Source organism: Ancylomarina subtilis (assembly GCF_004217115.1).
Taxonomy (GTDB): Bacteria; Bacteroidota; Bacteroidia; order Bacteroidales; family Marinifilaceae; genus Ancylomarina; species Ancylomarina subtilis.
In genome coordinates, this window is the sequence record NZ_SHKN01000001.1 from 2,287,594 (window position 1) to 2,345,264 (window position 57,671).

48 protein-coding genes and 4 tRNA genes (2 of these 52 only partly in view) are annotated in these 57,671 nt (G+C 38.1%); 22 read left to right on the top strand and 30 right to left on the bottom strand.

Annotated features, from left to right (window positions below):
* Window positions 1-188: the 5' portion of a globin domain-containing protein gene (locus EV201_RS09325; RefSeq protein WP_130307306.1), read on the bottom strand. 241 nt of this gene lie to the left of the window's left edge; 188 of the gene's 429 nt are visible here — the first part of the coding sequence; its start codon is at window positions 186-188; its stop codon lies off the left edge, out of view.
* 192 nt (window positions 189-380) lie between these two features.
* Between EV201_RS09325 and EV201_RS09330 the strand changes: the two genes are divergently transcribed.
* Window positions 381-734: a TM2 domain-containing protein gene (locus EV201_RS09330; RefSeq protein WP_130307307.1), complete on the top strand. Its 354-nt coding sequence runs from the start codon at window positions 381-383 to the stop codon at window positions 732-734.
* Window positions 727-1,140: a DUF2752 domain-containing protein gene (locus EV201_RS09335; protein WP_130307308.1), complete on the top strand. Its 414-nt coding sequence runs from the start codon at window positions 727-729 to the stop codon at window positions 1,138-1,140. Before EV201_RS09330 ends, EV201_RS09335 begins: the two co-directional genes overlap by 8 nt.
* 12 nt (window positions 1,141-1,152) lie before the next feature.
* On the opposite strand, the gene EV201_RS09340 is transcribed toward EV201_RS09335, so the two are convergent.
* Entirely contained in the window at window positions 1,153-2,097 is a 945-nt protein-coding gene (locus tag EV201_RS09340; protein ID WP_130307309.1) for an NAD(P)-dependent oxidoreductase, read from the bottom strand.
* A gap of 107 nt (window positions 2,098-2,204) precedes the next feature.
* Here EV201_RS09340 and EV201_RS09345 point away from each other — a divergent pair, with 107 nt between their 5' ends.
* The 3 genes from EV201_RS09345 to EV201_RS09355 all read left to right on the top strand — a co-directional run bounded on the left by EV201_RS09345 (window position 2,205) and on the right by EV201_RS09355 (window position 5,282).
* Window positions 2,205-3,065: a DUF6398 domain-containing protein gene (locus EV201_RS09345; RefSeq protein WP_130307310.1), complete on the top strand. Its 861-nt coding sequence runs from the start codon at window positions 2,205-2,207 to the stop codon at window positions 3,063-3,065.
* A gap of 92 nt (window positions 3,066-3,157) precedes the next feature.
* Window positions 3,158-4,432: a double-cubane-cluster-containing anaerobic reductase gene (locus EV201_RS09350; RefSeq protein WP_207224426.1), complete on the top strand. Its 1,275-nt coding sequence runs from the start codon at window positions 3,158-3,160 to the stop codon at window positions 4,430-4,432.
* 88 nt (window positions 4,433-4,520) lie between these two features.
* Window positions 4,521-5,282: an acyl-CoA dehydratase activase gene (locus tag EV201_RS09355; protein WP_130307312.1), complete on the top strand. Its 762-nt coding sequence runs from the start codon at window positions 4,521-4,523 to the stop codon at window positions 5,280-5,282.
* Between the two features lie 62 nt (window positions 5,283-5,344).
* Here EV201_RS09355 and EV201_RS09360 read toward each other — a convergent pair whose 3' ends face one another.
* The 4 genes from EV201_RS09360 to EV201_RS09375 form a co-directional block, all read right to left on the bottom strand.
* Window positions 5,345-6,112, bottom strand: coding sequence for an NYN domain-containing protein (locus EV201_RS09360; RefSeq protein ID WP_130307313.1), 768 nt, complete (start codon window positions 6,110-6,112; stop codon window positions 5,345-5,347).
* A gap of 70 nt (window positions 6,113-6,182) precedes the next feature.
* Entirely contained in the window at window positions 6,183-7,883 is a 1,701-nt protein-coding gene (locus EV201_RS09365; RefSeq protein WP_130307314.1) for a patatin-like phospholipase family protein, read from the bottom strand.
* A 217-nt stretch (window positions 7,884-8,100) separates the two neighbouring features.
* The gene (locus tag EV201_RS09370) at window positions 8,101-8,736 is read right to left on the bottom strand and encodes a lactate utilization protein (RefSeq protein ID WP_130307315.1); all 636 of its coding nucleotides are present in this window, start codon (window positions 8,734-8,736) and stop codon (window positions 8,101-8,103) included.
* A gap of 10 nt (window positions 8,737-8,746) precedes the next feature.
* Window positions 8,747-9,622, bottom strand: a complete 876-nt coding sequence (locus EV201_RS09375) for a DMT family transporter (RefSeq protein ID WP_165389626.1) — start codon at window positions 9,620-9,622, stop codon at window positions 8,747-8,749.
* Between the two features lie 203 nt (window positions 9,623-9,825).
* Between EV201_RS09375 and EV201_RS09380 the strand changes: the two genes are divergently transcribed.
* Entirely contained in the window at window positions 9,826-10,458 is a 633-nt protein-coding gene (locus tag EV201_RS09380) for a MarC family protein (RefSeq protein ID WP_130307317.1), read from the top strand.
* Between the two features lie 75 nt (window positions 10,459-10,533).
* On the opposite strand, the gene EV201_RS09385 is transcribed toward EV201_RS09380, so the two are convergent.
* The 4 genes from EV201_RS09385 to EV201_RS09400 form a co-directional block, all read right to left on the bottom strand.
* On the bottom strand, window positions 10,534-12,723 hold the full coding sequence (locus EV201_RS09385) for a B12-binding domain-containing radical SAM protein (RefSeq protein ID WP_130307318.1): 2,190 nt from the start codon (window positions 12,721-12,723) through the stop codon (window positions 10,534-10,536).
* A gap of 114 nt (window positions 12,724-12,837) precedes the next feature.
* Window positions 12,838-13,767 (bottom strand): magnesium transporter CorA family protein, encoded by a 930-nt coding sequence (locus EV201_RS09390; protein WP_130307319.1) that lies wholly within the window; start codon window positions 13,765-13,767, stop codon window positions 12,838-12,840.
* Between the two features lie 162 nt (window positions 13,768-13,929).
* Window positions 13,930-14,196, bottom strand: coding sequence for a zinc ribbon domain-containing protein (locus EV201_RS09395; RefSeq protein WP_130307320.1), 267 nt, complete (start codon window positions 14,194-14,196; stop codon window positions 13,930-13,932).
* Window positions 14,197-14,312: 116 nt separating this feature from the next.
* The gene (locus EV201_RS09400) at window positions 14,313-14,771 is read right to left on the bottom strand and encodes an Lrp/AsnC family transcriptional regulator (RefSeq protein ID WP_130307321.1); all 459 of its coding nucleotides are present in this window, start codon (window positions 14,769-14,771) and stop codon (window positions 14,313-14,315) included.
* A gap of 207 nt (window positions 14,772-14,978) precedes the next feature.
* Here EV201_RS09400 and EV201_RS09405 point away from each other — a divergent pair, with 207 nt between their 5' ends.
* The 8 genes from EV201_RS09405 (at window position 14,979) to EV201_RS09440 (ending at window position 24,168) form a co-directional block, all read left to right on the top strand.
* Window positions 14,979-15,518: a 2-oxoacid:acceptor oxidoreductase family protein gene (locus EV201_RS09405; protein ID WP_130307322.1), complete on the top strand. Its 540-nt coding sequence runs from the start codon at window positions 14,979-14,981 to the stop codon at window positions 15,516-15,518.
* A gap of 61 nt (window positions 15,519-15,579) precedes the next feature.
* Window positions 15,580-15,879 carry a 4Fe-4S binding protein gene (locus EV201_RS09410; RefSeq protein ID WP_130307323.1) on the top strand — a complete coding sequence of 100 codons (300 nt, stop codon included), beginning with the start codon at window positions 15,580-15,582 and terminating at the stop codon, window positions 15,877-15,879.
* A gap of 75 nt (window positions 15,880-15,954) precedes the next feature.
* On the top strand, window positions 15,955-17,145 hold the full coding sequence (locus tag EV201_RS09415) for a pyruvate ferredoxin oxidoreductase (protein ID WP_130307324.1): 1,191 nt from the start codon (window positions 15,955-15,957) through the stop codon (window positions 17,143-17,145).
* The gene (locus tag EV201_RS09420) at window positions 17,138-18,046 is read left to right on the top strand and encodes a thiamine pyrophosphate-dependent enzyme (protein ID WP_130307325.1); all 909 of its coding nucleotides are present in this window, start codon (window positions 17,138-17,140) and stop codon (window positions 18,044-18,046) included. The genes EV201_RS09415 and EV201_RS09420 overlap by 8 nt, the downstream gene beginning before the upstream one ends.
* Before the next feature lie 173 nt (window positions 18,047-18,219).
* Entirely contained in the window at window positions 18,220-19,425 is a 1,206-nt protein-coding gene (locus EV201_RS09425; RefSeq protein ID WP_130307326.1) for an aminotransferase-like domain-containing protein, read from the top strand.
* A gap of 182 nt (window positions 19,426-19,607) precedes the next feature.
* Window positions 19,608-20,516 carry a phosphate acyltransferase gene (locus EV201_RS09430; protein WP_207224427.1) on the top strand — a complete coding sequence of 303 codons (909 nt, stop codon included), beginning with the start codon at window positions 19,608-19,610 and terminating at the stop codon, window positions 20,514-20,516.
* 42 nt (window positions 20,517-20,558) lie between these two features.
* Window positions 20,559-22,589, top strand: a complete 2,031-nt coding sequence (locus tag EV201_RS09435) for a molybdopterin-containing oxidoreductase family protein (protein ID WP_130307327.1) — start codon at window positions 20,559-20,561, stop codon at window positions 22,587-22,589.
* 187 nt (window positions 22,590-22,776) lie between these two features.
* Window positions 22,777-24,168 carry a 4Fe-4S dicluster domain-containing protein gene (locus EV201_RS09440; protein WP_130307328.1) on the top strand — a complete coding sequence of 464 codons (1,392 nt, stop codon included), beginning with the start codon at window positions 22,777-22,779 and terminating at the stop codon, window positions 24,166-24,168.
* Window positions 24,169-24,301: 133 nt separating this feature from the next.
* On the opposite strand, the gene EV201_RS09445 is transcribed toward EV201_RS09440, so the two are convergent.
* A complete protein-coding gene (locus tag EV201_RS09445; protein ID WP_130307329.1) occupies window positions 24,302-25,054 on the bottom strand; it encodes a DUF6261 family protein in 753 nt (250 codons plus the stop codon).
* A 778-nt stretch (window positions 25,055-25,832) separates the two neighbouring features.
* Here EV201_RS09445 and EV201_RS09450 point away from each other — a divergent pair.
* Window positions 25,833-26,603, top strand: a complete 771-nt coding sequence (locus EV201_RS09450; protein WP_130307330.1) for an HNH endonuclease — start codon at window positions 25,833-25,835, stop codon at window positions 26,601-26,603.
* A gap of 117 nt (window positions 26,604-26,720) precedes the next feature.
* On the opposite strand, the gene EV201_RS09455 is transcribed toward EV201_RS09450, so the two are convergent.
* The 4 genes from EV201_RS09455 to EV201_RS09470 form a co-directional block, all read right to left on the bottom strand.
* Window positions 26,721-28,748, bottom strand: a complete 2,028-nt coding sequence (locus EV201_RS09455) for a sensor histidine kinase (RefSeq protein WP_130307331.1) — start codon at window positions 28,746-28,748, stop codon at window positions 26,721-26,723.
* Window positions 28,749-29,383: 635 nt separating this feature from the next.
* A complete protein-coding gene (locus EV201_RS09460) occupies window positions 29,384-29,683 on the bottom strand; it encodes a hypothetical protein (protein WP_130307332.1) in 300 nt (99 codons plus the stop codon).
* A gap of 374 nt (window positions 29,684-30,057) precedes the next feature.
* Window positions 30,058-31,926 (bottom strand): accessory Sec system protein Asp2, encoded by a 1,869-nt coding sequence (locus tag EV201_RS09465; protein ID WP_130307333.1) that lies wholly within the window; start codon window positions 31,924-31,926, stop codon window positions 30,058-30,060.
* A 199-nt stretch (window positions 31,927-32,125) separates the two neighbouring features.
* Window positions 32,126-32,197 (bottom strand) — tRNA-Arg (locus EV201_RS09470).
* A 240-nt stretch (window positions 32,198-32,437) separates the two neighbouring features.
* On the opposite strand from EV201_RS09470, the gene EV201_RS09475 reads away from it, so the two are divergent.
* Window positions 32,438-32,884 (top strand): hypothetical protein, encoded by a 447-nt coding sequence (locus tag EV201_RS09475; protein ID WP_130307334.1) that lies wholly within the window; start codon window positions 32,438-32,440, stop codon window positions 32,882-32,884.
* A gap of 92 nt (window positions 32,885-32,976) precedes the next feature.
* On the opposite strand, the gene EV201_RS16500 is transcribed toward EV201_RS09475, so the two are convergent.
* A complete protein-coding gene (locus EV201_RS16500) occupies window positions 32,977-34,596 on the bottom strand; it encodes an MFS transporter (RefSeq protein ID WP_207224428.1) in 1,620 nt (539 codons plus the stop codon).
* Window positions 34,597-34,682: 86 nt separating this feature from the next.
* A complete protein-coding gene (locus EV201_RS09485; RefSeq protein ID WP_130307335.1) occupies window positions 34,683-35,441 on the bottom strand; it encodes a phosphatase PAP2 family protein in 759 nt (252 codons plus the stop codon).
* 352 nt (window positions 35,442-35,793) lie between these two features.
* Between EV201_RS09485 and EV201_RS09490 the strand changes: the two genes are divergently transcribed.
* Window positions 35,794-38,625, top strand: a complete 2,832-nt coding sequence (locus tag EV201_RS09490; RefSeq protein WP_130307336.1) for a M16 family metallopeptidase — start codon at window positions 35,794-35,796, stop codon at window positions 38,623-38,625.
* 127 nt (window positions 38,626-38,752) lie between these two features.
* Here the strand turns inward: EV201_RS09490 and EV201_RS09495 are convergent.
* From EV201_RS09495 to EV201_RS09505, 3 genes are all read right to left on the bottom strand, one after another.
* Window positions 38,753-38,826: transfer RNA gene (locus EV201_RS09495), tRNA-Asn, on the bottom strand.
* Window positions 38,827-38,871: 45 nt separating this feature from the next.
* Window positions 38,872-38,945, bottom strand: a tRNA-Asn gene (locus EV201_RS09500).
* A gap of 45 nt (window positions 38,946-38,990) precedes the next feature.
* Window positions 38,991-39,064, bottom strand: a tRNA-Asn gene (locus tag EV201_RS09505).
* A gap of 430 nt (window positions 39,065-39,494) precedes the next feature.
* Here EV201_RS09505 and EV201_RS09510 point away from each other — a divergent pair.
* Complete coding sequence (locus EV201_RS09510) at window positions 39,495-41,006, top strand: acyl-CoA dehydrogenase family protein (RefSeq protein WP_130307337.1); 1,512 nt, start codon at window positions 39,495-39,497, stop codon at window positions 41,004-41,006.
* Between the two features lie 190 nt (window positions 41,007-41,196).
* Window positions 41,197-42,480 carry a DEAD/DEAH box helicase gene (locus tag EV201_RS09515; RefSeq protein ID WP_130307338.1) on the top strand — a complete coding sequence of 428 codons (1,284 nt, stop codon included), beginning with the start codon at window positions 41,197-41,199 and terminating at the stop codon, window positions 42,478-42,480.
* 86 nt (window positions 42,481-42,566) lie between these two features.
* Here the strand turns inward: EV201_RS09515 and EV201_RS09520 are convergent, their stop codons facing one another.
* On the bottom strand, window positions 42,567-43,688 hold the full coding sequence (locus tag EV201_RS09520; protein WP_207224429.1) for a DEAD/DEAH box helicase: 1,122 nt from the start codon (window positions 43,686-43,688) through the stop codon (window positions 42,567-42,569).
* A gap of 214 nt (window positions 43,689-43,902) precedes the next feature.
* Between EV201_RS09520 and EV201_RS09525 the strand changes: the two genes are divergently transcribed.
* A complete protein-coding gene (locus tag EV201_RS09525) occupies window positions 43,903-44,922 on the top strand; it encodes a glycosyltransferase family 2 protein (RefSeq protein ID WP_130307339.1) in 1,020 nt (339 codons plus the stop codon).
* 78 nt (window positions 44,923-45,000) lie between these two features.
* Window positions 45,001-45,909 (top strand): TIGR01777 family oxidoreductase, encoded by a 909-nt coding sequence (locus EV201_RS09530; protein ID WP_130307340.1) that lies wholly within the window; start codon window positions 45,001-45,003, stop codon window positions 45,907-45,909.
* 37 nt (window positions 45,910-45,946) lie between these two features.
* Here the strand turns inward: EV201_RS09530 and EV201_RS09535 are convergent, their stop codons facing one another.
* From EV201_RS09535 to EV201_RS09575, 9 genes are all read right to left on the bottom strand, one after another.
* Window positions 45,947-47,803, bottom strand: a complete 1,857-nt coding sequence (locus EV201_RS09535; protein WP_130307341.1) for a DUF3413 domain-containing protein — start codon at window positions 47,801-47,803, stop codon at window positions 45,947-45,949.
* Between the two features lie 153 nt (window positions 47,804-47,956).
* Window positions 47,957-48,526: an elongation factor P gene (gene efp, locus EV201_RS09540; protein WP_130307342.1), complete on the bottom strand. Its 570-nt coding sequence runs from the start codon at window positions 48,524-48,526 to the stop codon at window positions 47,957-47,959.
* 135 nt (window positions 48,527-48,661) lie between these two features.
* The gene (locus EV201_RS09545; RefSeq protein ID WP_130307343.1) at window positions 48,662-49,423 is read right to left on the bottom strand and encodes a DUF3108 domain-containing protein; all 762 of its coding nucleotides are present in this window, start codon (window positions 49,421-49,423) and stop codon (window positions 48,662-48,664) included.
* Between the two features lie 66 nt (window positions 49,424-49,489).
* Window positions 49,490-50,200, bottom strand: a complete 711-nt coding sequence (gene tsaB / locus EV201_RS09550; RefSeq protein ID WP_130307344.1) for a tRNA (adenosine(37)-N6)-threonylcarbamoyltransferase complex dimerization subunit type 1 TsaB — start codon at window positions 50,198-50,200, stop codon at window positions 49,490-49,492.
* 213 nt (window positions 50,201-50,413) lie between these two features.
* Window positions 50,414-51,808, bottom strand: coding sequence for a TolC family protein (locus tag EV201_RS09555; RefSeq protein ID WP_130307345.1), 1,395 nt, complete (start codon window positions 51,806-51,808; stop codon window positions 50,414-50,416).
* A gap of 43 nt (window positions 51,809-51,851) precedes the next feature.
* Window positions 51,852-53,012: an efflux RND transporter periplasmic adaptor subunit gene (locus tag EV201_RS09560; RefSeq protein WP_130307346.1), complete on the bottom strand. Its 1,161-nt coding sequence runs from the start codon at window positions 53,010-53,012 to the stop codon at window positions 51,852-51,854.
* 35 nt (window positions 53,013-53,047) lie between these two features.
* Window positions 53,048-54,298, bottom strand: coding sequence for an ABC transporter permease (locus EV201_RS09565; RefSeq protein ID WP_130307347.1), 1,251 nt, complete (start codon window positions 54,296-54,298; stop codon window positions 53,048-53,050).
* 83 nt (window positions 54,299-54,381) lie between these two features.
* A complete protein-coding gene (locus tag EV201_RS09570; protein WP_130307348.1) occupies window positions 54,382-55,635 on the bottom strand; it encodes an ABC transporter permease in 1,254 nt (417 codons plus the stop codon).
* A gap of 25 nt (window positions 55,636-55,660) precedes the next feature.
* On the bottom strand, window positions 55,661-56,389 hold the full coding sequence (locus EV201_RS09575; RefSeq protein ID WP_130307349.1) for an ABC transporter ATP-binding protein: 729 nt from the start codon (window positions 56,387-56,389) through the stop codon (window positions 55,661-55,663).
* Between the two features lie 436 nt (window positions 56,390-56,825).
* Here EV201_RS09575 and EV201_RS09580 point away from each other — a divergent pair, with 436 nt between their 5' ends.
* On the top strand, window positions 56,826-57,671 hold the 5' portion of the coding sequence (locus tag EV201_RS09580) for a deoxyguanosinetriphosphate triphosphohydrolase (protein ID WP_242610471.1). 534 nt of this gene lie beyond the right edge of the window; 846 of the gene's 1,380 nt are visible here — the first part of the coding sequence; it begins with the start codon at window positions 56,826-56,828; its stop codon lies off the right edge, out of view.

Genomic DNA, 57,671 nt, shown 5'->3' on the forward strand with positions numbered 1-57,671 from the left:
GCCGCTTCGAACTCCTTATCCCATCGGGGAAACATCCCTCCTATTTCGCTTGATCGCATAAGGTCGTAGTGGTCGCTCACCATCTTTCGGACACCCTCTTCTCCAATACAAGTCAATAATTTCACATCGGGTGGAGTAACCTGCGGACGTCCTCCTCCCGAAGGAACTGGTGCTATCTCTAATTTCATGCTTAATCTCATTTTATAACCTTTTTCCAATGGCTATGATTTTATAATTCTCAAAATGCAATACAAATTAAATACTTTCAAGTCTTAATTTCGCATTTTCGAGCTAAGATTTTTAATCTGATTATTTTTTTATAAATTTAAGCTTGACGAATCGAATAACAAAACATCTTTTTTTTGTTAAAAAAATAACATATGGACACAAGCAAAGTTGATCTTTTCTTAATGACAAATGCCAAGTATTTTGAAAGTTATCAGATCTCAACAATCAAAAATATGATTCAGGATTTAGATGATGACAAATTCATTATTTTGCAAACCTTAAACCTGAAAGATCCAACCATTGCACTTGTTCTTTCTCTTTTAAATATTGTCGCACCCTTTTCATTCGACCGTTTTTTTATTGGTGACATTGGTTTGGGTATCATCAAACTATTAACCTGCGGTGGGTTATTTATTTGGATCATTGTTGATTGGTTTATCATTATGGAGCGTACACGCCAGATTAACTTCGAAAAACTTCAACAAGCATTGCAATATAATGCCTAGAACGAGATTATATGGCCTCGTTATCCTGCTTTCCATCCTTGCTTATAGCTGGCTTATCTACAACCTCTTTTACCTTAATGTAAGCGAAAAAGTAATCACTGTTTGCTGGTTTAAAACCCTTAGTGGTATACCTTGTCCGGCATGTGGTTCAACCAGTGGGATTATCGAAATTTTCAGAGGTAACTTTTCTCAAGCCTTTCAATACAACCCTCTTTCATTCAGCTCGCTTTTTATTCTCATTTTTGCTTCAATTTGGGTTGTGTCTGATTTGATTCGTAAAAAAGAGGGCTTCCACCACTTTTATTTGACCATCAACAATCAACTAAAAAAAAAGAGAATAATCATACCGATTATCCTCTTATTTATAAGTATTTGGATTTGGAATATCTACAAAGCTATTCACTAAGTTGTATTCAGGTTAATTCATAATATTACGAGGTTTTCCCTCCAACCAAAGCTTAATATTATCCATCACAATTTCTATACGTTTATCGAAAGACTCATGACTTGCAAAAGCCAAATGAGGTAACATGATTAGATTTGGGGCTGAAAATAACACATGTTCTTTTTCCAAAGGTGGCTCCTTCTCATAAACATCAACAGCTGCTCCGGCAATCTGACCTTCCTCAAGAGCCACACAAAGCGCCTGACTATCGACAACCGGACCTCGTGCTGTATTAACTAAAATAGCAGTATCCTTCATCGCTTTAAATTCATCATCTCCAATCAATCCTTTTGTCTGATCGGTAAGCGGGGTGTGCAGCGAAACAATATCTGCCTCCTTCAACAAAGTGGCTTTGTCAACAAACTCGATGCCTTCAACCTGCTTCTCTGTTCGACTGTAAGCCAATACCCGACAGTTAAACACCTTTGCAATTTCAGCCACACGTAAACCTATAGCACCTGCCCCTATTATTCCCAGACATTTCCCATTCAACTCCGTTCCCAGAAATGTGCCACGACTCCCTCCAAAACGCGTAATGGCATCACCTCCTACAATCTTTCTATACAAAGCTAAAATCATTCCCAGAGTTAACTCAGCTACCGATTCAGTTGAGAATCCGGCTGCATTACTCACCAATATATCTCTGTCATTACAAGCCTGCATGTCAATATGATCAACTCCTGTAAATGCAACAGATATCATAGCCAAATTGGGGCAACTGGCAATAAAGTTGGCACTGATAGGAATATTACTCACAACAATGACCTCTGCATTTTCAGCTCTCTTAATCAATTCATTCTCATTTTCATTTCGATCTGAGTGGAATATCAGCTCATGCCCGAGGGCTTCAAAATCCTGCTTCAACTGGGCATATTTGCAAGACGTAATTCCGATAGGTTCTAAAATAGATATCTTCATTTTGTATTTGATTTTGAGAAAGTAAAAATACTTTAATCTTATTGATTGCATTAAGATTGAATAGTCATCAATATTGCTTAAATTTAATAAGATCTAAAGCGAAATTGATGTCTTCAAAAATAGAAATTATAAAGGAATTGCTGAGTGATTTCTGTAACGAAATCTTAAATAGTCCTTCTTATGCAAAAATCTGCCATCGGGTCCTCCACGAACTCGAGCAACACCCCGACCATCCTCTTGCCAGAGGCAAGGAAAATATCTGGGCTGCTGGCATTGCTCATGCCGTCGGCAGTATCAATTTCCTTTTTCAATCCTCATCCTCTCCCCATATAAGTGTTAATGATCTGAACTACTTTTTCGGGACTCGTGCGACAACTACAGGAAAAAAGTCACTGGATTTACGTGATTTACTGCATATTTCAGCCTACAGTTCCGACTATCAAATCAGTCAAACCTCTTCTGATGATCCATTGGATCAAATCAAAGAAGCAATTGTTAAAAAATTTGGTGTTCCAGAAGAAGATGTTGAAGCCATTTTAAGCAGTATCAACCGTCCCGATTGCCCGGTTATTCCCAAAACTGATTACAGTGCCATCAGAATTATCCCTAAAGAAAAATTTTGGGATTGGGTAGAGACGCAAATCGATTTGGATCAGATTGATCCGAATATGCGACAAGATTATAATGTGTACTTGGTTTATGATATCGAATTAAAATCTTCAATTGAAGAAGAACTCCACCTAAAATACAAAGAGATCTGGAAAATTGAAGCCACCCGATACATTAACCCCGAATCTGATTTTCCAACAGGATCGTTCCTGGAGTTTCTGCAATGGTTCGAGGTTCGTATTTCATCTCATGTTATGGATCTGACCGGAGAACTTTTAGATGATTTCAACGAAGAAGATTTGGATGATGAATTCGAATCCGATGATAACAATTTCCCACCTGACTTCAGCCTGAATTGACTAATTCTATATTTCTAAAAAATAGAGAACATCGTTAGGAATGAGAGTGAAAGCTTTCTACTTTTGCGGCCAATCATCAAAACAATAATATTATGGCAGATTACACGCAAATGTGGACTGATCTTGGCTTGAACCATGACAATCACAACGCACTATTAGACAACTTAGGACAAGCATACCAATCCATTTTTATGTCACAGGAAAATCGACCTGAAGGGATGTCTTATTTTGATTTTGTAATGAGTGAAGCTCATGGCCTTAGAATACAGGAATTGCGTGAAGAACAAGAAGCTGGTCGCAAGATTATTGGTTCTTTTTGTGTTTTTGTTCCTGAAGAAATCATATTAGCAGCTGGTTGTACCGCAGTAGGATTATGTGCTGGTGCTGATTTTGCTCAGGAAGAAGTTGAAAAAGTTCTTCCTCGCAACACGTGTTCACTTATCAAATCCTTTTTTGGATTCAAGCTTGGAAAAGTTTGTCCCTATATGGAAGTTTCTGATATGATTGTAGGAGAAAACACCTGCGATGGAAAGAAGAAATCATTTGAAGTATTCAAAGAAATGGTTCCAAACTTCTATCAAATGGACCTTCCTCAGACCAAAACACCAATGGCCAGACATATGCTGAAGCAGGAATTTAAAAGTTTTGTTGAAAAACTTGAAGAGATGACCGGCAAGAGCATTAGCGTAGAAGATTTAAAACAAGGCATTGCGACTGTAAATGCAAAACGCAAAGCTCTGAGACGTTTGTCAATGCTTCGCGCAGCTGATCCTGCTCCTATCTCAGGTTTGGATGCCCTATTGATCAATCAAATTGCTTTTCTTGATAATCCAATTCGTTTCACCGAAAAAGTAAATGCTATTTGTGATGAACTTGAATTGCTAATTAAAGAAACAAAAGGCGCCAAAAAGGCCAAAGCCCCTCGTGTACTTATCTCAGGATGCCCAATGGCTATTCCTAATTGGAAATTGCCTTCGATTATCGAATCAACAGGAGCTGTTATCGTTGGTGAAGAATCATGTATTGGCGAACGTGGTCAGCGCAACCTGACAGATGATTCAGCTGATAATCTTGATGGCTTAATGAATGCCATTGTTGATCGTTACCTTAAAATTGATTGTGCCGTATTCACTCCAAATCAAGAGCGTGTTAACCACATCAAAGAAATGAGTCAGCAATACAATGCCGATGGCGTGATTCATTATGGTCTTCAGTTCTGCCAACCCTACATCATGGAATCGTTCTCTGTTGAAAAGGAATTGGAAAAACAAAACATTTCTGTTTTACGACTTGAAACAGATTACAGCCAGGAAGATATGGGACAATTATCGACTCGTGTAGAAGCCTTTGTCGAAATTATTAAATAATATACCCTTGTAAAATATGCCAGAGTGGGAAACAGATTTGTTTCTCACTCTTTACATTTGAATCTTAACAGGAGATAAATAAGAAACAATGAGATTAGCAGGTATCGATATAGGCTCACGAAGCATCGAACTAATTGTGTTGGAAGATGGACAAGTCGTTCATAGCAAACAAGCAGATTCGGGCTACAATCCCATCGAAAGGGTCAAGGAATTAATCTCAGATGTCTCCTTCGATAAAATTATGGCAACTGGCTATGGACGAGGCATTGTGGAGGTCGCCTTCGATTACCCGACAGTAACGGAAATTAAAGCCTATGGAGCCGGAGCCACAGCATTGTATCCCGGAGTTAGAAGTGTACTGGATATTGGAGGACAAGACACCAAAGTTATTTCTATAAACGAAATGGGAAAAGTCATCAAGTTTGAGATGAATGACAAGTGCGCTGCCGGAACAGGCAAATTTCTGGAAATGATGGCCATAACTCTGGGCTATCAGGCACAAACTCTAGGTGCAGCTGCTCAAAAAGGAACAGAAGGTATCGAAATCAATAGCATGTGCGCTGTTTTTGCCGAATCAGAAGTGACTTCATTGCTAGCCAAAGGATGCGACAGAAGCGATATTGCTTTGGCAATTCATCAATCGGTATGCAGACGTGCTATTGGCATGATCCGCCGCCAAAATATAAGTACCCCTCTCATGTTTGCTGGTGGGGTTGCAAATAACAGTTGTATGGTACAACTCTTACAGGAAGCTTTAGGCGAACAGATTATTGTTCCTAAAAACCCTCAATTTATTGGAGCACATGGCGCTGCCATATTAGCCAATCAGTACGAATCAGTATTATTTTAAACTCGCTTTCTAAAAAGAGAAAACCTGTATTTAATATTTAAATACAGGTCTTTTACCATCAGTTATGATTTTTTCTTCGCTCTGATATACACATGTTTTATTGTCGCTCTATCCGTTTCTCTTTCATCAATATCAAAGTGCTTTTTGAGAGATTTAATCAATGGGGTTAGCTTATCAAACCCATAATTTCGAGGATCGAAATCAGGTCTTTTCTTTATCAACAAGTTTCCAACATCACCCAAAAATGCCCAGCCATCCTCATCGGCTATATCGTTAATACTTGATGTAAATAAGGCAATCACCTTTTTATCCAATTTGTATATGGGACTTTTCTTTGAAAGATCAGGCTTGGGCACAACCTCATCAACTGAAGGCTCAGAGCTACCCGAACCTTTAAGAATTTCAAGATAAATAAACTTATCACAGGCAACTATAAAAGGCATAGGCGTTTTCTGTTCGCCAAAGCCAAAAACTTGCATGCCTGATTCTCTAAGCCTGACTGCTAGTCGAGTAAAGTCGCTATCGCTTGAAACAATACAAAAGCCATCAACCTTAGCGGTATATAAAATGTCCATTGCGTCAATAATCATAGCCGAATCGGTTGCATTCTTACCCGAAGTATAACCATACTGCTGAATAGGTGTAATCGCATTTTCAAGAAGAACCGATTTCCATCCGGCCAAATTGGGTTTTGTCCAATCGCCATAAATCCGTTTGAAAGTTGGGGTGCCATATTTGGCAATTTCCTCCATCATGCTTGTAACATTGCGAGCCGGGACATTATCGGCATCTATAATAACGGCTAATTTTAAATCGTTTTTAGTCTTCATCGTATTCTATATTTTTAAAACTTTCTTTAAGGACGTTACATCGTTTAATTTTATTCAATGGCGCTTCCATCTATCCTACATTTCTCATTTCCCTTGCACCCTGCCGGTAATAGTCGTGTTGATAATACGGATCTTTAATAAATGTATTCCAGTCACGTTGGAAAGTCTGAATCATCTGATCAAGCAATTCTCTGTCCACATCAACCTCAGTGTTCCTCAAATCAATGCAATACTTCAACAAGTTATAACAGGCTGTATATTGCCCGCAAGCAACTAAATTTTTAAGTCGATCTAGATCTCTGTCTTCATCGGTAAACCAAAGTGTGGTATCCATTTCGGAAGCAATCTTGGCTGAATTATAAATCAGATCACTCGGCTCATTTATTTCAACATCCTTTTTATCAATAAGCAGCTCATCGGAATCCCCCTGCTTGTATTGCTCTCTGGTTAATTCATAAATCAGAGAGGTAATCCTCCGGTGCTTCAAACTCTCATCCTTATAAAGCAAGTCGTAATTCAATCGTCTGATTTGTTTCAGGAAAATATCACTAATCATGATTAAAGATGATGTGCCTCGTTCTTCAAACATTCTCTGAATTAAACGGAGTTTCAGATTTTGAAAACGAACCAGTTTGTCTTTCATGAATTTGGGAACCATTCCCATCAACCAAAACTGAAGCGCTTTTTCCTCCATTTTGCCAATAAAATACTTTAGGGCAATTGCAAAGATGGCAAACATAGCCATGGCACCGCCTCCAATAAATAAGCCTACACTCGGTTTATTCATATAACCAAATATCAATAAGCCCGTACTAATGAGCATCGGTAACCACAACCACCAGCTCAGTTTCAGTTTTTCAACCAAAAGATTAAACAATTGTTTTGGACTCTTCGACCAGCCAATACGATCCATCTCAATTTCTGAAGCCTCCCAGGGCTCCATAAAATAACTCCCTACATCGCAAACCATAATCAGGTCATAGGAATTGCCTTTCCGTTCACGGCGCACATCAGCATTCATAATACTCCCTATACCTTGATTATCGACAATACCGCCATCCATAATACCAACACCTTTTTCAAACTCTTTCTCCGATTTAATCGCCTTATAGACTTCCGAATCATGATCACTCACATAATCATCAGGCATAACTAAAGGTTCAAAACCGACAGGAAAACATGAAGACGAAGCAATGGCATCAGCAATCTTCATATCATCGGCAAGTAAATTGAGGTTCGAGTTATAAAGACGATAGTTGCCAAAACGGCCTGTTGTCTGAAAACGGAAAGCCAATCCGAAAGAAAAATCTGTAGCATTGAAACAGATATCTTCCAGATGAGAAGGATTTTCTTTTAAAAACTTAAAATTTTCGTCAGTTAATAAGTCTTTATAGGCCAAAGCAAAGGCATTAATAAGTGAACGCCTCTTATGAGAAACTTTCCACAATTCATCCGAATCAAGTTTCTCAAGTGCTATGCTTAAAAGTTTATCATCATCAAGAACTTTATAAAAATCAGCATAGAAATCCTCAAATTGAGTTCCTTTTGCCATATGATAGGCATAAGTTCCCCCCATTAAAGTTCCCCCGCTTACGGTGCTTAATCCTTTCACGTGTTGCAACAGGGGCTTGTTTTTAAACTGTACCCGATTAAGATAAGACAAAACACCCAGGCTGAATGCAGATGCACGATAGCCTCCGCCGCTAAAGGTTAAAGCGATATTTTCGAATAGATTAATACTTGAGTTCGAGTGTGTATTTTCAGTTTCCATATCAGTCACTTTTTAGGAAGGTTCTTAGTGGCAATTCAGCTATTTTCTTGTTAGACTAAATTTAACACAAAAAACAATTCAAAAGAACAATATAGACTTCTAAATATGAATTAAATAAACGAGCCGTTGTATAACAAAAGAAATCCGTCAAACTCTTTTAAAAAGGATATAAGGGTCTGAATTTTAGGCAATGTAATTTCAAAGGGAAAGACGATATCTAATAGCCCACTTCCTCATCAATTAATATAATTTTGATTCTGTGTCTGGGGTAAGATTTTTCGATTATCGACCATGAATTACAGATGCGTTGGGGATTCATACAATCGTGACAGGTCCCTGTTATTTGACAAGGAAGTTTTAAATCGGGGTGTCTTTTCGCATTTAAGGGTGCTGAAATTGTTTTTATACGCTTAAAAGCCTCATTCAAATCTGCAACCAGTTTATTTTTACCGATAAACAGAACAACATATCGGGGACCAAAAGATAGAGCTGAAATCCGATTTCCTATCATGTCTAAATTCACCAACTGCCCCGCTTCGGTTATGGCATTGGTTCCCGTCAAAAACAAATCGACAGTCAAAGCCTTTTTCCTCTGATTGATTTGCTCTCTCCAACTATTTTCCGGATCAAAAGTATCAACAAAATCGATGTCTGTTTTCGCACGAAGTAGATCAAGAACTCCTGTCGATTTCATCGTGATGGAATCAGCATAAGAAACAGTAGATAACTCAAGCTTATCAAGAATCTCTTTTTCAAAAATTTCTTTGGCTGATCTGAGATCGGAAGCCAAAAACACCTCAAAATTATTCTTCTTAAGTTGAACTAAAAGCTTTGATAAGTTTTCTTTACTCATAACAACTGGCTTACTTCTTTTTATTAATCAGATAAACTCCCAGGAGTATAATCAACATACAAATCAAATGAAAGGCCGTAATCCTTTCATTGTCAAGTATCCCCCACATAATAGCAAATATCGGAATGATATAGGTCACAGACGAGGCATAAACAGCCGAGGCATAACGAATCAAACTATTCATCAATATCATGGCTATAGCCGTTCCGATAATACCCAAACCTGCCAAAGCTAAAAGGTGAATTGGCCAATTTGGATTCTCAATAACAGGCGCAAAGTCAGTTGTTAAGAGGTAAAACAAAGCCGCTGGTCCTGTAAAGAAAAATGCCAGAGACGTAATCTGCATCCCGGAAAGATGAGACAATCTTGCCTTAATTTCATTGATATTTATTGCATAGAAACAAGTCGCCAACACAATGTATAAGGCATAGGAATTAACATGTCCTATCTCCAGACCGTTCCCCGAGGCAATCAAACCTATGGCACCCAACAAACCCAGAACCAATCCCAAAACTTGAAGGACCTGAAATTTCGTTCTATGAAAGAGCACCCCAACGAGTAAAGTGAACACGGGTGTCATCGAATTTAACATCCCAGCCAAAGCACTGTCAATCTGAGTTTGAGCCTTGGTAAACAAGAAAGCAGGAATAAAACTACCAATAAATCCGGCAACCAATAAACTCTTGACATCCTTCTTCTTTAGGTGTTTCAGATTCTTGATAGAATAAGGCAATAAAACCAATGATGCCAACAACATTCTAATACCAGCTGCCTGGTCGTTTGTAAAACTCTTCAGTCCAATTTTCATCAGAATAAAAGATGATCCCCATACAAAGGCAAGAATCAAAAGGATAGAAAACTGAAACCAAGGCTTTTTCCAAATCATAGTGTGAATATTTAAGGTTCTGCAATATAGTTTGATTCTCCATTCGATTTGCAAGCCGTTCATAAAAAATGCGCAAAATAGTCTAAAAACGAATCTTAAAGAATTCCCCGATCGGTGCAATTATATCACACAAAATTAACAAGAGCATAATATAAGGATAACACTCACATCCCCCTGTCTATATAGATTTGAATAAAAAACAAATGGAACTATTTATCTTCTCATTCGGAGCATTATTCTCCATTATGAACCCTCTTGGAACGGTCCCTGTCTTTGTTGGGCTAACACAAAACAACAATAAAAAAGAACGAGCTCTTATCGCCTTTTGGACATCATTCAATGTCCTCATCATTCTGCTACTTTCTTTTTTTGCAGGAAAATACATTTTATCCTTCTTTGGGATCAGTCTGAATTCTTTGAAAATTGCAGGCGGATTAATTATTGCCTCATCGGGTTTTGCTTTACTTACAGGTAAATTTACCGAACACAAAGGGATGAAAAAAACGCGAGTGAAGGATGACATCCACACCCGATCGGAGATCTCATTAACACCACTTGCATTACCGATGTTAGCGGGACCCGGAACAATTTCTTTACTGATTACCTACAACCAGGAATACAGCAACATGACAGATTGCTTGGTTATACTTGGATCTGTTTTCACCAGTGCTTTCACTATCTACCTCATCCTCAAATCGTCTCATTATATTGTTAGAATGCTGGGAGCTTCAGGTATAAATGCCCTCTCGAGAATAATCGGTTTCATCGTGATTTCTATTGGAATTGAGCTGATTGTTGTGGCTGTTCTTAGTATTTTGAAAATGGCTAATTTTTAACAAAAAACACGAATAAACGAGTTCTATCATAAATTCGTGAATTCGTGCTTTTATTTTTTTAATAAAGGCAATTATTTACAAAACCAAAAGTCCGTTTTCTCTGAGAACATTAATCGGTTTTGAGTACCAGAACAATTCAAAATTTTCAAACTGCTCCTCATAGCTTTCTTTTAAACTTGCGAAGGTGAAAACCTCCTCCTCATTTATTGACAATCGATCAAGCTGATCAAGCCACCATTCCCCTTGTTCCTTATCCATACTCACATCGATGGTTTCTGTTTTGCTATGAAAAGTCATTTCAAAAATCTCGCGAGTCACTCCTCGCTTGCTTTTGGTGTAAGATGAAACCAATGGGAAACCACCTAACCAAATAATTTTGGCAGAGGGTTTCGTAATAAAAGCCTCTTCTACCTGAAGGCAATTTCGAATAAAACCTCTTTTAATGGTTGTTTTCGGAATCTTAAAATCAAACCATTCCTGCAGAGGCAAATCGAAACCAATATCATGCATGTAGTTATACAGCGATTTCTTCAATCCAAAGCTAAATTTATCATGCTTGATTCCTGTCTTGTCTTTAAACTGAATATCGTTATTGGCAAAACGAATCGCTTCATAAATGGGTTTCAAACCATATTTTTCAGGAGCCAATCCAATAGGACTATGAGCTGTCAGAGCAAACTGATGCCAGAATGCCGACTGAATAATACCCAATTCGAATAATTGACGAACCATCTCAAGACTATCCACCGTTTCCTGAACGGTTTGGGTAGGAAAACCATACATCAAATAGGCATGAACCATCACACCTGCCTCAGTCAGATTATGTGCGACGCGAGCGACTTGCTCCACCGTTGTTCCCTTATTAATCAGCTCAAGCATGCGATCAGAAGCCACTTCCAAACCTCCTGACACTGCAATACAACCCGAAGCCTTCAAGAGTTCGCACATATCCCTGGTGAAACTTTTCTCAAAACGGATATTGGTCCACCATGTAAGACTAAGCTTTCGCTTAATAATCTCAATAGCCAAAGCTTTCATTAAAGCTGGTGGTGCAGCCTCATCTACAAAATGGAAACCCGTTTCGCCCGTTTGGGCAATCAGCTCTTCCATTCTGTCAACCAGACTAACGGCTGAAAGTGGATCAAAGGTTTTGATATAATCCAGCGAACCATCACAAAATGTACACTTGCCCCAATAACAACCATGTGCCATGGTCAACTTATTCCATCGCCCATCGCTCCAAAGACTGTGCATTGGGTTGGCAATTTCAATCACCGAAATGTACTGATCAAGCAATAAATCGGAATAATCCGGCGTCCCCAAATCGTCTTGTTTGTAATCCTTTTGTAACGAGTTGTTCACATAAACCACCTCTCCATTTTCACAGATAAAAGTACGCTTCAATTCACATTCTGCAGTCGGATCAAGCAAATGCTGCCAAAGTCGTTCCAAAGGTAATTCGCCATCATCAAGAGTGATGTAATCAACAAAATCAAAAACACGGACATCGGTCAAACTTCTCAATTCGGTATTGGGAAAGCCACCTCCCATCACAATTTTAATCTCCGGATAGTTTACTTTTACAAATTGGGCACATCGGAAAGCACAATACAAATTCCCGGGAAAAGGCACCGATAAACAGAACAATTTGGGCTGAATGTCTTTCAACTTCTGATCGAGAATTTTCAAGGAAATCTCATCGATATAAGTCGGTTCTTCCTGCAGTTTAGTGTGCAATTCATCAAAACTAGAAGCAGAACGCCCCAAACGTTCGGCATAACGACTGAAACCAAAATTCTCGTCAACGCATTCGATAATAAAATCAGAAATATCCTCGAGATAGAGTGTTGCCAAGTGCTTGGCCTTATCCTGAAAGCCCATCAGACCAAAAGCCGTCTCCATATCATCCACCTGATCGAAACGAGAAGCCTGAGGCAAAAAATTGGGACTGCAGATCTGTCGTGAGAAGCTCTGATTCTTACCCTGAACAAAAGCTATAATCGGATTTATGGTCTTTAAATAATCTTCTTTAAGGGCATAAATACGCTGAGCATTCTCTGATACAATGGTCTCGTTCTCATAAGCAAAATCGAAAATATCCTGCAAACTCTCTCTTTTAAAAAGAGCAAGGATCACTTCAATGCCCAAATCCATCTGAAAAGATGAAATCCCTTTTGTATTGAAAAAACCTTTCAGATAGGCCGTGGCCGGATAAGGTGTATTAAGCTGAGTAAAGGGTGGTGTTACAAGAAAAATATCTTTCACAATAGAACGAGTTTAAATCAGATGACTTTAAGTATCCACAAAATTACAAGGATCTAAAGAAAGTCACTTGTATTTGACTCTATTTATTCTTGCTCTCAATAAACCTTTACGTCACTATATCCACTGACGCTTTCGGAACACCACGACACCTATAATGGATAACAATAAGGAACTCACAATAATTGATGGCATTGCCCAAGACGAATTTTCGAACGAATTGGGAACATTCATTCCAAATATACTGGCTATCAAGGTTGGAATCATCAGAATAATTGAAATTAGGGTCAACTGTTTCATCACTACATTCAGATTATTCGATATAACCGATGCAAAAGCATCCATCATCCCACTCTGAATATCCGAATAAATTTGGGCCATCTCCAAAGCCTGCTTATTCTCGATAATAGCATCATCCAATAAATCCTGATTAATCTCACTGCTGATTTTTTTTGAATTTCGAAGCTTAGCCAAAACAATCTCGTTGGCCTTTATCGATGTAATAAAATACACCAAACACTTCTCCATTTTCAAAAGCTTATTCAGTTCTCTGTTCTTAATGGATTTCTCCAGATCCTGTTCAATCAATGCTGTCTGCTGATTGATTTGTTTCAGATATTTCAGATAAATATTTCCGGAACGAAGGAAAAGTCTTAGTATAAAATTATACACATCGGATACAGCACTATACTGCTCTCTAAAAGGTGAGGATTTCTCAATAGGCAAAACCTCATTATTCTGCAAACACAAGGTTAGTGTAAAATCCTGCGACACATAAATTCCCAGAGGGATGGTGTGAAATGGCGTTCCCTTATTCGAACTTTCGACCGGAACACGCATAATCACTAAAGACCAATCATCGTCGAATTCAACACGCGATCGTTCGTCCGTATCTAAAATATCCTGAATAATATCAGCAGGTAGCTGAAATTCGTGGTGGAGTCGCTGAACCTCGTCAGAAGTAGGCTGTGTGACGTTAATCCAACAGCCTTTTTCAGCTTTGGGAATTTCGATATAACCCCCAAATGATTTAAAAATTTTAATCATTATATTTCCTTATAAGATGAGCCATAAGGAAACACGACTAGCTCCTTACAGATCAGTTAATATGTTTATACAACTATGATACGGGCCTTCGTCCATGACATTATTAATTTTTAATTGCACGCAAAAGTAATCGAATTATTCAATTCACCAATTTTAGAAACTTTATTCTTTCCACCTCTCCAGCTTCGGTATTCCCTTGGTAAAAAAGCCAGCAATGAAACCAGGAAAGCCCATCTCCTTAAGCTTCACCTTACAAAAGGCTTGCATTTTTTCTGCCGAATCAATCTCCGGGCTCAGAAATTCACCTTGCTCAAAACAATAGGAACAATACATGTGGCTTTTACTACCATCCTTATTTGTACCACCACCTTTTTCATCTCTCTTCAGTGGCATGCCACAGCTCTGACAATTTTTATATTTCTTTTCCATAGTGATAAATTAATAATGAATCGACTTCAAGTTAAAAAACATATCTGACTTTAATATCCTATCGCTTTAGACAATTAACATCTCCTTCTTACGGTTTCGAAAAACATTTTTCACAATTATAAATCATACCCAATCTTATCTGCCGAAGAAATCACAAATGTGCTGTTGAACCGTGTGATGTATTCAAATTTTGAGAGCTTCTCCTGAATAAAATGATGAAAAGCATGCATATCCTTCACCATGATTTTCAACATGGCATCAAAATTCCCCGAAGTAATATAAAATTCCATCACCTCGGGTAAAGCCAGGACTTCGGTTTCAAACTTTTGAACCACATCGCGAGTATGTTTCGTTATTGAAACAGAGATAAAAACAACCATACTTCGGTCAATTTTCTCAGGATCGAGCACGGCCACATAATTTTTAATAATGCCACTTCGTTCCAACTTTTTCACCCTCTCGTAAACAGGCGTATTACTCAAATGAAGCTTTTCTGCTAACTCCTTGATTGTAATACGACAATCTTGCTGAAGAAGCTCTAATATTTTCCTGTCAGTACGATCTAAATTTTCCATAAAAAGAATATTTTACTATTAAACCAAGCGTTTCGAAGCTCTGCAAAGATATTAATTCTTTCAAAACCACACTTCCCTAGATCATTTTTCTATATTCAAAGCATATCCTAGTAAATAATTAGGCTTAATCGTAATTTTACAAGACTTTTTAACCTGACTATCAGTTTAAATAAGTCACATTCAAAATCAAAACACAAACAATATCATATGAAAGAAATTAGATGGCACGGAAGAGGAGGACAAGGTGGCTTTACCGCTTCTCGTCTTTTAGGAATTGCAGCTAGTGTTCACGGAGGCAAGCATGCTTTGGCATTTCCATCCTTTGGACCTGAGCGTAGAGGTGCTCCCGTATTGGCCTTTACTAAAATTGATGACAGCAAAATTCATGATCGCAGCGAGGTACAGGAAAGCGACTACGTGGTGGTTATGGATGAAACATTAATCACCCCGGGATTTGAAAAAGGAATTCGACCTGGAGCAACTATCCTGGTTAACACTGAGAATATTGAAAAATACCGCATAGAATTAAAAGACTTTCAGGTGCTTGGTATTGATGCGACTTCAATGGCTATGGAAATCTTAGGAAGACCAATTACCAATACAGCCATGTATGGTGCCTTAGCTGCTGCATCAGGATTGGTAAGCAAAGAAGCTGCAATCGCTAGTATTCACACCGAGATGAAACCAAAACTAGCTGCTTTGAATGAAAAGATTGTAGAAAGAGCCTTTGAAGCGATTAAGGCATAAGCTGCTGTTTCTTGTTAATACCAATTCGTAATTATTAATTCATAATTCTTAATTGAATATCATGGATAGACCTAAAAAAACGGAATTTACATTCCCAACACATATAAACGATTACCCTACCGGCCCTCAATACAAGGCTGGTTACCTACCTGAAACCAATGCGGGCTGGCGAACATTCCGTCCCGTAGTCGATCACGATGCTTGTGTTTACTGTCTTCGTTGCTACCTGCTTTGTCCGGATGGCACCATCATAAAAGACAATGGACAAATCAAAATCGACATGGATTATTGCAAAGGCTGTGGCGTATGCGCACACGAATGCCCAAAGGATGCAATTGAGATGGTAAAAGAACAACTTTAAGTTGAAGGTTAAAGGAATAAGTATAAAGGTTAAAGTGAAAACAAGTCATAACCGACAACTGAAAAAATTGAAACAATGAAATCAAATAAAATATTCATATCTGGTGATGAGGCTGTTGCTCAGGGCGTGCGATTATCGCGTCCACATGTGGTTGCTGCCTACCCAATCACCCCGCAAACCATCACCGTTGAGCGCCTATCAGAAATGGTAGAAGCTGGTGAGATGGATGGCGAATACATGCACGTAGAGTCTGAACACTCTGCTATTTCAGCAACAATGGGTGCCAGCGCAGTTGGTGCCAGAACCTTTACCGCATCTTCATCGCAAGGGCTATTGTATATGGCCGAAGGTCTGCATTACTGCTCTGGTGGTCGATGGCCGGTGGTGATGATGAATGCCAACCGTTCGGTGGCTTTGCCATGGAGTATCTACGGCGATCAGCGCGATTCATTGTCGCTATTGGATTGCGGATGGATTCAGGTTTATGTGGAAGATGCACAGGAAGCTTTGGATATGATTATCCAGGCCTACAAAATTGCTGAACACAAAGACGTCCTTACACCAATGATGGTGAATTTGGATGGTTTTATACTGACTCATACTTACGAATTGGTTGAGATTCCTGAGCAGGAGATGGTGGATAAATTTTTGCCTCCATTTCAAACACCTAACAAAATGTCATTCGAAGAGCCAAAGAACTTAGGTTTCAGCTCTAAGCCAGATGACAATACGGAATTCAAATATCAACAAAATGAGGCGATGTTTAACGCTGTAAAGGTGCTTAAAGATGTCGATCAGGAGTTTGCTGAAACATTTGGTAGAGAATACCATGGTATGGTTGAAGAATACCGTTGCGAAGATGCAGAGGTTGTTTTGGTTGCTCTTGGTAGTGTTTGTGGAACCGTTCGTGTAGTGGTTGACAAAATGCGAGCTGAAGGCAAGAAGGTGGGGTTGTTAAAGATTCGTTACATGCGTCCATTCCCCGAAGCTGAAGTTAAAGATTTGGCACGTCGTGTTCAGGCAATGGGTGTGATCGATAAAGATATCTCTTTCGGTTACGAAGGAACGGTTTATACCAATGTGAACTCAGCTATTTCTAAGATTGACAAATATGTTTACAAGAGCAATTTTGTAGGCGGATTAGGAGGTCGTGATATCACAAAAGCTGATATCGAAGAGATGTTCAACAAGCTATTCAGCGGAATTGAGAACAAGAGTGAAGAAAAAGTAGAATTTTTTAGCCTTAACGTAGAAACCAATGACTAATCTAGTAGATATCCCAAAAGTGAATGCGAAAAACATGACCGAGAAGGAATTTTTCTATGGTCATAAAGCTTGTGCCGGATGTGGCGGAAGTGTGGCAGTACGATTGGCACTTAAAGTATTAGGTGAGCGCACCTATACAGCCCTACCAGCCGGATGTATGTCGGCAGTAGGTTTTATTTATCCTCAAATGGCATTCAATACCAATGCCGTAATCACAACTTTCCCCGGAGCAGCCAGTATGGCCTCTGGAATTGCTGCCGGAGCTAAGGCTTTGGGACAAAAAGATGTGAAAACCGTTGTCTTTGCCGGTGACGGTGGTACAGCCGATATCGGGTTTCAGGCCCTGTCAGGTATGATTGATCGTAACGACGATGTACTTTATATCTGCTACGATAACGAAGCCTATATGAATACGGGTATTCAAAAAAGTGGTTTGACGCCCTACGGAACTAAAACCACAACAACGCCTGCAGGAAAGAATATCCCGGGAACAGTGACTCACAAAAAGAATTTGTTTGAGATTATTGCCGCTCACGATATTGCTTATGCAGCAACAGCGAGTATTGGTTACCCTCAGGATTTCCTAAACAAAGTGAACAAAGCCAAGCATACCAAAGGTGCCACCTTTATTCATGTGTACGCTTCTTGTCCAACAGGATGGGGAACACCTACTGAAACTTCTATTGAGATTGCTAAGGATGCCGTAGACTGTGGTTTGATTTTCTTAGCAGAATTTGAGGATGGCGAATACAAATTAAATCGCAATCCTAAAGAATTTGCACCAGTAAAAGACTATTTGAAAAAGCAAGGCCGATTCAAGCACATGACAGATGAGGACATTCAATGCGTGATTGATAATCGCGACAGAAAATGGGCCCGCATGCGCAAGCAGTGGTTGTAGATCAAGTCTAAAGGTTAAAGGAAACAAGGTTAAAAGAAAACCGATAACCTACAACTGATTTAAAAACTGAGAGTTTCATCACAACTGGGGCTCTCAGGACACTCTCTGTAAAGGCGAGATGCATCGCGTCTCAACAAAAGATTAACGCAAACAAACAACAAAACCCAAACAAAATGATCAGCGATTTAAAAGGAACTTTTTCCAAAATCAGCAATAACAACAAAAGATCAGCAATTCGTGAGATCTTAAAATTGACTCAGAATCCTGAAATTATTTCATTTGCAGGTGGCTTGCCAGCTCCCGAATCATTTCCTGTGGATGCCTTGGATACCATTGTTTCGGATATGTTGCGCGAAGAAGGCGCAGCTGTCTTACAGTACGATGCAACCGAAGGGGTAAAAGAATTAAGAGAAGTGCTTTTAAAGAAATATACGGATGAAGGCACGCAAGCGACTTTAGATAATCTGATTATCACAACCGGATCGCAACAAGGACTTGACCTGGTAGGTAAAGTTTTTGTAAACGAAGGTGATGTGGTCATTTGTGGTCTGCCATCGTACTTAGGTGGTATTGGTGCTTTTCAGGCTTATGGCGCTAAAATGGCTGGTGTTCCAATGGATGAGCAAGGCATGAGTGCTGAGCTTTTGGAAGCCAAATTAATAGAATTACAAGAGCAGGGTATCAAGCCTAAATTCATTTATGTGATTCCTGACTTTCAGAACCCAACAGGTATTACCATGCCTGAATCGCGTCGTTTGGAGATTATCGCATTGGCTCACAAATACGATGTACTTATTGTTGAAGATTGTCCTTACCGTGAAGTACGATTCGATGGTCAGCCACAGCGTATGATGTACGATTTGGATAATGACAATCATGTAATCACTTTGGGAACATTCTCGAAGATTTTTGCTCCGGGATTCCGCATTGGCTGGATTCTAGGACCGGCAGATGTGAATGAAAAGATTGTGATTGCAAAACAGTCAGCTGACTTGTGTACACCAACTTTTGTACAAAAAATTGCCGTTCGTTATATGAACTCTGGGGTGTTCGAAACCAACCTTCAGAAAACGATCGATTTGTATCACCAGCGTCGTGATGTGATGTTGGCGGAATTGGAAAAGCACATGCCTGAAGGTGTAAAATGGACCCACCCTGAAGGGGGAATGTTCCTATTCATCACCCTTCCTGAACATATGGACGCCATGGATCTGTTCCACAAAGCCATTGAAAAAAAGGTGGCTTTCGTAACCGGGAATGTATTCTATTGCGACGGTGGCGGAACGAACACCATGCGTTTGAACTTCTCATATGTCAACAACGAGAAGGCCATAGCAGGTGTTGAACGTTTGGCTGAAATCATTAAAGCTGAAATGTAGCTTGGTGAGACATGTTAATCATTTTTTGATTTCATCATATTGCCAGAAGGCATATAAAATAAAGCCCGGGGACAATCTTCGGGCTTTGTTATAAGTAATTGGATGCACACCTGTTTACATCCACCTGATTCAGTATTATTTATCTATTTTTATATCGTATCTATCTTTAAGATTCTTGAAATATGAAGGCTATAAAATCGCTTAAGGAAATGGTTTCACACCTGGAAAATCTGGCTGTGAACAAAAAAATTGCTGTTGCTGTTGCCGAAGACGACAACACCATTGGCGCTTTGATTGAAGCTTCAAAAGCAGGTTTTGCAAGTCCGATATTAATCGGGTGCAAAGAAAAAATTGTAAAACTCCTCTCTGCTGAAAATGTAGAGCCTGATGCCTTCCAAATTGTTGATTTACCCGATCAGCAGGAAGCGGTTACCGAGGCCGTGCGTATGGTAAAGGAAGGAGAAGCAGATGTGCTGATGAAGGGTTTAATCGGGACAGATAAATTCCTTAAAGCAGTCTTGAATAAGGACAAAGGTCTTTTGCCTCCCAAAGCCATTATGTCTTATGTGTGTGCGCTCGATCTTCCAAAATACGACAAACTACTCTTTATTTCGGACACAGCTGTATTGCCATACCCCGATTTGAACCAAAAAATCGCCATGGTGAATTACAGTGTGGCAATGGCAAAACGCTTTGGAATTGAAAAGCCTAAAGTCGCCTTGATTAGCGCAACCGAAAAACCCAATCCAACTTTCACTTCATCCATAGATGATACAACAATTTGCAAGATGGCCGATAGAGGTCAAATTAAAGACTGTGTTATAGATGGTCCTTTGGATGTTTTTCTGGCCTGCGATAAGGAAAGTATTGCCATCAAAGGGGTGGAAACACCGATCAATGGTGAGGCCGATGCCCTTATTTTCCCATCATTGGAAGCAGCCAACACCTTTTACAAAGGACTCATGTTATTTGGAGGTGGCGAATTGGCTGGTTTAATTCAGGGAACCATAAAACCCGTGGTTGTGATGTCGCGAAGCGAAAGTCAAAAATCAAAATTCTATTGTATTGCGCTTTCCTGTTTAATGGCTTAATTATTTTAATTAATTTTTCAGCGAATTTAACGCCCTAATCCCATGAAGCTCATCTCATCTGCCTGCCCTCGAAATTGCTACAGCTCCTGTAGCATAAAAGTTAGAGTAGAGAACAACAGGATTTGTGGTATTGAACCACATCCCGAAAACAGGGCAACTCCCGAAGGGCCATGCATCAAAGGCCTGGCCTATGTGGAGCGCGCCAATTCAAAAGAGCGGATTTTATACCCACAAAAACGAATTGCAGAAGGCAAATACCAACGCATTTCATGGGATGAGGCTTTAGACTGCATTGCTGAAAACTTATCGACTTGTAAAGAACAGTTTGGTCCCCATTCGGTCTTGTATTTCGCATCAAGCGGCATGTCAGGTTTACTGAATGGAGTCAGCACCTCTTTTTGGAAACTCTTTGGCGGTGCCACCACCACCTACGGCAACCTGTGTTGGCCTGCGGGATTGGAAGCCACCCGTTTAACAATGGGAGCCAACAAACACAATGCTCCCTGGGATTTGGAACATGCCAAACTGATTGTTTTGTGGGGGAAAAATCCGGCGGAAACCAATATTCAGGAGATGATTCCCATCGAAAAGGCACAGGAAAAAGGAGCGCAGTTTGTGGTCATCGATCCCAGAAGAACCCCGTCTACCGAACGTGCAAACTCTTTATTTCAGGTGAAATCGGGAACCGATGCGGCTTTGGCTTTAGGTCTGGCCCGGGAAATCATCAAAAACGATTGGATCGATCACGACTTTATTGAAAAAAACGTCCTGGGTTTCGAGCAATTTAAAGAGCGAGTAGAGGCTTACACTGCTGAAAAGGTCTCGCAGATTTGTCGAATTTCACAAGATGCCATTCGGGACCTGGCCAAACAAATTGGAACCATCAAGCCCATGACCCTCATCCCGGGCTATGGCATGCAACGCTACGAAAATGGAGGTCAGACCACACGCTGTTTGCTGGCCCTTTCGGTCATAACCGGAAATATTGGCAAACAAGGGGCTTGCTGGCATTATGCCAATCTGCAAAGCTATGTATTCGACGATTTGAAAGAACCCGAATCCTATTTCCCGGGTTGTGAACACCCCAGTTTCCGAAGAAAAATATCGGTAGCCAAACTGGGCGAAGACCTGTTAAAACTTATCGATCCGGAAATTAAGATGATTTGGGTTGAACGAGGCAATCCCCTTTCTCAGAATCCGGATACCCACACCATTCGCAAGGCTTTTCGAAAAGCCGATTTTCGTGTGGTGGTGGAACAATTCATGACCGATACGGCTTACGAGGCCGATATCATTCTGCCAGCCAAAAACATGTTTGAGCAATCCGATATTATCGGTTCCTATTGGAACCCATACGTGCAATTGAAACAAAAAGTGCTGGAACCTGCGGGCGAAGTAAAACCCGAAACCGAAATCTACTATCTACTGGCCAAACGTTTGGGCATGGATACGGCTGAAATCAGCAAATATATTCCCGACCCCACAGACGAAGCCATTGAGAACTATTTGGAAAATTGCCTGGAAAAGTTCCCTGAACTGAGTCTGGAAGCTCTGAAAAAAGGGCCACAACTGGCCAATTCCTTTGAAGAAATTCCCTTTGCCGATCATCAGTTTCCAACGCCTTCGGGTAAAATTGAGCTCTACAGCAAAGAGGCAGAAGAAATGTGGGGGATCGATCCCCTGCCCGACTATGTGCCTTTGCCTGTACAAAACGAATTTCCCTTGCAATTGATTTCGCCCAATTCAAAAAACAGAATCCATTCACAATTTGGAAATCTGGACGTGATCAAACAATTCGAACCTGAGGCTTACCTGTTTGTACATCCGCTGGATGCCGAAGCTAAAGGAATTGCCAATATGGAGTATGTGGAACTTTATAACCATCAGGGACGAGCCGAAGTTAAAGTACAATTCGATTTGGGCTTGCGACCCGGCAATGTGGTGCTCACCAATGGGCATTGGGCCATAAATGGAGCCGCTCCCAACCTCTTTACAAAGGGTACAGAAACAGATATCGGGCACGGAACGGCCTTTCACAATACATGGGTCAATTTGAAGAAAATTAATAATTAATGGAGAAATGAATGGCCTTTTTTTAAAAATCTTTCGTTAAACGAAAGCTTTAGAAAGACCGGGAAGTTGAGAACTTGTTCGAAAATCGCCCGGCCGCACTTAAGCTTAAGTGCATATAAGAAAGATTTTTAAAAAGCAACCTTGATCTTTTTTGCTTCGTTTTTTGGATCAAGCCAAAAAATGAAGAATGTCTGAACAAAACAGCGATTTATTAAAAGGAATACTAAAGACATACAGTGCTAAAAACGTAATCATGACAAAAAATGCATTCATATTTAACACGAACAAATGTGTGGGCTGTATGGCTTGTGTGGTTGGCTGCAGCATCGAAAATGGCACCAGCTTACAGGTGAACTGGCGTGAAGTAAATTGCCACAACAAAATTAAACATCCCGGACTGCCTGCTTTTCATTTCTCATTGGCTTGTAACCATTGTGAAGAAGCGCCTTGCATGAAAAATTGCCCGGCGTTGGCTTATACCCGCGATAAAGAAACGGGCGCTATTATTCATCATGCCGAGGCTTGTATTGGCTGCAAGTATTGCACCTGGGCTTGCCCTTACGATGCCCCAAAATTCAACCCCAAAACTCAGGTTGTAGAGAAGTGCAACTTTTGTGTCGATCGCATTTCGGAGGGTAAACAACCCGCCTGTGTGCAGGCTTGTCCGGTGGGAGCCTTATCCTTTGGGCAGGAAGAGGTGAATGAAGAAAACCACCTGACACCCGGCTTTGTGAACAAAGGAATTAAACCCGCTATTCAGTTGATTCCCCTGAGAGACGAACACAGGAAACCACAGATTGAGAACACCGATGCCATAGAAATTGATACCAAAAAGTTGGAGAGCTACCTGCCCCAATCCGAATCGAAAATCTCACTGGATAAAGAATGGACCTTAGTGTTATTTACTCTGGCAGTAGCAGGCCTTGTGAGTTGGCAGGCCTCACATCAGTTTGGCATGATTGAGATGCCTCTTATTCCATTTGCCATCGCCTCAATACTAGCCATCGCCCTCAGCTCGCTACACATCGGCAAAAAGTTACGCATGTGGCGATTCATTCTCAATCTGAAAGGCTCCTGGCTAAGTCGTGAGATCTTTTCATTCTCGGCCTTTCTTGGGCTAACGGGTCTGCAAATCATTACCGAGAATCAGATGTTTGGCTATGCCGCTATGGCTTTTGGACTCTTCAGTCTGATTTCCGTCGATCGGGTTTATAAATTTCTGAAACGAAAAGATGAGCTTGCTTGCCACTCTGCCATGGTGAGCCTAACAGCTATGCTGTTATTTGCCTGGTTATCCAATATCTCAATTTTCATCGAATTAATAATTCTGCTAAAAGGCAGTATGTACATCTGGAGAAAGGGAGTCCTAAAGAAAAAAAAGCAGCTTTGGTTTCCTGTACTATCCGTGTGTCGTATACTTTGTTTATTGGTTCCCTATATCCTTTGGGATTTGGGATGGATCACGATCCTACCTGTTTATCTGCTCATCACCCTAACAGGGGAATTAATCGACCGGGCAGAATTTTATTACGAATCGGATGTGGTAACACCCAAGGACGAATTACGAATGATGAATTAGAAATTTCGAACTGACGTAACACATGCGTCCCAAGGATAAACTTTCAAATAACAGGCTGAATAAAAAAATCCCCCAACGGATTCCGTTGAGGGATTTAATTAGAGAGTTATGCCTGAGTGGCACGAATTAGGGTTTAGTTGTTTATTTCTTCCATAGAATGGTCTTCGACCTGATATGTACAGCATGTATTTCGATCCTTAACCTTTATATTAACACCTGTTATATATTCCGAAATGGCCTTAAAACTGACCCGATACACATCAGCATTCGCCCTGCTCATCACCTGCAGGTATGGCAAAAGATCGTTGTTTAAAACATTTCGCACCACATTTTTTTGTATTGCAGCAGCAATACCTTCCGCTCTGTCCATCTCATCTATCGTCGAGTCGCCGAGAATGCTACACAACTTATTTTTATGCATTTTCAGCAGAGCCACATATCCAAACACCCCATCCAAACTTGCAATAGCCTTCTGATTATGCGCCTTATCAAGGACCTTTAAAAGTGATTCACATAAAAAAATCTGCTCATCATAGCCCAAACGATATGGCAAAATATCATGAGCCTCAAAAACTGCCCAAATCATATCTGCATTTTTAACTTTGTCCTTATCCATAGAATAGGTATTCGCCCTGACAAACTGCTTAATCCCATTAAAAATCTGATCGCAAATCGCATCCTGAACCATTAGTTTTTGTGCGAATTCATTGGTTCTAACAGTTGGTTCAGAGGCAAGCAACACCTCTGTTTCAATTTTCAAGCGCTCCAAAATTGCATCTAAATACACATCTTTAATCCAATCCCTTTTTTCAAATTCCTTAACCGTAACACTTGCGATACGTGCTATCTCATTGGTATCAGCAAGACTTAATATCTGTAATGTCATGAGCTTACTAATTTGTTTTATGATTAGAAAGTACATTTAAGTTACAAAAAATAAACACAACAATATAAATAAACTGGGTAAAATAAATTACAAATACAAATCGCATAATCAGACATTTACGAACAAACAAAAGAATTACAGATCGAATAGCCATACAAATTCATCAACACTAAAATCCCCCGGAATCTGGAAACGATCGGGGGATTTGAGCAGTAGTTGTAAGTAATATCTTAATTGACTTGTTTATTTCTTCTTAAAGGGTTTCCTCCTCCACCTGATTCTCGCTGCGCGTTTTGCGAGCTCTCACCTTAATATTGATGCAATACAACATCTCTCATTGGTATCAGCATGAGACAAAGCTTGTAAATTCGTATAAAAATTAATTCAGAACTAAACAATATATTAAATTTAACAAAACCCAAATAAACAATAAAATTTAAATCCCTTCTATTAAAACAAAAATAATCAACAGATCTCTAGAACATTAACAACAATCATACTTGACAGTAATTTTTCGATACTGACAAACCAGTAATCAATAATGATTCCAAGTTAAATTATTGATCGATGTCATTTTAAAAGCCTAAAAACTATTCGAAAACGAAGAGTCTCAAGCTTCACAGATACAAACAGGACAATTCTTATAAGTTAAAATACAGAGCAAAACATAAAGGAAAAATCACATCAACACATTACCTCCTTCTTATTTCGACAAAGAGATTAACATTATAATATTTTCTTTACTTTTACATAAACCCAAGATTTACAACATCAATAAATGCGAAATCCAAATTGGACAAGAGAGCAACTCATCCTTGCCTTTAACCTTTACTGTAAAATACCATTTGGGAAGATTTCCAAAACAAACCCTCAAATCATTCAGTTGGCTGAATTGATCGGTCGAACACCTAGCGCCGTTGGTTTAAAACTATCCAATCTGGCAAGTTTTGATCCTGACCTACAAGCCAGAGGTATAAAAGGAATGCAAAACGCAGGGAAAGGTGACCGTTTGATTTTTGAAGAATTCCAAAACAATAGAGAAGCCCTTGTATTTGAAAGTGAAAACATACTTGCCGACATGCAAGACCTGAGTCTTGAAAATAAATACCTAGCTGAACTACCCGACCTAAGCACAATGGCAGGCGAAACCCGCGAACGTTACATGAAAACAAGAGTCAATCAAAACTTTTTTCGCCAGATGATTCTTTCCAACTACCACAGCAAATGTGCTGTAACGGGTATCGACATGCCAGCCTTGCTCATAGCTAGCCACATTATACCTTGGGCACAAAACGAACAAGAACGCCTCAATCCGACCAATGGCATTTGCCTTTCGGCACTTTACGATAAAGCATTCGACAAACACCTCATCAGTTTTGATGAGGACTACCGCATGATCCTCTCAACAAACTTAAAAGAACACTGCACCAAAGACTATTACCAAACCCACTTTGGAAAAATGGAAGGACAAGAAATGATTCTGCCAAGTAGAGGATTGCCGGGCTTGGAGTTTTTGGAGAGGCATAGAGAGAACATTATCCTATATTAATGCCCATCTCAGAAGGATGACTATAAAAAACACCTCCCAAGCATTTGCCCGGGAGGTGTTTTTCTTTCGATGCAAACTGTCAAGAAAAAAGCCTTTACATCGTTAATTTTATTCGCTTCAATTCATCAATTCTCTTGCGTATGGCAGACTAAAACAGAAAGTACTTCCCTTTCCGACTTCTGATTCGGCCTCAATTCGGCCTCCGTGTTTTTCAATAAATTCTTTGCAGAGCAGCAGACCTAAACCTGTTCCCTTTTCACCAGCTGTTCCGAATCTTGGCGCACCCGCTGTTGCTTTAAACAAATTGCCTAAATTTTCAGCATTCATCCCAACTCCTTCATCTTTCACCCTGATGAAAATGGCTTTCCCAGTATCCTCAACCGACACATAAATATTATTACCCGGATGCGTAAACTTAATGGCATTGGTCAGTAAATTCCGAAGAATGGTCATGAGCATATTTTGGTCAGCAAAAACCAATTGCTTGCTTGAAGTTTGATTGTGAATGCAAATGTTTTTTTTGCTTGCCATATCCGACAATAAGGATATACACGCATGAATAACCTGATGCAGATTTAGATTCGAAGGCATAAACATGACCGCATCCCGCTGACTTTTTGCCCAATCCAAAAGGTTCTCCAATAATTCGTAAATTGTATTGGCTGATTGTTGAATCACTTCTAAGATTTCACTAACACTTTGGGTATCGCTTAAATCGCAATCCGAAATAGTCAGGTCGATGAGTTGTTTGAATCCCCCAATAGGACCTCGCATATCGTGCCCGATAATAGAAAACAGTTTGTCTTTGGTTGCATTCAACTCTTCCAGTTGACGCTTACTTTCTTCGAGAGCTTCTTCCGATTTCTTTCGCTCAGTCACATCACGAAAACTCCATACCCGTCCAATCTTCTCGCCATCGAGTTCCTGCGGGCGTGAATAAAATTCAAATATCCGTCCGTCTTTAAAATCGACCACATCAAAAGACTCGCTGTCGGTCAGATACAAGCCCTCTACTTTTTCCAAAAAGATTTGGGGTTCGGACAACTGATCGAGTACAAATGCCAATAAGGTTTCATCATCGAGGGTTGCGAGAACGGATTCAGGAATGCGCCACAGTTCTGCAAACTTATTATTATACCGTCTGACCTTTCTTTCAGTATCCACCACAAGTATACCATCAACTGTAGATTCAAGAGTCGCATTCACCAATGACAATGATCGTTTGAGCTTATCTTCTGCCAGTTTACGATCAGAAATATCGCGAGTGATACTTAACACGCCTGCAATTTCCTCGTTTTGAAGACGCAGAGGAACACTATTGGATTCCAACCAAATATGTCTGCCCTTCAATCCGACAACATCGAATTCTAACTTACCACCGCCCCCATTTAAGGCATTCAAGAAGTTATCCGCAAATGCCTCTCTGTACTTCTCACCTATCAAAGGAAGTAAGGATTGCCCCATAACCTGTCCCAAATTATCCGCATCAATCATATCAAGACCAGCAGGATTCATGTAAACCAAGTCTCCATCCGGATTAATAATTTTTACACATTCGGGTTCTGATTCGAGGATGATGCTCATTCGTTTTTCACTTTCGCGTAGTGCCTCTTCGGTTTTTTTGCGATCTGTCATATCATCGATAGCGACTATCACATATAGATGTCCGTCAATTTCCACCGGTTCAGCACTAACGTTTAAACAACGCAGCTGAGGCTTATCATCGATCATCAAGGTTAAATTCAGTTCTGCGTCAACAACACAAGGACTTTCGGCAATAATTTGTTCTATCCCCCGGCGTAATGGGCAAGCCGGACATGAATTGGAAAAACCACAGCCTTTAGAATCTTCATAACTATGAATACAGCCTAGACCATTCCCTGCCCTGCGTCCGATTACATCTATAGGGTCACGAAGAACCATGGAATAAATTGCCTGATTAGCTTCTACAATTTCGGTTTCACCATTCAGAAGCAGTAGACCCACTGGCACTGCAGAAAATATTTTCAAAAAATGATCCTGTTTTTTCAAAAGTTTTTCCTCAGCCTTTTTATGGATTTCCATCTCGGAGGATAACTCTTTATTTTCAGATTCGAGTTCTGAAGTTCTCTGATTTACCAGTCTTTCAAGCTCATCATTTCTCATATAAAATTCTCCTATCTAATATTTAGCTGAGTAACATTCCGCTTCCAAATTCCACACCCAAAGCTTATTTAATCGTTACATCAGTATTGATATTATCTCTTTTATTTCTTTCAAACTGGGAAAAGATACAGCCAATATCGGTGTCTCTGTTTCATTTCAACCATTCATTTAAACATTCTGAAACTGAAATGTACAAGATTTTACTAAATCTATCAATTTTAAATTAATTTTCATAGGATAACATTGACTTTAAATGGTTTGCAAGCAGACAATAAAAAAATCCCCGTAAGCATATACTTACGAGGATTATAACTGACCCCAACAGAACCCAGCCTAAAAAGAATTAAGCGCTGATTATATACAACTTGCGAGCTTGAAAATATTTTAATGTCTCCTTATTTGTCCTCACTCTTTTTTATAAGCAATACTTTATCTTCAATTTGGATACTCATTTAGAAAGTTCTCGACAATTTTGTCCAACTTCATTATATCCTCTTTATCCTTTAAAAATGGATCAAATCTTGAATCACCAAATCTTTGTAAACAATAGTGAGGCAAATATGTCTCAAAATTCAGAAGTACAATCTTATCTACAATTCTTTCTTTTAATGAATGAGAAACTATATAGTGACTCATTATACATTCTTCGGTTCCGATATAAATAACTTCGTGAAGATGGTATTAGCCGGGTTCTTATATTGCTTGTAAAGTCCTTCTTTGGTGGTATAAAGTGTAATTATGCCCGATTTTGAATCACAACTTCCTCCAGGTCCATATAGGGTTAGCTTTATAATATATTTTTCGAATTCTTTAAATTCCCAGTCCTTTTCTATCCCGCAAAATTCATTTATCATTTTATTAATTAAGACCTTATTTGTGGCTATATTCTTAAAGCCCTTTTCGTATTCTCCCTTTTTATATACACTTGACTTCATATGGGCTAGAAGCAATTCAAAATCTTTATCAGTAAGACTGTTCGTTTTTGATTTTTGTTTTAATGTTTCAATTAAATCCCCATTGGGAAGACTGACTTTATAGTTATGTTCCTCAAAAAATTAATATCGCAAATAGTTCTCCAAACATAGGTTGTTTCTTCTTCTACTGTAGGTATTTTTATTTAAATTCTATCTTTTGCAGATACGGTAAAACTAAAACCTATAATGTTCAATATTATAATAATAATTTTCATTGCTATGGTTTATGTAATCTTAATCAATGTTATTATACTCAAAAATAACAATTCCTCTGACCAAGGGAGTTTAATCATGCTATTTTTCAAAATCAGGCATTTTTATTGTTCTATTTAAATTTATTTCACTTGCTTCATTAACCATTCTTTATAGAGCTTCATATTTGCCGAGCTCATCGATTGATGACCAATATTCTCCGTTATAAATGTCACATGACAACCGCTATTCTTGAGCTTCGTTATAAGATTTTTAGTCAAATTGTAATTACAACTCAGATCCTGTTTCCCATGAAAAATAAAGGCTGGCACGCCTTTAAAGATTTTTAAATTTTTCTTTTCTCTGAAATCAATCCCTTCTTTGTAGCCGTAATCCATTCCAAGGTTGGGGTGTCCCGATAAAACAGCAATGGCTTTATACCTACTGGGATTTTCATGATAGGTATGATATACCCCATAGCCACCCATGGAAAATCCACTTAAAATTATATTATCTACATCGATATTGAAATTCTTAATCACATCCTGAATGGATTCATTTATATCTGTTTGCGCTTCGTCCGTTGCATAACAGTTGGAAGTCCCCCTACCGTTGGGTGCTAGCATTATAAATCCTTCCTCAACTTTAGCTTTAGTATAAAACATTGATTTTTCTGACTCACTGCTGCCATGCAGGTATACCAATAAAGGGTATTTTTTATTTCCGTCATAGTCCTTAGGCACATATACAGCATATGGGCGTAGGCTTGAATCTATCTCCGACACAAAAGCTCTTCGATAAACACCTTTCTTATTCTCAAAAGGTTTTTCTCCATTTTCAATCTTTTCAATCGTGTTTTTAATTTTTTCGATTGATGATCGAACCTGATAAGAGCTTTCATATTCGAATAAAGTGCTCAAAGCCGATTTGCATTCTTCTAAATATAAAGATAATGTATTAAAAACACCATCTGAAACATCTGACTGACAAGCCTTCAACCTTTTTTCCAGACTTAGTGTTTTCACATTCGGTAGTACGCTTATAAAATGATCTCTTGTCTGTCCGTTCTGCTCACTTACATGTATCCGGTAACCTCCAGGTATAAGCATCGATTTATCAAGTAATATTGTATCAGAAAAGAAACCTTTTTGATATTTCTTTTTGATGTTTTGCTTTGAAACTAGAGCATTCTCACCTGAATAGATGTTTACTCTAAATGTGTAGTTTGTATCCTTCTCCATAAAGCCTGCAAGCTTAATTCCAGGGTATTCGTTTGAAGGTATATTTCTACTTATCATCGATGTTTCGAAATGGTTTATATTTTGAGCTGGCATAAACTTAAGCTCCACATATTTTCTTTTGGAATTTTCACTCCAAATCAAAGCATCCTTTTTAAGGTAATGATGGTTGCATTCGTTTTCACCAATTGCCTTAGTAAAACGCAAGTTAAATCCAATACGATCTGAAAACCAAGGGTGGTAGGGCTGTGTAGATTGCCAAGGTAGTAGGAGTTCCATTGATACCTTATTGTTCCTTACTTTTGTTTTTAATTGCACCTCGTCCCCTAATTTTGGCGGAACCATTCCCACATCAAAATTGCTTCGCCAAATTCTTTTATGCCCCCAGGCTTTTTCATTAGGCGAAAAAGCTAAAACATTAAATTCTGTTGCATCAGAACCATCTGCCTGTGGTTTGCTTATGGTCATAAGAAACCCATCTCCATTCTGATAAGCGCGGTCTCTTGTAATCAGCTGACCATTGTCAATCTCCAGATACAGATATAAAAAAGAAGCACCGTAAGCCAGACTGTACTTCACATCTATTTCGGGATTATTTTTATTGGTTTTGTCAATAATTTTGAAAGGTTTCAACTGATTAATTATCTCATTATTATCTGCAATACCATCAATTCTAGGCGTGTTACCTATAAAATACACAAGCTCTTGAGTAGATGCTGTGTTTATTTGCATCGCAAATAAACCTATTAGAATTATCGTACGTAATGATTTCATTGGACTCTTGTTTTATGCGTTGTTTTAAGTTGATTTTACTGATGAAGTTAAAGCCTAACTAACCTCTATATGCAAGGCTTTCACAATAAACAAACTAGTTTTAGACTGATTTATTATGATTTTAAGGGACAAAATATAAAAGTACGTTGTAATCTAGAAACAAAAATCCTCGTAAGTATATACTTACGAGGATTACCGGTAGCCCCAACAGGACTCGAACCTGTATCTAGTGTTTAGGAAACACTTGTTCTATCCCTTGAACTATGGGGCCAATGCCCGACAAAAGTATCTAAATCTGATTAATTAACAAAACAAAAACAGGCCAGATAGGGGTTTATTCACAAGTGATTGAAATGAAAGTACAACTAATTGTTAAATGAATTATGAAAATAAACTTGCATTATACTAAACATATTTTGTAAGTTTGACATAAATTAAGTAAAAATATCATAAGTTAATTATCTAAATATTAATCATTCTAAAAAAAGGCAAACTCATATTATTCAACCCAATGAAGAAATTTATAATTATACTCTTTGTTACGTGCAGCCTATCAAGTCAAGCACAAAACACCAAAATTGCCGTACTCAAACAGTTCCTGTCAGACATTATAACAATAGACGGAAACCAGCTTAATCAACAGCAGCCTATCATAAGTATCAACAATATGGCACAAGCTAAGGCTGATAAAACTATTAAGATTAATCGTGAAAATATTTCCTCTGCATTACAAGAGGCACAGAATTACAAGTACTGCCTGATCAGCGTTGATGCACATACCTTGGTCAGAGTGATCAGCTTTAAGGATAGCAGTCCGAGTGGAGCTTGGCATGCAGCTATGCCACTGTGTAAGGGCTATATTCAAAGATCCGGGGTCCTTCATGAGCAAAAGGATTATCTTAAGAATTTAATTGGCAGACCGGATTCTCAGGTTCGGATGATGTATTTATTCAACTAATACAAGATCTGTTTTAAAGGTTTCTGCAGGTAAAAAAAAACGAGCCCTGATCGGAAGATCAGGGCTCGTTTTTTTATATTTTAAAATATCAATTATTTTGAAGAGCTATCCTTAATTAGAAAACGATCATAAAAGAATAAAGCTACAACTGCGATTAATCCAATCGAGAAAATAACGTACCAAATCTGCGAAGGATGGTATTTTTCCCAAAGATGGCGAGTCAATTCAACACTCGACATATTCATCTTTTGAGCAACCGTATCGAAATAAGCGTTATTTGAAAGCCCCGTTGGGATTGATAAATTAAGACTCATAGCCTCAGCTCTCACAAACTCAACCTTATCCGAAATTTTCTGGTAAACATCACCCGAAATCAAACCCGCCAATACATTACCAATAAATACAGGAATAAAAGAATACCCCATATAAATGGCCTTTTTATCAGCTGGTGCGATTCGACCAATGTATTCCGTAATTTTAGGAGAACCTGCCATTTCACCAATTGAGAAAATAAACATCGCAGCAATGGTGAACACCACATTCTGAGTTACCAATGTAAGCGTCATTCCGATAGCACAAACCAAGAAACCCACCATCATCGAACTCAGCGGTTTCATTCTCATCACAATGGACGAAACGATTATTTGAAAAACGATAATAAAGAGGGCATCAAAATTGGTGATAAACTCAGCCTCCATCTGTCCGTTAGCCATTCCGTAATTGTCACTGAAGAAAGGCATATACTCACTAAAGAATGCATAAACACTTGAGGTATCAACCCACTGTGCAATAAAAACAGGCAGAGTGAAAAACAACTGCAAATACATCGTCCAAAAACCTGACACAATCACCAGGAAGGTGATAAATTTAGTATCCTTAAAGATTCCTGTCGTATTATTAAAGACCGATTTATTCGATTCACCTATTGGCAGAGTATTAACATATTTAGCCCATCGAAAAGCAAACTGCTCGCCATATGGCAAAAATAAACGCACAATAAAGAGTGGACGTTCGATCAACCAAATCACAAGGAAAATCCCAAATAATGACATGAAGATAACAGTTGATGCCATCAGGGTTTGAATCAAATTCCAGATACTATTGCTTGCCGCCTCCTCCTTCTCAGCAGGTGTTTTAGGTTCATCGAAAAACAAAAGGAGGATGAAATTAACCAAAATCATTGCTGCCGAGATATAAAAAATCAGCTGCGATCCTTTAAACAACAAGGTAACCAAGGGACCAAAGAAGGCTCCAATATTCACCATCATATAAAAGATTCCAAAGCCGATGGAAGAGTTTTCGTCACTGGTGGTTTTAGCAACCGTTGCCGATACAATCGGTTTAAATAAGGCTGCACCCAGAGCCAAATACAAATAGGCAATAAAAACACCCGTATAGGTGTCTAATTGTGGTAAGAGAATAAAAGCGGAGATATAAATAAGGAAGGATAAAAATAGAACACGCTTGTAACCAAACTTATCGGCTATAGAGCCCGTAATTACGGGTAGAAAATAAAGAATACCTGTACCAACCCCCATAATCATACCCTTTTGCGACTGGGTAAACTCAAGTCCCCCTGCATCAGATGATCCGGTTAGGTAATTGGCAAAAAGCATAAAAAAACCATACCAGGCCCAACGCTCGAACAATTCAATTGTATTTGCTACCCAAAAGGTTCTTGGGAAACTCTTCAATACTTTAGCAACACTCATATCTATATTTTTTTCGGATTATAATCTGATCAAATAAGTTCGGGAATATACGTATAAGCTTTCAGGTAAAACATGATATTCAACACTTAGAATTTTATCACAATCCCATTGCCATTAAACAGCACTTTTTGATTTTTTCTTTTGTGAAAATAGAGCCCGGCAAAATAACCGATCCCTCCCCCTAAAACCACATCAGAAAACCAGTGGCGGTTGCGATACATACGCGCCAAACTCACTCCTGCAGGTACCACATAAAACCACTTGGAATATTCTTGTGCGAATGGTGTAAACACAGACCATGCCACAAAAGCATGTCCAGAAGGAAAAGATTTGGTTCCATTACGATTTCCATTAAAGGCAGCAAAGTGAAGAGAGCCTCGATTCATATCCGGACGCGAACGCCCGGCAATAAATTTGGTACTCTCTGTTAGGACTGCTCCACAAATCAAAGCTTTTGCTGAATTCATCGCCGTTGTGGCCAATCGTTCATCGTCTATAGCTGTGGCAATTACCCAGGTAGCCAATGTGGCTGGTGCCATATATTTTTTCTCTCCAAACTCATTACTGATATCCGTAAACCCATCCAAAATCGAATTCTGATTGTGCGTCATACCATCCTTAACCCATTCGTCCAATAAAAAAGCTGACCCTAAAAGGCCACCAAAAACCAACAAATTCTTCTTTGAAAACACCTCTTTCCCTAAACCGGGATTTAAGCATTGTGTTTTTTTTTCAGAAGAAAACTCTGAATAGTTTTCAACTTTTAGCTGAGCCTGAGATTGACTTAAAAAAAATATGAAGAATAGGCCGAAAAGGCTCCATGTCTTTTTTTTCAGAAGATTCATAACCGTTTTGTTTGAGACTTAACAAAAGTAAAAGAATTATTAGTCCTGAGAAACGAAAAGCTTTATTTCATCTAAATCCTTTTGTTTATAGGCTGTTTCACTAAGAACTCAACCGACTATATAGATATATAAACATACAAGAAAAACAAACAAAAAACTCAAGGATCCTACAAAACCAAAACATTAAACAACAATTAAATAAATGAAAAACCAATAACATAAAAACGTTAAACTAAGTTAACAACACAAAGCATCAACTTAAACATATTATTATTTAACTAATTTAGGAACGCTATTTAATTATGGACATAATTAAATAGCATCTAACACAAATTAAAATATTGAAATAACTATGAAACTAATCAGAAGAATTTGTCTAGGTAGTGCATTAATGCTTTCGAGTACAAGCATGCTCCTTGCGCAAAAAGCACCTGCTCTGGATGGAAATGTTCCTATGGACCCTAAGGTGAGAACTGGGAAACTGGCTAATGGCCTAAGCTACTATGTTCGCCACAACGAGGAACCCAAAGATCGTGCGAGCTTTTACATTGTACAAAATGTTGGTGCCATATTGGAAAACGATAATCAAAACGGTTTGGCACACTTTCTGGAACATATGGCCTTCAACGGAACAAAAAACTTCCCAGGTAAAGGCGTCCTAAATTATCTTGAGAAATATGGCGTTGCATTTGGAAGAAACATCAATGCTTACACAAGTACAGATGAGACTGTTTATAACCTAAGTGATGTCCCAACTTCAAATGAAAACGTGTTGGACTCTGCCTTATTAGTTCTTCACGATTGGTCGAACTATTTAAGTTTAGATGGAAAAGAAATAGACAACGAGCGTGGTGTGATTCACGAAGAGTGGAGAACCCGTCGATCAGGAAACAACCGTGTGAGACTTGAAAAAAACAAGCTGATTTACAAAGGGTCAAAATACGCTGAACGCGATGTTATAGGCGACCTAAACGTAATCGACAATTTCGATCACAAAGTCATCCGTGATTTTTACCACGACTGGTACCGTACCGATCTACAAGCAATTGTTGTCGTTGGTGATTTCGATGCAGAAAAAATTGAAGCAAAAATCAAAAAAATGTTTGCTCACATTCCTGCTGTTGAAAACCCAAAAACACGTAAGTATTTTGAGGTTCCAACCAATAAAGAGCCAATTGTTGGAATCATCACCGATCCTGAAGCAAGTCGTATCAATTTCGATATCATCTATAAGCATCAAGCAACGCCTCTTGCTGAAAAAAACATGGCGTATTACAGGGGTTTACTTATCTCAGATCTTCATTCAAGCATCCTAAGAAATCGTTTTAACGAGCTTCTACAAAAAGGTAATGCGCCTTTCATTAATGGTTTCGCAGCCTATTATAATCGAGAAGTTAGGATGGACGTTTATCACAACAGTATCACCCTTAAAGAAGATAATATCCTGGGTGGTATTGAATCTATGCTAAGCGAAACAGAAAAAGCAAATAGATTCGGAGTTGTTGCTACAGAACTGGAAAGAGCTAAAAAAGCCATGCTCAGCAGAATGGAAAAGCAATACAAAGAGAGAAACAAACAAAACAACGATCGTTTGGCTGGTGAGTATCAAAGAAACTTCCTAAGCAATGAACCTGCACCTGGTATCGAATTTGAATTCGAGGCCATGAAAAAATTACTACCTGGAATCACAGCTGAAGAAGTTAATGCAATAGCTAAAACCTGGATCACTGATGATAATGTTGTGATTACACTTACAGCTCCTGAAAAAGAAGGCCTAAAACTTCCTTCTAAAGAAGAGCTTCTTGCAGTCGTAACAAAAGTGAAACAAAAGAAGCTTAAGCCTTATGTTGATGAGGTTATTACCGAACCACTGATTGCTGAACTTCCTAAAGCAGGGAAGATTGTTAAAGAATCAAACCTTGATGTTTATGGGGCTAAAGAGTGGACCCTATCAAATGGAGCTAAGGTTATTGTCAAAACAACTGACTTCATGGAAAATCAGATTCTTTTCCAGGCTTTCAGTGAAGGTGGCCAGTCGCTTTACGATATTAAAGATCTACCTTCAGCAGGGCTAACGGCAGGTTTTGCACCAAGCTTTGGAATCGGAAATTTTGATCAGACAAGCTTAAAGAAATTACTAACAGGCAAAGAGGTTCGCGTTTCACCATATATTGGTGAATTGACAGAAGGATTAAGTGGGAACTCATCTATTCAGGATTTCGAGACCTTGTTGCAATTGGCACACATGTATTTCGAAAACCCACGATTCGACGAAGAAGCTTTTAATGCATTAAAAGGACGCTACAGAGCATTTGTAGCCAATATGGGCGCAGATGTCAACAAAGTTTTCCGCGATTCAGTTTCATTAACATCTACCGATCACAATGCACGCACCATCCTTTTCGATACTAAGATGATCGATCAATTGGATTTTGAAACCATGAAACGTGTTTATAAAGATCGTATCGCTGATGCGAGTGATTTCACTTTCATTTTTGTTGGAAACATTGATGCAGAAAAAGCAAAACCCATGATTGAAACTTATTTGGGTAGCATCAAAGACATCGACAGAAAAGAAACGTGGAAAGATACTGGTGTAAACTTCCCTAAAAAAGACACATACAACCACTTCAGCAGAGAAATGAAAACACCAAAAACAACCATCCATATCGATTTCCATGGTGATATTAAATACACCAAAGAAAACTCAATTATGATGGACATGGTAACAAAACTATTGAGCAAGCGATATATCGATGTTATTCGTGAAAAAGAAGGTGGTTCATATGGTGTAGGAGTTTGGGCAAGCGTGGATAAATTCCCACGTCAAGAATACAAATTATCTATTCAATTCGATACCGATCCTGCTAAAGCAGATAAACTTAAAGGTATTGTATATAGTGAAATCCAAGACCTCTTCACGAAAGGTGTCAAGCTGGATGATCTGAACGAAGCAAAGAAAAACTTCATCAAAGAGCGTCAAGAAAATCTTCGTAAAAACACGTATTGGGTTAATGCCATCAACAAGCATTACACTTACAATGATCTTATGATGAAACCAGAGGTTTTCGAAAAAATGATCAATTCTATTTCAAAAGAAAAAGTAGAAAAATTTGCAAAGAAATATCTTGCAAAACCAACAAAAACAGAAGTTGTGATGTCTCCTAAGAATAAGGAAATCTAGAACATATTACAATTAAAAACAGAGGGCATCCAAAACTTGGGTGCCCTCTTTTCATATCAGCCCTCATCGAAAATATGGATCAAACTGAAATACAAAAAAGCCGCTCGAAAAAATCGAACGGCTTCTGCTCCCTCTCTTGGACTCGAACCAAGGACCCTCTGATTAACAGTCAGATGCTCTAACCAACTGAGCTAAGAAGGAAAAAACTGGTATTCTTTTTTAAAACCTCACAGTATCGGTTTCTTGCTCCCTCTCTTGGACTCGAACCAAGGACCCTCTGATTAACAGTCAGATGCTCTAACCAACTGAGCTAAGAAGGAGTAAACTGATATTTTTTTTTAAAACCTCACAGTATCGGTTTTTTGCTCCCTCTCTTGGACTCGAACCAAGGACCCTCTGATTAACAGTCAGATGCTCTAACCAACTGAGCTAAGAAGGAGTGTTATTTCAAATATCCCTTTTGCTTATAAAGACAACCTTTATTGGGGAAATTTGCGATGCAAAACTAAGCGCTTTTACCCAATTATACAAGCGTCTCTCCTTATTTTTTTCAAAAAAAACGAATAAACTTTTTCTCTTGATTTGAAATTTGCTTTTTATCAGGAAGATATGCTCAAAAAAAAGATTGGGTCAAATCATCATTTTTCAGTTATCATTGAGGACAAGCACAGTTTGGACACAAAAACCGCCCATAGAACAACACGAATTACCTAAGAAAAAAAATGATTTAGATCCCCTCAGGCCCCAATATTCTCAGCTCGAATGCAATTACCCACTAAATAATCAGACTTATATGTCTTTATCTATTTTTTAATCTTAGCTTTGCACGACAACTATTCTTATTTACACTAATTTAAAATAAATAATAGATGGTAACTTCTAATATCGCGGAACATCTTTCTTTTTCAGAGTTCCTGAGCGCTATTAAAAAGACGATACACAGTGCTTTTTACGAAAAGGATAATATCGAAAAATTTATCCAAAAAAGAGGATTTCCTGCATTGGTACTAAGAGATATAATGGCCAAGAACCCCTTATCGGTAGCTATTCCTAAAGAATATGGTGGCCGTGGAGCTAAAGTAAAAGAGTGTTTAGGCATTTTGGATACGGCTTCATATGAATCACTTCCATTAGCCTTAACCTTTGGTATTAATATCGCTTTATTTCTAGAACCTGTTGCGAAATACGCACAGGACACCGTAAAGAAGGGGATTTTTGATCGTTTTCTAACTCAACAGAATATGGGTGGTTTAATGATTACCGAACCTGATTTTGGGAGTGATGCCCTTGGCATGCAAACTTCTAATATTAAGATGGGAGAATCCTACCATATCAAAGGAACCAAACACTGGCAAGGTTTAACTGGTATGGCTGATTATTGGCTGATGACCTCCCGTCCAAAGGATCAACAGGGGAAATTAGGTCGGGATATCGATTTCTTTATTTGCGACGTGCAACAACCACAACAAGCTATCAAAGTTGAAGAATACTACAACAACCTGGGGCTCTACCCTATTCCCTATGGAAAAAATTCAATTGATATTCAGGTGCCTGAGAAATACAAACTGGAACCTGAAACAACAGGTTTAAAATTGATGATGGATCTTCTTCATAGAAGTCGCTTGCAGTTTCCAGGTATGGGAATGGGCTTTATTCGCAGAATGCTTGACGAATCGATAAAACATTGTACAACCCGAATTGTTGGTGGCAAACCCTTAATTTCACTCGATCAGGTTCGTCATCAAATTGGACGTATCCAATCTGCTTTTACGATCTGCTCGGCCATGTGTTCCCGTAGTTCGATTATTAGCGGAATTGAAAACAATTTAGCTGCAGCTGCCATTGAAGCCAACAGCATGAAAGCTTATATTACTGATATGATGCAGGAAGCGGCACAAACACTAACACAGTTGAGTGGCGCTAATGGTTACAAAGCAGAAAGTGTAGGTTCCAGAGCCATTATTGATTCACGACCTTTCCAGATTTTTGAAGGATCAAACGATATGCTTTATACACAACTCTCTGAAATGGTTATGAAAATCATGACAAAAAAGAAGAATATGAACCTCTCCGACTTCTTCAAAAATCATGAGCTGACTAAAAATGTTTCCGATTATTTCAAAAATTTGGTTGATTTTAATCTGGATACTAAAATTCCACAACGAAAAATTGTTGATTTAGGTAAAATCATTAGTAAAGTTGTCGCAGCCGACCATGTCGTTCAACTTGGATCCAAGGGTTTTAGAACAGACTTAATTAATGATAGTCTGGAAACAATTAAGCATGAAATATCAATGTTAGTTAGCTCATACCGCTTTCAAACAAACGTCTCTCCTACTGAGGAGTATAAGGACCAAAGCTCTTGGCTGTCCTTTTGCTAGAATTGATTATATTGATTCTTTAAATACATCAACACTTCTAAATTCCTCTTCTTTTCAATAAAGGAGGGGAATTATTATCAGGCAAAATTCGGGATTTGGAATATTATCTTTCAAATAAAAGCTGCATTTATTCACAAAAACGCAGAAGTACAAACAATTACCCTATCTTTGTCACTTTTATACATTATACATGACATTCAAAGATTTAGGAATTATTGATCCTATCCTGAAAGCCCTGGAGGCCAAAGGCTATACATATCCCTCACCTATTCAAGCCCAGTCTATTCCCATCCTTCTAAACAGAAAGGACCTATTAGGTTGTGCCCAAACGGGAACAGGAAAAACGGCAGCATTTGCCATTCCTATCCTACAACACCTCTACAACGACCAGCGTAAAAGCAAAGGCCAGCGTAAGATTAAAGCCCTGATTGTAACACCTACCAGAGAGTTAGCCATTCAAATTGGAGATAGCTTTACGGCATATGGGAAACATACGGGTATTGTAAACACCGTTATTTTTGGCGGTGTCAAACAAGGGACACAAACCAAAGCACTTCAAAGAGGTGTAGACATCCTTGTGGCGACTCCAGGCCGTTTACTCGACCTGATTAACCAAGGTTATATATCGTTAAAAGACGTGCAGTATTCCGTACTTGACGAGGCTGATCATATGCTCGACATGGGATTTATTCATGACATCCGAAGAATTATTGATCAGTTACCTAAGAGAAGACAATCTCTTTTCTTTTCGGCAACCATGCCACCAGCGATTCTAAAACTATCTCAGAAGCTTTTAGGCAATCCAGAGAAGGTTACTATAGCTCCAAAACAAACCACGGCAGAACGCGTTGAACAGGCCTTATATTTTGTAAGCAAAAAGAATAAACCTAAATTATTAATTCACCTATTAACACAAAATGAGGTTGATTCTACCCTTATATTTACAAGAACAAAATACGGGGCTGATAAGATCACCAAATTCTTAAAGAAGGTCAATATACATTCTGAAGCCATTCATGGTAACAAATCGCAGAATCAGAGACAGAATGCCCTATTAAATTTCAAAGAAGGAAAAACTAAGGTACTTGTGGCAACAGATATTGCTGCGCGTGGTATCGATGTTGATGGCTTAGCTTTAGTCGTTAATTTTGATTTGCCTAATATTGCTGAGACCTATGTGCACCGAATTGGACGTACGGGTAGAGCTGCTGCTAGTGGTATTGCAATTTCGTTCTGCGATATTGAAGAAAAACCTTATTTAAAGGATATTCAAAAGCTAATTGCTCAGGAAATTCGTGTTATCGAAGAACATCCGTTCCTGAACTCGGGAGACAATGAACCCGTTGAAAAACCAAAGAGACCTCAAAGAACCAGACGTACGGATCGTAAGCCTGAAACGAAAAAAACAGACAATGCTGAAAATAGACAGCGAAAAGATAGAAGACGTAAACCTTTTTCCAGAAAAAGAGATTAACTCGTCTCACTTTATTTAAAGCACAAAAAAACTCATGATGGTATATCATGAGTTTTTTTTATATCAAAGGTCAGATTAAACCTGAGTTATTTTGTTTGTCTGATCTGCTTAAAGCTAATATTAAGGGCTTTCTGAAAATATCTGATACTCTTCAGTTCTTTAGATGTAACCAAAGACAAGGAAAGACCATCTTTACCTGCACGAGCTGTTCGTCCACTTCGATGGGTATAATACTCTTCCTTATCAGGCAACTGATAATGCACTACATACGAAAGGCCTTCTACGTCGATACCACGCGCTGCAATATCGGTCGCAACAATCATCTGCAAGCTTCCATTTTTGAAAGCACGCATCACCTTGTCACGCTCTTTTTGTAAAAGATCGCCATGAAGACCATCAGCGGGAATATTTCTAGCAATTAACTGTTTTGCCAATGTCTGTGCAGCAACCTTAGTCTTACAAAAAATCAGTCCTCTATTATCACTTTGTGAACTTAAAAACTGAAGCAAAATATTCAACTTCTCCTTTTCATCACAAACCAAAAACTTGTGCTCTATGTTTTTGTTCACCACATTACGCCCACTCACCTCTACTCTGTGCGCATTGCTTTTCAGGTGTTTATTTACAATTTGTTTGATCCCTTGTGGCATGGTTGCTGAAAACAACCACTTATTCTGAGCCATTGAGGTAAAACTTAAGATTTGATCGAGCTCCTTTTTGAACCCCATACTCAACATTTCGTCAGCCTCATCTAGCACAACGGTACTCACATGACTCAAATCAACAGCCTTACGTTTTATCAGATCGATTAATCGGCCCGGAGTTGCAACAATAATATGAGTTGGACGACGCAAAGCCGCAACTTGCTTATCAATAGGTGCACCGCCATAAACGGCCTCAGTAAAAATCTTATCAGAAAATTTAGTAAACTTAAAAAGCTGCTTAGCAATCTGCTGGCCCAACTCGCGGGTAGGACAAAGAATAAGCCCCTGAACAACCTTGTGATGCGTATTTATACGATGAAGCATTGGCAAGCCAAAGGCAGCTGTTTTTCCTGTACCAGTTTGCGCCTGACCAACCAGATCAGTATCTCCATTTAATAATATTGGGATAACTCTACTTTGTATCTCAGTAGGTTTCTCAATATTCATATCACTCAATCCTTTAAGAAAGTCTTTTCTTACTCCCAGTACTTTAAAATTCTCCAAAACAGATATTTATTTAGTTTGGCCACAAAGATACTTATTAAATATGTGGATGCAAATGAATAAGACCATGCAACTTGTCATTTAATCGATCAAATTATTCCCCTCTAATTTCGCTGTAAAAAACCATCAGATTTGTTAAGTTTGGGATGAAAATTCAGAAATATAATAAAGGGACCCATTAATTAGCCTTTTTACAACAACAGAATCGTATAGCATGCCTAAATACTCAGTCATTATTCCCATTTACAATCGGCCTGACGAAGCCAAAGAGTTACTCGAAAGCCTAAGCAAGCAAACCTATAAGAATTTTGATATTCTCATGATTGAGGATGGCTCTTCGGAAGATTGTTCAGCCATCGTAAAAAGTTACGCCAATGATCTTGATATTAAATATCATTTTAAACCCAATTCAGGACCAGGAGACAGTCGAAATGTGGGCATGAGTATGGCAACTGGTGATTACTTAATATTTTTTGATTCGGATTGCATTATACCACCTCAATACTTTGAAGAGGTTGAGAAACATTTAGCAGAAACTCCTCTTGATGCGTTTGGTGGCCCGGATAGTGCTCACGAATCCTTTAGTAAGGTGCAAAAAGCCATCAATTATGCGATGACATCAATTATTACAACAGGTGGTATTCGAGGTAAAAAAAACAAATTAGATCAATACCAACCCCGCAGCTTCAATATGGGAATCAGTCAGGAGGTTTACAAAAAAGTTGGGGGTTACACCGATGTCACACCCGGCGAAGATCCTGATTTGAGTTACCGTATTATGAACGCAGGCTTTCGTGTCGGATTAATTGAAAAAGCATACGTTTTCCATAAAAGACGAATTGATTTTTCGAAATTCATCAAACAAGTCTACAAATTTGGTGTGATGCGTCCAGTGCTTGTAAAATGGTACCCCGATAAATTTAAACTGACTTATACCTTTCCAACACTGTTCTTATTATTCAGTCTGTTCCTGCTCGGACTTGCTGTAATGATAAACCCATTATTCTTATTGCCTTTGGCTTTTATTGCAGCTATTCTATTTATCGAATCACTCATAAAGACCAAAAGCTTATCAATTTCCCTACTAGCCATATTAGCCAGTTTTATCCAGCTTTATGCCTATGGTTATGGCTTCCTAAAAAGTACTATCTTAATTCTGATTCTGAAAAAAGAAGAACGGATCGTTTTCGACAATTTCTTTTTTGATAAATCGAAACGTCCTAAGAACTCATAAATTCACATCGATCCCAAACTTCAACTTTTTAATCGTCATATTTTGTAACTTTAAGATCAAAGTTCAAATAATAAAAATATGGCACACATATTAATCAGTGGTGGTTCCGGATTGGTTGGTAAAGCTCTATGTACGAAATTACGGGACAAAGGTCACGATGTCGCCATTTTGAGTCGAAACAAAGACATCAGAGCTTCACATAAAAGTTTCTATTGGGATCCTGAAAATAATGAAATTGATCCTGAAGCCATTGACTCATCTGACTATATCATCCATTTGGCCGGAGCCAATATTGCAGAAAAAAGCTGGACTCCTAAAAGAAAGAATGTATTACTTGAGAGTAGAGTGCGATCCGCCAAGCTCATTTTTAATGAAGTCAAAAGACAAAACAAGAATTTAAAAGCTTTTATTTCAGCTTCAGCAATTGGGTACTATGGATTGATTACATCTGAAAAAATATTTTCTGAAGGAGATCGTGCTGCAGATGATTTCCTCGGTCGAACTTGTCAGAAATGGGAAGAAGCTGCTAACCAATTTTGCGAATTGGGAGTTAGAACAACTATTTTAAGAACGGGACTAGTTCTGGATAAGCAAGGTGGCGCTTTGTCCAAAATGCTTATCCCCGTAAAAATGGGTTTAGCTTCCCCACTTGGAAATGGTAAACAATACCTCCCCTGGATCCACATAGATGACCTTTGTGAAATTTACATCAAAGCCATTGAGGACAATACAATGAAGGGAGCCTACAACGCTGTAGCTCCTGAATATCATACCAACCTCAGCTTTACAAAAACCCTGGCTCAAGTTCTTAAAAAGCCATTTTGGTTTCCAAACATACCAACTTTTCTCATTAAATCACTATTGGGTGAAATGTCTATGCTTCTCTTGACTGGCAGCCGGATTTCAGCCAGTAAGCTTCTTTCTACCAGCTATACTTACAAATTTCCTAAACTGGATAAGGCCTTGATTAATCTTTTAGAAGAATAAGGGACACAAAAGAAAAATCCAAACACTCATAAATCAACTAATTTGAATAAAACTTATATGACTCCTTAATGGCTTCAAATACAATATTTGAATGAAGGTTATTATTATCCAGGGCTTTCATATCAGGTGTTGTTACACTATAACTTCCGTAAAGAGTTGTTGTTATCTGATCATTTTCAATGATAGCATAATTCTGATCTGCTCCAGCAACAAACCACTCTGGAGAGGATGTTTCCCACAAACATTTACCTATTGAAAAATCGCTGGCAGGATTCTGACATCCCTGATTGTAATTCAACAAAGTTGAAGCGATATCGTAATGCAAACTCCTGTGTGTAAACACTTGTGGACTCATGCCTGGCCATAGTACAGCCAATGGCACATGAGTTTGTGCATCACTAAAGTTACTCCCGTGTCCCCAATAATTCATTTTGTTATCATTAAATTCCTGAGCATGATCACCCGTGAACACAACAATTGTATTATCCAAAAGTTGACGTTTATCAAGATCAACAAGTACTTTTCCCACAAGAGAATCAACATAATTCAATGTGTTTTTATACAAATTTAAAAAGGGTTTAGGATCAGTATCATCATCTAAAGTTAAATAATTAGGTGCCGACCAAGTCGGTTGAAATGGGGCATGTGTAGGATCAGGATGAGAATAACCATGAGCCGAATCATAAAAGAGAAAACCAAAGAAGGGCTGCTCATTGGCCTTGGAATAATTCGAATCAATAAAATCCAACCACTCTTCAGTTATTTTAGCATCACGCACATAGGGTGCCTTATTTTTTGAATCTGTTTTGATTCTCAGATGATCAATATCGGCAAAAACAGTTTGATGAAAAGCCGGATGAGTTAGGTTTGAACTTGCAAATATCCCAAATTTATAATTCTGTTCGGCTAAAGTATGCATCAACATAGGTCTTTGACAATTGGCTTTCATGGTATTCCAATAAGCGAAACTTGGCAAACCATAAAAAAGTGAGAAAATACCCCCTCTGGTTCCACAACTTCCACTTTGATGATTCTTAAACATCAGAGCATTACTGTTATACCGACTAATATTTGGAGTCACCAATGAATCCAAACAGTCTGCTCGCCAACAATCAACAACTACAAATAAAATATTATATAATTTTCCCTTCTCAAATTGCAGTTTATGAGCCGGATATCTCATATTCCTCAAATCAGCATTCTTCTTTATAACCTTATTCTTTGCCAAAACCTCCGGATCAATCAAATTCAATTTCTTGAACAATCCATTTGCTGTAAGGGGGAAATACAAAGGGTAAACATGAGCATTTTTTGTGATTGGGCTATAACTCATTGCAGATGCATAAGCATGCCCCAAGTGACTAAAAATCATAAACCCAAGCAGAGCAAACAAAATTGTTTTTTGCTTAAATTTTAAAAACATTTCCTTTTTCCACATCCAGCTACCCACTAAAAATTCAAGCGTCAAAAGAAGTAATATAGAACCTATTGCTATAAAATACATCGAACCTGAAAACTGAAAGATATCTCCTGCGGCTCCACTAAATAGCATATCTAAAACAAATTTGTTCAGATGGAAACGATATTGAGAAAAGATAAATGAATCTATCGTAAAAAAAATGAGTCCTACGGTGTTTAGAATAGAAGCAAGTATGAGAATGAATTTCTGATTTCGAAAAGGAATTGAAAGTAACAAAGGAAGGATCATTACAATTAAAGCGATGGAGCCCACATGCCCTATGGCAGTTGCCCCAATATACAACCATTGCCAAATACCGTGTGTAAAATCGATATATGCACCATAACGAAATGAAAAAAGAATAAACAACAGACTATTAAAAATAGAAAAACTGATGAGCCATTGTATGTGAGGCTTCTTAAAAAAAGGAATCATGCTATAATAAAGATATTGTTCTTATCAAATTTACAAAACTATATCCATATCATTATACAATCAATTTAACTATGTTAAAATTAATTAATATCATAATAAAAAAGCTATCTCATAAAATGAGACAGCTTAAAAAAAAGTTTTAGCTAAAAGAGCCTATTGCTTTACACGCTCAACATATTCCTTGTTACGTGTATCAACCTTAATAATATCACCCGTGTTAATGAATAAAGGTACCATAATAGTTGCACCTGTTTCAATTGTAGCAGCCTTTAGTGAGTTTGTTGAAGAAGTATCACCACGAAGACCAGGTTCTGTGTATGTCACTTCCATAACAACGTGCGCCGGAAGTTCAACGTAAAGTGGTGTTTCTGTATCAGCGTGAATAACAGCTTCAACGTGATCCCCTTCTTTTAAAAGATCAGGAGCATTAAACAATTCCTCTTCCAAAGCAATCTGCTCGTAAGTCTCGGTATGCATCAAGTTATACCCCATATCATCCTTATAAAGAAACTGATAAGGACGACGCTCAATACGAGCAACATCAATCTTTAATCCTGCTGTAAAGGTATTGTCGATAATCTTACCTGTTTTTACATTTCTCAATTTAGTTCTTACGAAAGCTGGACCTTTACCAGGCTTAACATGCTGGAATTGAACAATCGTATATAAACCAGTCTTAAAATGGATACACATACCATTCTTAAAATCTGCAGTACTTGCCATGTTGTAATATATTAATTAAAAATTATCCGTATAAATTTCTCCGCAAAAGTAAGAGAAACTATCCTCAATTAGAAATATTATGCAGATATTGTGCATTTTGCAGGAATAATGAAGCCTTTTGGGGGATAAAAGAGATTAAAAATCGTCTTCATCAACAACTTGATGAGGGAAATTAATCAAATCGCAACGCAAGGATCCTATAAACAAGTCGAATTGAACACGAACAGGCACCTTATTTTCATCAGCAGAAATCCAAATCTTAAGATCATCTTTATCTTTGAAAATTCTTCCTGTTTCAACAATTGGTATAAACTTATAACACTTAATTTTCCCAAGTTTACTATTAATGGTTTCGTACCCCATGAATTTAAACTGTAAAAGGAAAGGTTCATCAGAAAAATAAGTATCAATCTTTAAATTCTGGCCCTTAACCAGATCAGAATTAAACAATTTCACACGTGCGTAATAAAAAGCGGAAAGAATATCATGAACACCTTCAACAACATCATGTTCACCGGATTTTTTGCTATAAACCTTATTATTTTCCCTATCAAAAACAAGTTCGTTATAGCGTTTATAATTGCCTTCTTTAATATCCCGGATTGCTTTTATAGGTAATAATGTTTCCTTATCTACATAACTCTCATAGGTATTTTTCACCCCAAAAAGAGAGTTTGTCACCCCTGTAGTTCGGCCACTCAGGATCAAATGCTGAACCTCTTCTCCCTTATAACGTTCCGTCTTGAGCTTTAGGCTCGCTTTACCACCCTGAATAAATCCATAATGAATAATGTACTTCAGGTGTTCTGTTTTTCTCTTAAGCATAACATCACCTTCAGCAAAAACTGAGTTCGAAAAAAAAAGGATCGCAGAAAATAACACGTAAATATTTCGCATAAGTAATGGCTTTAAAGAGTATCAGTTACTCAATATCGCCATTTCAATGCAAAAAAACGAATGCTTTTAAAAGATATTTTTCTTTGGAGTTGTTGCTACAAAATCTTTGAGGTAAAAGGGCTCGAAGTAAGCAACATCTTCAAAAGTCCCTGCCTGGTACTTTACTTCAGCTAATTGAACCATTCCAACAGCAGTAGGCGTGATATCCGAAACAAATATTGCATTCGAACTCTGGAGGCTGGATTGGCATTTTGATGAACCATCACCAAAAAAGACAATTTCGTTCTTCTTTAAATCTTCAGCAAAAGAATTTTCATCAATGATTTCGGCAGAAATTTCACGCATCTCTTCATTTTTATGAGAATAAAAAGCGGTATACACTTCCATTCTTCTTGCATCAATCATCGGACAAAAAATACATGCTTCAGGATCTCCCAACTGTGAAAGGAGAGCTTCATTTTTCAACAAAGGAGCCGTCATGGCTTGCAAGGTACTCACCGCAATTAATGGCAAGCTGCTGCCATAACAAAGACCTTTTGCAGTTGAAACACCAATACGCAAACCCGTATAAGAACCCGGGCCCATACTTACTGCAACAGCATCAAGATCATTCGGAGTGAGCTGATTTTCTTTCAGAATAGCATCTATGAATACAGTAAGATGTGTCGCATGATTCATGCCCTCTTTATTCTCTTTATAGGCAAGTAATCCACCATCTTTCCCTAATGAAACTGAACAAACTGAAGTGGATGTTTCTATATTTAGTATTAAAGCCATTGTTTTGAGTCGTTACGTATAAATCGGTATCCGATTTTCCTTTTATTGATATAAGGCAATTATAATTTATAAACGCCATCAGTCTGCAAATTTAAACTATAAAAAGGGAATAAGAAAGCACCTTTACATCGACTTAGATAAAGACCTGATTAAAAAAAAACTCCGATTCGAAATTCATCGAACCGGAGCAACTAAACTTACTTGAAAACTTGACTATAAACTGATTTCGACTCCATTATAGAAGTCTATGATTTTTGTTCTAAAAATGTATTCGTATTTAGCTTGTAACAAATTCGATTTCGATCTTAACAGATTATTTTTTGCTTCATTGTAATCAACCGAATTTACCAATCCTAAATTAAATTTCTCTTCGGTATAACGGAAGGCCTCTTCAGTAGAAGATACAGCAGTCTGACTCGAGAAATATTTTTTCATGGCTGCAATAGCATTAGCATGTGCCTGTTGAATTTCCTTACGTAGCACATTCTTTGTATTCTCTAAATTCAATCTGGAACGATCGATATTGACCTTGGCATTACTGATATTCCTATTTACTATTCCACCATTAAATATTGGGATATTCAACTGAAACCCGAATGCTTTTCTCTCTCGACTTCTTAATTGATCAGAAAGTCTCATTTCAGAACGAATAACAGTTCTTTGTGGATTACCTAAATCATCTAAAATTGGATTTCCAGTACCATCAACCAATGTCCCAATCTCAGGAAAATCATTTGAATAAGATGATCCCCAAGAAGCATACATGGATAAAGAAGGTGTTCTTTGACTTTTAGCTATACTAAGTCCTTTCTCTGAACTTTCCAATCTTAAATTTGCAGACTTAATCCCTGGTCGAAATTTCAATGAATTTGAAAATACCGATTCTGGATCGATCATCGACTGAGTAGCATTAACAACAGGTAGTTGAGGAATGGAAATATCGAAGTTCTCAATTTGTTCCAAATCTAATAATTGAGCTAAATCCAACAAGCTCAAATCTAGATTATTTTGTGAATTAACTACTGTTAAATCTTCCTGAGCAGCCTGAGCTTTCTGCTCCATTAATGTTCCTTTAGGCAAGGTACCTGCTTCAACTAAAACTTCAGTTCTTTCAATCTGTAATTGAGTAATCTTTAGTTGATCTTTTGCTACTTGAAGGAGTTCTTTTTTGAATAAAATATCCAAATAATAGGACGTAATATTTAAGGCTAAATCCTCTTTAGCTTTCTCTACATCCTGAAGTGATGCTTTTAAATCCAATTCATTCTGCTTAAGTGTGTTCCTTTTCTTAAACCCCTCAAACAAAGTCAAGTTTGATGATACTGATAATGAACCGCTCTCAATGTTTTGATCAGAATAAGTATTGGTACTATTTAATGTACGTCCATAATTAAACCCATAATCAACTCCACCTCTTAAACTTGGTAGCATATCTAATTTTGACTGTTTGGTATTATTTGCCTGAACATCAGCATCCAACTTTTTAAGTTGAAGTGATATATTGTGCTCGTTCGCGTAATCGATACATTTCTTTAGACTCCATTTTTCCTGGGCTTTAACACCCAACACTAAAGAAAACAGAAGAGCAACTAGGAATATTTTTTTCATATAGAATTAAATTTTGTTTTTTGACGAAAATGAATTTTACAGATTAGCTGTTAGATTTTTTCTTTTTCTTCTTCTCCTCATCCTTCTTTCTCTTCATCTCCTTCATCTGCTCAATCTTAGACATCTTCTCGCCCTTGATTTTGTCATCTTTACTTATTCCATCTAGGATTTCGATATTAATACCATCCGATAAACCTGTTTTAACGAAACGCTTTTCAAAAACCTGAGGTGCTGTTTCAATATTTACAAAACTGGAATCGTTACTAAACTCTAACAAACTCTCATTTACGGCCAATACCTTCTCACGTTTGTCAAGAACAATTTCGGCATTAGCACTATAACCTGAACGAATAAAGTGGTCATTATCCAACTCAACAGATGCCTTAATTTCGAACTGAATGGCTCCATTTTCGGCAACGCCTTTAGGTGAAATATATTCCAGGTGAGCATTAAACTTATAATCCTCAATCGCACCAATAGTTAATTTCAGATTCATACCTTGTTTAATTTTTCCAACCTCAGTTTCATCAACTTTACCCTGAAAAATCATCTCCCCCATATCCGCTACGATAGCAACGGTTGTTCCTTCATTAAAGGTATTACTCTGAATAACAGAATAACCTTCCTTAACCGGAATATCAAGAATCATCCCCTCAATGGTCGATCGAATAATTGTATTAGTCACAGCGCCTGACTTAGAAGTAACCCCCTCCTTTATTAACTGAAGATTATCCTTAGCTGACTTTAATTCTTCTTGCGCACTACGAAAAGCTAAACGTGGCTTTTGGAAATCTGCTTCAGAAATCACTTTTTTCTCATAAAGTAACTTATCACGGTTGTAATTAATCTGAGCATCTTCAAAATTAATTTGAGCTCTTTCAACCCTTGACTCTGCTGAATTCAGATTAATCATATCAGGAATAATCTTGATTTTAGCAATCTTATCTCCTTTTTTTAACATCTGACCTGGCTCAACAAACAAGGTTTCAACAATACCAGACACCCCTTGAGGTTTAATTTTAATTTCTTTTCTAGGAATAACAGAGCCAGTAGCAACTGTCTTTTTTACGATATCGGTAATCTCCGGAGATTTTGTATCGTACAGCTCAGGTTTCTCTTGTGATTTATTGTAAAGGAAACCTATGGTTCCTAAAAAAAGACCGATAAAGAATACGATCAATACAATTCTAAAAACTTTTTTCATATCAATGTTATTTCAAGTGTTATATCTAGTTTTATTTATTCGTAACGTAAAGCATCCACTGGTTTGATCTTCATGGCTCTCTGTGCCGGCAATAAGCCTGCAATACAGCCAAAGACAACCAAAACGCCAAGGGCAACAAAGGCCACTTTTATATCAACATAAGGATTCATTATCATCGCATTGGGATCGCCCGCGGTCATTTTACCAGCCGCCTCCACTATCAGGACTCCGATAACCAAACCCCAGAAGCCTGCAAAGGTGGTTAGAAAAACAGATTCAGTAACTATCTGACTAACAATAGATAGCGGTCTGGCGCCAATGGCTCGTTTCACCCCAATTTCACGGGTTCGTTCTTTTACCACAACATGCATAATGTTGCTAACACCAATAATTCCCGTTATAAGAACGCCAAAACCAATCACCCAAAACAGAAAGCCAATGCTATTAAACAAGCCAAATATTTTATTGAAGATTTTAGCCAGATTAAAATGACCAAAAGCTTCTTCATCATCAGGGCTTATTTTGTGTCGACGAGCCAAAAGACTAATGATATTGTCTTCAATATCCTCAACAGACTCGCCAACCTTTGCTGTTGCCATAAAAACGTTGAATTTCTCACCTCTGTTGTATATTTTTTGAAGTGTGGTATAGGGCATTTGAACAATATCATCACTCATCCCCATATTACGACTCAATGGTTTAACGGTTCCAATAATTTGAAAGAAGATCCCATTTATCTTCAAATACTGTCCTATGGGTTCCTCATCATCTTCAAACATGAGTTCGACTACCCGAGGTCCGATCGTTATCACCTTTCTCATCTCTTTCAGATCATTTTCATTGATGAATCGTCCAGTAAGAACATCTACCGGAACCACCCTATTCATTTCTGGTGAAGTCCCCTTAATCTTAAAATTCCCTTTTTTCTCTTTTTTAAACGTATTATAATTAGCTCCGCCACTCCATGCATTAATCTGAGGTGCAACATCCTCAATTTCAGGAATTGATCGTTTCATCGCAATCAAATCCGTATTATCAAACTGAAAGCTTCGATTTCTAGGTAGACCTTTAAAAGTTTTTGTCGTTTTTTCAGTCCAAAAGATGGTTGAATTCGTTGCCAAGTTCCCCAGGTTTGATTTCATTCTATTTTGAAACCCCATTCCCAGCCCCAAAAGAGTGACTAAGATCAAAATCCCAAACATCACCCCTGAGCCTGTCAGAGCCGTTCTTAATTTATTTTTCTTGAGAGCAGACGTAATTTCCTGCCATTTATCCAAATCGAACATTCTTTTGTTTTTTTGATTTTGAATCGAATCTCTTTAACACCTTTTGAGATAAGATTCCTTTCAATTACTTACTTAAAAAGAAACTATTCATCTCTAAGTGCATCAATCGGTTGAATAGACGCAGCTCGTCGTGCCGGGAAAAATCCGGCCAAAGCACCCGTAACAACAAGAACAATTGTTGCACCAACGGCTATTCCTAAATCTACTTGAGGGTTTAAGAAATAAATTGCAGCCGGAGGGTATAACTTCTCAATCCAATTGAATTTACTAATCATTTCCAGCAAGCCCACACCGGCAATCAGTCCAAAATATCCTGAAGCAGCTGTAATAAAGATGGATTCCATCAACACAAGAGATATAACCGAAGCTGGAGAAGCTCCAATTGCTTTTCGAATACCAATCTCTTTGGTTCTTTCTTTTACAACAATCATCATGATATTGAAAACACCAATAACACCCAGTAGAATTGTAAAAATCCCGATGATCCAGACAAATTTTTCGATGCCACTAAACATGGCTGAAAACTGCTTTGAATTCTCAATATTATTCTGAATCCATAATGCATTTCTATCTTCTCGACTAAAATTGTGTATGGCAGCCATTTTATAAGTAATCTGCTTCTCAATTTCTTTACTTTCCTCTACAGACACATTATCCAGAGTAAAAGATATACGACGCAAATGATCATTATTATTAAAAATTTTCTGAGCGACTGTAATTGGGATGTAAATATCACGGGAATTCTCTTCAAAATCTTTCTTTATGAAAACACCAACAACCTTAAACTTGATCTTATTGATATTGATGAATTTTCCCAGAGAAGTCTCCTTAGGGAATAAGATTTTTTCTACTTCATCCTGAATAATTACAACCTTACGATGCTCTGCAATATCGATTTTATTAAGAAAGCGTCCTTCGATAACATCAAAGTTCTTTATCTCCTTATAGGTATCATGAATTGGAGAAACATTAAAGTTTCCAAAATTATCTTTATAAGATATAACTTCTGCTCCCGGAATATAGCTCATTGCAGAAATAGCATCTATTTTACCAATCGACTTTTTAAGACTCTCTAAATCGGCATTTACCATTTGAATCCACTTCCCTTCAGGAGTCCCCTTATAAGCCTTAGTGGTTCGTCCACCCCATATCTGCATACTGTTTGTCGCATCCTGAGCGAAAACATCCTTCATTCCATTTCGCAGCCCTCTACCGGCCCCTAACAGGAAAATAAGCATGAAAATCCCTGTAGCGACAGAAAATCCAGTAAGAAAGGTTCGTGTTTTATTTTTTCTAATGGTACTGAAGATCTCGTTCCATTTATCTCTATCAAACATAGTCTGAAATTAAAGTTCTCGTAAATTACTCCGTGATTTTTTCTCTTTTGAGAATTGATTCGATACCATCCAAAGAATGATTGTGCTCAATAATAGATTCAATACATCCATCTTTTAAATTGATCACTCTGTCTGTCATCTCAGCAATGTCCATTTCGTGAGTAACAATAATTACCGTAATTCCTGTACGATTAATTTCTCTTAAGAGCTCCATAACCTCTAGCGAGGTTTGCGAATCAAGGGCACCAGTGGGTTCATCAGCAAGAATAATCTTCGGATTAGTAATCATCGCTCTTGAGATAGCAACCCTTTGTTTTTGACCACCTGACAATTCATTTGGCATGTGTTCAGCCCACTCTTTTAATCCCATTCTATCGAGATACTCAACAGCAAGCTTATTCCGTTTTTTACGAGATACTTTTTGATAATATAAAGGAAGTGCCACATTCTCCATGGCATTTTTAAACGAAATCAGGTTGAACGATTGAAATACAAATCCCAACAGGTTATTCCTAAGTTTTGCAGCCTTAGTTTCACTCATCGATTTTATTTCCTGATCATTCAGAATATAAGTCCCCTCGTCATGGGTATCCAAAAGACCTAAAATATTTAGAAGGGTTGACTTACCTGAGCCTGAGGAACCCATAATTGAAACCAGTTCGCCCTCTTTTATATGCAAATCAATTCCCTTAAGAACATGCAGCTTATTCGCTCCAGTAATATAAGATTTATGAATATTTTTTAGTCGAATCATAATCGTTAGTATTTTTAATTGCTTCTTTGATCAAATCGAAATTTGGTCAGGATTTCGATATCTAATATTAAAGATTTTAGGATTGTTATCAAACAAATTTAGACAAACGACCGATTAACTCGATAAACATCATGTTAAATAAACTCAGTTATCCTTTCAATAACGTTAAAAAAGGTTAAAACGCTTATCTAAGTCTTATTAAGACCAATAGTCATGCCAACGAATTCAAGTTACTAAAAACGAGCCAAATGATGTGTTTAACCGAGCAGTATTTTCAATAAAGTCTGTCCGATATTAATACGCTACCGTTCGATACCGAACAGTTTCGTTATGTACACAAGTTTAATTTCTAAAAAACCGGTGAATTCAACTTAAATGATTAAAAGAACAGGAGGATTTAGTGTAAATTAGCTTCGATTAAATCTCAAAGCGATTTATGATGACAAATGTTATCGAAATTCAACAAAATAACATGAACTGGAACCAACTATTATCTGCTAAACGATTCGGTCAGGAAGATCGTGTCGCAATTGACGAACATGAAATTCGATCACAATTTCAACGCGATTACGATCGTTTAATTTTCTCGTCCCCTTTTAGAAGACTTCAAAATAAAACTCAAGTATTTCCTTTACCTGGAAGCATTTTCGTTCACAATAGATTAACTCATAGTCTGGAGGTTTCAAGCGTAGGGCGTTCATTAGGAAATCTTTTAACTGAGAAACTTGCCAGTTCAAAGAAATATGAAAATAATCCCTACCTGGCTGGGATAGGTAATATTGTTGCCACGGCTTGTTTGGCACACGACCTTGGCAATCCACCTTTCGGCCATTCGGGTGAGGAGGCCCTATCCTACTATTTTACACATGGCAAAGGCAAAAAGCTGGAAAATCAGTTTACAACAGAACAGTGGGCAGATCTTTGCAACTTTGAGGGTAATGCAAATGCTTTCCGACTGTTAACACATGCTTTTAACGGTCGGCGAAAAGGAGGCTTTGCTCTGACCTACTCGAGCATTGCTGCTGTTATAAAATACCCATGGGAAGCCTATAAAATTCCAGAAGTTGGGAAACGCAAATATGGCTTCTTCAATACCGAAAAAGAGAACTATGAAAAAGTAGCCACAGAGCTGGGCATTCCGGAAATTAAACCGGGTATTTTTGCGCGTCACCCTCTTGTGTATTTGGTTGAAGCTGCCGATGATATTTGTTATCAGATTATGGATATTGAAGATGCTCACAAACTGAAAATCTTATCAACGGACGAAACCAAACGTTTGTTA

Coding starts and splice junctions, on each gene's coding strand:
- EV201_RS09455 (WP_130307331.1), bottom strand. CDS start 28,748: ATGAGAAATGATGAGCTTGAAAGACTGGTAAATCAGAGAACTTCAGAA.
- EV201_RS09530 (WP_130307340.1), top strand. CDS start 45,001: ATGGCACACATATTAATCAGTGGTGGTTCCGGATTGGTTGGTAAAGCT.
- EV201_RS09465 (WP_130307333.1), bottom strand. CDS start 31,926: ATGAAATCATTACGTACGATAATTCTAATAGGTTTATTTGCGATGCAA.
- EV201_RS09485 (WP_130307335.1), bottom strand. CDS start 35,441: ATGAATCTTCTGAAAAAAAAGACATGGAGCCTTTTCGGCCTATTCTTC.
- efp (WP_130307342.1), bottom strand. CDS start 48,526: ATGGCAAGTACTGCAGATTTTAAGAATGGTATGTGTATCCATTTTAAG.
- EV201_RS09490 (WP_130307336.1), top strand. CDS start 35,794: ATGAAACTAATCAGAAGAATTTGTCTAGGTAGTGCATTAATGCTTTCG.
- EV201_RS09565 (WP_130307347.1), bottom strand. CDS start 54,298: ATGTTCGATTTGGATAAATGGCAGGAAATTACGTCTGCTCTCAAGAAA.
- EV201_RS09435 (WP_130307327.1), top strand. CDS start 20,559: ATGAAGCTCATCTCATCTGCCTGCCCTCGAAATTGCTACAGCTCCTGT.
- EV201_RS09535 (WP_130307341.1), bottom strand. CDS start 47,803: ATGATTCCTTTTTTTAAGAAGCCTCACATACAATGGCTCATCAGTTTT.
- EV201_RS09510 (WP_130307337.1), top strand. CDS start 39,495: ATGGTAACTTCTAATATCGCGGAACATCTTTCTTTTTCAGAGTTCCTG.
- EV201_RS09430 (WP_207224427.1), top strand. CDS start 19,608: ATGAAGGCTATAAAATCGCTTAAGGAAATGGTTTCACACCTGGAAAAT.
- EV201_RS09360 (WP_130307313.1), bottom strand. CDS start 6,112: ATGAAGACTAAAAACGATTTAAAATTAGCCGTTATTATAGATGCCGAT.
- EV201_RS09545 (WP_130307343.1), bottom strand. CDS start 49,423: ATGCGAAATATTTACGTGTTATTTTCTGCGATCCTTTTTTTTTCGAAC.
- EV201_RS09575 (WP_130307349.1), bottom strand. CDS start 56,389: ATGATTCGACTAAAAAATATTCATAAATCTTATATTACTGGAGCGAAT.
- EV201_RS09570 (WP_130307348.1), bottom strand. CDS start 55,635: ATGTTTGATAGAGATAAATGGAACGAGATCTTCAGTACCATTAGAAAA.
- EV201_RS09410 (WP_130307323.1), top strand. CDS start 15,580: ATGGATAGACCTAAAAAAACGGAATTTACATTCCCAACACATATAAAC.
- EV201_RS09515 (WP_130307338.1), top strand. CDS start 41,197: ATGACATTCAAAGATTTAGGAATTATTGATCCTATCCTGAAAGCCCTG.
- EV201_RS09440 (WP_130307328.1), top strand. CDS start 22,777: ATGTCTGAACAAAACAGCGATTTATTAAAAGGAATACTAAAGACATAC.
- EV201_RS09330 (WP_130307307.1), top strand. CDS start 381: ATGGACACAAGCAAAGTTGATCTTTTCTTAATGACAAATGCCAAGTAT.
- EV201_RS09460 (WP_130307332.1), bottom strand. CDS start 29,683: ATGAAGTCAAGTGTATATAAAAAGGGAGAATACGAAAAGGGCTTTAAG.
- EV201_RS09560 (WP_130307346.1), bottom strand. CDS start 53,012: ATGAAAAAAGTTTTTAGAATTGTATTGATCGTATTCTTTATCGGTCTT.
- EV201_RS09415 (WP_130307324.1), top strand. CDS start 15,955: ATGAAATCAAATAAAATATTCATATCTGGTGATGAGGCTGTTGCTCAG.
- EV201_RS09370 (WP_130307315.1), bottom strand. CDS start 8,736: ATGAGTAAAGAAAACTTATCAAAGCTTTTAGTTCAACTTAAGAAGAAT.
- EV201_RS16500 (WP_207224428.1), bottom strand. CDS start 34,596: ATGAGTGTTGCTAAAGTATTGAAGAGTTTCCCAAGAACCTTTTGGGTA.
- EV201_RS09425 (WP_130307326.1), top strand. CDS start 18,220: ATGATCAGCGATTTAAAAGGAACTTTTTCCAAAATCAGCAATAACAAC.
- EV201_RS09345 (WP_130307310.1), top strand. CDS start 2,205: ATGTCTTCAAAAATAGAAATTATAAAGGAATTGCTGAGTGATTTCTGT.
- EV201_RS09355 (WP_130307312.1), top strand. CDS start 4,521: ATGAGATTAGCAGGTATCGATATAGGCTCACGAAGCATCGAACTAATT.
- EV201_RS09475 (WP_130307334.1), top strand. CDS start 32,438: ATGAAGAAATTTATAATTATACTCTTTGTTACGTGCAGCCTATCAAGT.
- EV201_RS09395 (WP_130307320.1), bottom strand. CDS start 14,196: ATGGAAAAGAAATATAAAAATTGTCAGAGCTGTGGCATGCCACTGAAG.
- EV201_RS09400 (WP_130307321.1), bottom strand. CDS start 14,771: ATGGAAAATTTAGATCGTACTGACAGGAAAATATTAGAGCTTCTTCAG.
- EV201_RS09335 (WP_130307308.1), top strand. CDS start 727: ATGCCTAGAACGAGATTATATGGCCTCGTTATCCTGCTTTCCATCCTT.
- EV201_RS09380 (WP_130307317.1), top strand. CDS start 9,826: ATGGAACTATTTATCTTCTCATTCGGAGCATTATTCTCCATTATGAAC.
- EV201_RS09420 (WP_130307325.1), top strand. CDS start 17,138: ATGACTAATCTAGTAGATATCCCAAAAGTGAATGCGAAAAACATGACC.
- EV201_RS09525 (WP_130307339.1), top strand. CDS start 43,903: ATGCCTAAATACTCAGTCATTATTCCCATTTACAATCGGCCTGACGAA.
- EV201_RS09340 (WP_130307309.1), bottom strand. CDS start 2,097: ATGAAGATATCTATTTTAGAACCTATCGGAATTACGTCTTGCAAATAT.
- EV201_RS09450 (WP_130307330.1), top strand. CDS start 25,833: ATGCGAAATCCAAATTGGACAAGAGAGCAACTCATCCTTGCCTTTAAC.
- EV201_RS09365 (WP_130307314.1), bottom strand. CDS start 7,883: ATGGAAACTGAAAATACACACTCGAACTCAAGTATTAATCTATTCGAA.
- tsaB (WP_130307344.1), bottom strand. CDS start 50,200: ATGGCTTTAATACTAAATATAGAAACATCCACTTCAGTTTGTTCAGTT.
- EV201_RS09555 (WP_130307345.1), bottom strand. CDS start 51,808: ATGAAAAAAATATTCCTAGTTGCTCTTCTGTTTTCTTTAGTGTTGGGT.
- EV201_RS09405 (WP_130307322.1), top strand. CDS start 14,979: ATGAAAGAAATTAGATGGCACGGAAGAGGAGGACAAGGTGGCTTTACC.
- EV201_RS09390 (WP_130307319.1), bottom strand. CDS start 13,767: ATGATTAAAATTTTTAAATCATTTGGGGGTTATATCGAAATTCCCAAA.
- EV201_RS09375 (WP_165389626.1), bottom strand. CDS start 9,622: ATGATTTGGAAAAAGCCTTGGTTTCAGTTTTCTATCCTTTTGATTCTT.
- EV201_RS09350 (WP_207224426.1), top strand. CDS start 3,158: ATGGCAGATTACACGCAAATGTGGACTGATCTTGGCTTGAACCATGAC.
- EV201_RS09445 (WP_130307329.1), bottom strand. CDS start 25,054: ATGACATTACAGATATTAAGTCTTGCTGATACCAATGAGATAGCACGT.